General features: G+C 68.6%; 48 protein-coding genes and 3 tRNA genes (1 of these 51 running past the window's edge). 25 read left to right on the forward strand and 26 right to left on the reverse strand.

From position 1 onward, the window contains the following. The first annotated feature begins 160 nt into the window (after window positions 1-160). Window positions 161-1414 (forward strand): beta-ketoacyl-[acyl-carrier-protein] synthase family protein, encoded by a 1254-nt coding sequence (locus tag ACQCX5_RS02960; protein WP_434540488.1) that lies wholly within the window; start codon window positions 161-163, stop codon window positions 1412-1414. Window positions 1415-1506: 92 nt separating this feature from the next. Here the strand turns inward: ACQCX5_RS02960 and ACQCX5_RS02965 are convergent, their stop codons facing one another. Further along, a complete protein-coding gene (locus ACQCX5_RS02965) occupies window positions 1507-1989 on the reverse strand; it encodes a DUF3145 domain-containing protein (protein ID WP_434540489.1) in 483 nt (160 codons plus the stop codon). 173 nt (window positions 1990-2162) lie between these two features. On the opposite strand from ACQCX5_RS02965, the gene folP reads away from it, so the two are divergent. Next, complete coding sequence (folP, locus tag ACQCX5_RS02970) at window positions 2163-3068, forward strand: dihydropteroate synthase (protein ID WP_434540490.1); 906 nt, start codon at window positions 2163-2165, stop codon at window positions 3066-3068. 47 nt (window positions 3069-3115) lie between these two features. Further along, window positions 3116-5092, forward strand: coding sequence for an alpha/beta hydrolase family protein (locus ACQCX5_RS02975; protein ID WP_434540491.1), 1977 nt, complete (start codon window positions 3116-3118; stop codon window positions 5090-5092). Here the strand turns inward: ACQCX5_RS02975 and ACQCX5_RS02980 are convergent. From ACQCX5_RS02980 to ACQCX5_RS02995, 4 genes are all read right to left on the reverse strand, one after another. Then, entirely contained in the window at window positions 5089-6048 is a 960-nt protein-coding gene (locus tag ACQCX5_RS02980) for a VWA domain-containing protein (protein ID WP_434540492.1), read from the reverse strand. The two genes, ACQCX5_RS02975 and ACQCX5_RS02980, sit on opposite strands and share 4 nt — an antisense overlap. Then, a complete protein-coding gene (locus tag ACQCX5_RS02985) occupies window positions 6036-7013 on the reverse strand; it encodes a VWA domain-containing protein (RefSeq protein WP_434540493.1) in 978 nt (325 codons plus the stop codon). The genes ACQCX5_RS02980 and ACQCX5_RS02985 overlap by 13 nt, the downstream gene beginning before the upstream one ends. Beyond that, window positions 7010-8008: a DUF58 domain-containing protein gene (locus tag ACQCX5_RS02990; RefSeq protein WP_434540716.1), complete on the reverse strand. Its 999-nt coding sequence runs from the start codon at window positions 8006-8008 to the stop codon at window positions 7010-7012. Before ACQCX5_RS02990 ends, ACQCX5_RS02985 begins: the two co-directional genes overlap by 4 nt. Before the next feature lie 152 nt (window positions 8009-8160). Beyond that, window positions 8161-9192 (reverse strand): AAA family ATPase, encoded by a 1032-nt coding sequence (locus tag ACQCX5_RS02995; protein WP_434540717.1) that lies wholly within the window; start codon window positions 9190-9192, stop codon window positions 8161-8163. Window positions 9193-9315: 123 nt separating this feature from the next. Here ACQCX5_RS02995 and ACQCX5_RS03000 point away from each other — a divergent pair, with 123 nt between their 5' ends. The 5 genes from ACQCX5_RS03000 to ACQCX5_RS03020 are packed head-to-tail and all read left to right on the forward strand — an operon-like array spanning window position 9316 to window position 17520. Continuing rightward, entirely contained in the window at window positions 9316-10341 is a 1026-nt protein-coding gene (locus ACQCX5_RS03000; RefSeq protein ID WP_434540494.1) for a hypothetical protein, read from the forward strand. Window position 10342: 1 nt separating this feature from the next. Then, a complete protein-coding gene (locus tag ACQCX5_RS03005; protein ID WP_434540495.1) occupies window positions 10343-11158 on the forward strand; it encodes an HAD-IIB family hydrolase in 816 nt (271 codons plus the stop codon). A 49-nt stretch (window positions 11159-11207) separates the two neighbouring features. Next, entirely contained in the window at window positions 11208-12905 is a 1698-nt protein-coding gene (locus ACQCX5_RS03010) for an NAD(P)-binding protein (RefSeq protein WP_434540496.1), read from the forward strand. A 2-nt stretch (window positions 12906-12907) separates the two neighbouring features. Beyond that, a complete protein-coding gene (gene nifJ, locus ACQCX5_RS03015) occupies window positions 12908-16501 on the forward strand; it encodes a pyruvate:ferredoxin (flavodoxin) oxidoreductase (RefSeq protein WP_434540718.1) in 3594 nt (1197 codons plus the stop codon). After that, window positions 16498-17520: a dihydroorotate dehydrogenase-like protein gene (locus ACQCX5_RS03020; protein WP_434540719.1), complete on the forward strand. Its 1023-nt coding sequence runs from the start codon at window positions 16498-16500 to the stop codon at window positions 17518-17520. The genes nifJ and ACQCX5_RS03020 overlap by 4 nt, the downstream gene beginning before the upstream one ends. A 141-nt stretch (window positions 17521-17661) precedes the next feature. Here ACQCX5_RS03020 and ACQCX5_RS03025 read toward each other — a convergent pair whose 3' ends face one another. Beyond that, window positions 17662-17985 carry a sulfurtransferase TusA family protein gene (locus tag ACQCX5_RS03025; RefSeq protein ID WP_434540497.1) on the reverse strand — a complete coding sequence of 108 codons (324 nt, stop codon included), beginning with the start codon at window positions 17983-17985 and terminating at the stop codon, window positions 17662-17664. A 33-nt stretch (window positions 17986-18018) separates the two neighbouring features. After that, window positions 18019-19119, reverse strand: coding sequence for a YeeE/YedE family protein (locus ACQCX5_RS03030; RefSeq protein ID WP_434540498.1), 1101 nt, complete (start codon window positions 19117-19119; stop codon window positions 18019-18021). A 425-nt stretch (window positions 19120-19544) separates the two neighbouring features. Here ACQCX5_RS03030 and ACQCX5_RS03035 point away from each other — a divergent pair, with 425 nt between their 5' ends. After that, complete coding sequence (locus ACQCX5_RS03035; protein WP_434540499.1) at window positions 19545-20249, forward strand: hypothetical protein; 705 nt, start codon at window positions 19545-19547, stop codon at window positions 20247-20249. Between the two features lie 316 nt (window positions 20250-20565). Here the strand turns inward: ACQCX5_RS03035 and ACQCX5_RS03040 are convergent. Next, window positions 20566-20639 (reverse strand) — tRNA-Ile (locus ACQCX5_RS03040). A gap of 132 nt (window positions 20640-20771) precedes the next feature. On the opposite strand from ACQCX5_RS03040, the gene ACQCX5_RS03045 reads away from it, so the two are divergent. The 7 genes from ACQCX5_RS03045 to ACQCX5_RS03075 are packed head-to-tail and all read left to right on the forward strand — an operon-like array spanning window position 20772 to window position 27900. After that, window positions 20772-22037, forward strand: a complete 1266-nt coding sequence (locus ACQCX5_RS03045; RefSeq protein WP_434540500.1) for an ABC transporter substrate-binding protein — start codon at window positions 20772-20774, stop codon at window positions 22035-22037. Further along, window positions 22034-22957, forward strand: a complete 924-nt coding sequence (locus ACQCX5_RS03050; RefSeq protein ID WP_434540501.1) for a carbohydrate ABC transporter permease — start codon at window positions 22034-22036, stop codon at window positions 22955-22957. Before ACQCX5_RS03045 ends, ACQCX5_RS03050 begins: the two co-directional genes overlap by 4 nt. Further along, window positions 22944-23795, forward strand: coding sequence for a carbohydrate ABC transporter permease (locus tag ACQCX5_RS03055; RefSeq protein ID WP_434540502.1), 852 nt, complete (start codon window positions 22944-22946; stop codon window positions 23793-23795). The genes ACQCX5_RS03050 and ACQCX5_RS03055 overlap by 14 nt, the downstream gene beginning before the upstream one ends. A gap of 10 nt (window positions 23796-23805) precedes the next feature. Further along, window positions 23806-25116, forward strand: coding sequence for a Gfo/Idh/MocA family protein (locus ACQCX5_RS03060; protein WP_434540503.1), 1311 nt, complete (start codon window positions 23806-23808; stop codon window positions 25114-25116). Then, the gene (locus ACQCX5_RS03065; RefSeq protein ID WP_434540504.1) at window positions 25113-26144 is read left to right on the forward strand and encodes a LacI family DNA-binding transcriptional regulator; all 1032 of its coding nucleotides are present in this window, start codon (window positions 25113-25115) and stop codon (window positions 26142-26144) included. Before ACQCX5_RS03060 ends, ACQCX5_RS03065 begins: the two co-directional genes overlap by 4 nt. Further along, window positions 26141-26887 carry a 6-phosphogluconolactonase gene (locus tag ACQCX5_RS03070; protein ID WP_434540505.1) on the forward strand — a complete coding sequence of 249 codons (747 nt, stop codon included), beginning with the start codon at window positions 26141-26143 and terminating at the stop codon, window positions 26885-26887. The genes ACQCX5_RS03065 and ACQCX5_RS03070 overlap by 4 nt, the downstream gene beginning before the upstream one ends. Then, window positions 26884-27900, forward strand: coding sequence for an N-acetylglucosamine-6-phosphate deacetylase (locus ACQCX5_RS03075; protein ID WP_434540506.1), 1017 nt, complete (start codon window positions 26884-26886; stop codon window positions 27898-27900). Before ACQCX5_RS03070 ends, ACQCX5_RS03075 begins: the two co-directional genes overlap by 4 nt. A gap of 7 nt (window positions 27901-27907) precedes the next feature. Here the strand turns inward: ACQCX5_RS03075 and ACQCX5_RS03080 are convergent, their stop codons facing one another. The 3 genes from ACQCX5_RS03080 to ACQCX5_RS03090 are packed head-to-tail and all read right to left on the reverse strand — an operon-like array spanning window position 27908 to window position 32705. Then, window positions 27908-29845, reverse strand: coding sequence for a hypothetical protein (locus tag ACQCX5_RS03080; protein WP_434540507.1), 1938 nt, complete (start codon window positions 29843-29845; stop codon window positions 27908-27910). Between the two features lie 12 nt (window positions 29846-29857). Then, window positions 29858-30727, reverse strand: coding sequence for a hypothetical protein (locus ACQCX5_RS03085; protein WP_434540508.1), 870 nt, complete (start codon window positions 30725-30727; stop codon window positions 29858-29860). A 1-nt stretch (window position 30728) separates the two neighbouring features. Continuing rightward, window positions 30729-32705: an AAA family ATPase gene (locus tag ACQCX5_RS03090; protein ID WP_434540509.1), complete on the reverse strand. Its 1977-nt coding sequence runs from the start codon at window positions 32703-32705 to the stop codon at window positions 30729-30731. Between the two features lie 190 nt (window positions 32706-32895). Between ACQCX5_RS03090 and ACQCX5_RS03095 the strand changes: the two genes are divergently transcribed. Next, a complete protein-coding gene (locus ACQCX5_RS03095) occupies window positions 32896-34386 on the forward strand; it encodes an FG-GAP-like repeat-containing protein (RefSeq protein WP_434540510.1) in 1491 nt (496 codons plus the stop codon). Between the two features lie 6 nt (window positions 34387-34392). On the opposite strand, the gene otsB is transcribed toward ACQCX5_RS03095, so the two are convergent. Further along, window positions 34393-35259, reverse strand: a complete 867-nt coding sequence (gene otsB, locus ACQCX5_RS03100) for a trehalose-phosphatase (protein ID WP_434540511.1) — start codon at window positions 35257-35259, stop codon at window positions 34393-34395. A 74-nt stretch (window positions 35260-35333) separates the two neighbouring features. Between otsB and ACQCX5_RS03105 the strand changes: the two genes are divergently transcribed. After that, complete coding sequence (locus ACQCX5_RS03105) at window positions 35334-36758, forward strand: alpha,alpha-trehalose-phosphate synthase (UDP-forming) (protein WP_434540512.1); 1425 nt, start codon at window positions 35334-35336, stop codon at window positions 36756-36758. A gap of 79 nt (window positions 36759-36837) precedes the next feature. Here ACQCX5_RS03105 and ACQCX5_RS03110 read toward each other — a convergent pair. The 5 genes from ACQCX5_RS03110 to dnaG all read right to left on the reverse strand — a co-directional run bounded on the left by ACQCX5_RS03110 (window position 36838) and on the right by dnaG (window position 41820). Beyond that, window positions 36838-36910, reverse strand: a tRNA-Asn gene (locus ACQCX5_RS03110). Between the two features lie 114 nt (window positions 36911-37024). Continuing rightward, entirely contained in the window at window positions 37025-38584 is a 1560-nt protein-coding gene (locus ACQCX5_RS03115; protein WP_434540513.1) for an FG-GAP repeat domain-containing protein, read from the reverse strand. Window positions 38585-38620: 36 nt separating this feature from the next. Then, window positions 38621-39160, reverse strand: a complete 540-nt coding sequence (locus ACQCX5_RS03120) for a hypothetical protein (protein ID WP_434540514.1) — start codon at window positions 39158-39160, stop codon at window positions 38621-38623. A 17-nt stretch (window positions 39161-39177) separates the two neighbouring features. Beyond that, window positions 39178-39837 (reverse strand): sigma-70 family RNA polymerase sigma factor, encoded by a 660-nt coding sequence (locus tag ACQCX5_RS03125; RefSeq protein WP_434540515.1) that lies wholly within the window; start codon window positions 39835-39837, stop codon window positions 39178-39180. A 111-nt stretch (window positions 39838-39948) separates the two neighbouring features. Beyond that, window positions 39949-41820, reverse strand: a complete 1872-nt coding sequence (gene dnaG / locus ACQCX5_RS03130; protein WP_434540516.1) for a DNA primase — start codon at window positions 41818-41820, stop codon at window positions 39949-39951. A gap of 19 nt (window positions 41821-41839) precedes the next feature. On the opposite strand from dnaG, the gene ACQCX5_RS03135 reads away from it, so the two are divergent. Continuing rightward, window positions 41840-42616, forward strand: a complete 777-nt coding sequence (locus tag ACQCX5_RS03135) for an ABC transporter permease (protein WP_434540517.1) — start codon at window positions 41840-41842, stop codon at window positions 42614-42616. A 19-nt stretch (window positions 42617-42635) separates the two neighbouring features. Here the strand turns inward: ACQCX5_RS03135 and ACQCX5_RS03140 are convergent, their stop codons facing one another. Then, complete coding sequence (locus ACQCX5_RS03140; protein ID WP_434540720.1) at window positions 42636-43676, reverse strand: HD domain-containing protein; 1041 nt, start codon at window positions 43674-43676, stop codon at window positions 42636-42638. Window positions 43677-43880: 204 nt separating this feature from the next. On the opposite strand from ACQCX5_RS03140, the gene ACQCX5_RS03145 reads away from it, so the two are divergent. After that, entirely contained in the window at window positions 43881-44588 is a 708-nt protein-coding gene (locus ACQCX5_RS03145; protein ID WP_434540518.1) for a hypothetical protein, read from the forward strand. Window positions 44589-44926: 338 nt separating this feature from the next. Here the strand turns inward: ACQCX5_RS03145 and polA are convergent, their stop codons facing one another. Further along, window positions 44927-47638, reverse strand: a complete 2712-nt coding sequence (gene polA / locus ACQCX5_RS03150) for a DNA polymerase I (RefSeq protein ID WP_434540519.1) — start codon at window positions 47636-47638, stop codon at window positions 44927-44929. Between the two features lie 38 nt (window positions 47639-47676). Between polA and ACQCX5_RS03155 the strand changes: the two genes are divergently transcribed. Beyond that, complete coding sequence (locus ACQCX5_RS03155; protein WP_434540520.1) at window positions 47677-48138, forward strand: hotdog fold thioesterase; 462 nt, start codon at window positions 47677-47679, stop codon at window positions 48136-48138. Between the two features lie 19 nt (window positions 48139-48157). Here ACQCX5_RS03155 and ACQCX5_RS03160 read toward each other — a convergent pair whose 3' ends face one another. Then, window positions 48158-48805, reverse strand: coding sequence for an ANTAR domain-containing response regulator (locus tag ACQCX5_RS03160; RefSeq protein WP_434540521.1), 648 nt, complete (start codon window positions 48803-48805; stop codon window positions 48158-48160). A gap of 189 nt (window positions 48806-48994) precedes the next feature. Here ACQCX5_RS03160 and ACQCX5_RS03165 point away from each other — a divergent pair. Further along, a tRNA-Leu gene (locus ACQCX5_RS03165) sits at window positions 48995-49080 on the forward strand. A 64-nt stretch (window positions 49081-49144) separates the two neighbouring features. On the opposite strand, the gene pyk is transcribed toward ACQCX5_RS03165, so the two are convergent. The 5 genes from pyk to ACQCX5_RS03190 all read right to left on the reverse strand — a co-directional run bounded on the left by pyk (window position 49145) and on the right by ACQCX5_RS03190 (window position 53666). Then, complete coding sequence (gene pyk / locus ACQCX5_RS03170) at window positions 49145-50566, reverse strand: pyruvate kinase (RefSeq protein WP_434540522.1); 1422 nt, start codon at window positions 50564-50566, stop codon at window positions 49145-49147. Window positions 50567-50616: 50 nt separating this feature from the next. Beyond that, the gene (locus tag ACQCX5_RS03175; RefSeq protein ID WP_434540523.1) at window positions 50617-51537 is read right to left on the reverse strand and encodes an RluA family pseudouridine synthase; all 921 of its coding nucleotides are present in this window, start codon (window positions 51535-51537) and stop codon (window positions 50617-50619) included. Between the two features lie 3 nt (window positions 51538-51540). After that, window positions 51541-52029, reverse strand: a complete 489-nt coding sequence (locus ACQCX5_RS03180; protein ID WP_434540721.1) for a signal peptidase II — start codon at window positions 52027-52029, stop codon at window positions 51541-51543. A gap of 130 nt (window positions 52030-52159) precedes the next feature. Next, the gene (locus ACQCX5_RS03185; protein WP_434540524.1) at window positions 52160-52588 is read right to left on the reverse strand and encodes a TraR/DksA family transcriptional regulator; all 429 of its coding nucleotides are present in this window, start codon (window positions 52586-52588) and stop codon (window positions 52160-52162) included. Window positions 52589-52694: 106 nt separating this feature from the next. Next, complete coding sequence (locus tag ACQCX5_RS03190; protein ID WP_434540525.1) at window positions 52695-53666, reverse strand: sugar-binding transcriptional regulator; 972 nt, start codon at window positions 53664-53666, stop codon at window positions 52695-52697. 70 nt (window positions 53667-53736) lie between these two features. On the opposite strand from ACQCX5_RS03190, the gene ACQCX5_RS03195 reads away from it, so the two are divergent. Genes ACQCX5_RS03195 through ACQCX5_RS03205 form a run of 3 tightly spaced genes read left to right on the forward strand, consistent with a single transcriptional unit; the run spans window position 53737 to window position 56966 of the window. After that, window positions 53737-55254: an FGGY family carbohydrate kinase gene (locus ACQCX5_RS03195; RefSeq protein ID WP_434540526.1), complete on the forward strand. Its 1518-nt coding sequence runs from the start codon at window positions 53737-53739 to the stop codon at window positions 55252-55254. Next, complete coding sequence (locus tag ACQCX5_RS03200; protein ID WP_434540527.1) at window positions 55251-55892, forward strand: class II aldolase/adducin family protein; 642 nt, start codon at window positions 55251-55253, stop codon at window positions 55890-55892. The genes ACQCX5_RS03195 and ACQCX5_RS03200 overlap by 4 nt, the downstream gene beginning before the upstream one ends. Before the next feature lie 45 nt (window positions 55893-55937). Further along, entirely contained in the window at window positions 55938-56966 is a 1029-nt protein-coding gene (locus ACQCX5_RS03205; RefSeq protein WP_434540528.1) for a 2-hydroxyacid dehydrogenase, read from the forward strand. A 76-nt stretch (window positions 56967-57042) separates the two neighbouring features. Here the strand turns inward: ACQCX5_RS03205 and ACQCX5_RS03210 are convergent, their stop codons facing one another. After that, window positions 57043-57671 carry the 3' portion of a DivIVA domain-containing protein gene (locus tag ACQCX5_RS03210; RefSeq protein WP_434540529.1) on the reverse strand. The gene runs 304 nt beyond the window's last position, so the window shows 629 of its 933 coding nt (coding positions 305-933); the start codon falls outside the window, past its right edge; it ends in the stop codon at window positions 57043-57045.

The following is a 57671-nucleotide window of genomic DNA, read 5'->3' on the forward strand; positions in this document are numbered from 1 at the left end:
GGGAGTGCCTGCATGGCGGTGGAGGGGGGGGGGGGGGAAAAGAAAACCCACCCCCCCCCCCCCCCCCCCGCGACGCTTCACACCACACGCCCCCACACCACACGCCCCCACGTCACACCCCCAGCACCACGATTTTCATTCTTTCCCAGCGGAGGACACCATGACCGAAGTCGTCATCACCGGTGTCGGCGCGATCACCCCGATCGGCGACGATGCCCGCAGCACCTGGCAGGCGCTGCTCGAGGGACGCAGCGGTGTCCACACGCTGCCCTATGACTGGGCCCAGGAGCTGCCCACGAAGTTCGCGGCCGAGGTCAAGCTCGACCCCTTCGAAAAGCTCGAACGCGTGCAGGCCCGCCGCTGGGACCGGTCGACCCAGTTGGCCGTCATCGCCGCCATGGAAGCCTGGGCCGATGCCGGCTTCACCCTCGACCACGACCTCGACAAGGACCGGCTGGCCGTCGCCGCCGGCTCGGGCATCGGTGGGCTGCACACGCTGCTCGGCCAGTGGGACATCCAGAAAGAGAAGGGCCACCGCCGCGTGAGCCCGTTCACCATCCCGATGCTCATGGCCAATGCGCCCGCCGCCGAGATCGGCCTGAAGCTGGGGGCGCGCGCCTGGGTGCACACCCCTGTCTCGGCCTGCGCCTCGTCCAATGAGGCGATCGCCCAAGGCGTCGACATGCTGCGTCTGGGCCGCGCCGACGTGGCCGTCGTCGGTGGCACCGAGGCTGTGATCCACCCGCTGCCGCTCGCCGCATTCGGCCAGATGCAGGCGCTGTCGCGCCGCAACGACGACCCCGAGACCGCCTCGCGCCCCTGGGACACCGGGCGCGACGGCTTCGTGCTCGGTGAGGGCGCCTGCCTGCTGGTCATCGAGACCCTGGAGCATGCCCAGGCCCGCGGCGCGAAGATCTATGGCACCCTCGCCGGTGCCGGCATCACCGCCGACAGCCACGACATCGTGCAGCCCGACCCGTCGGGTACCGGCCAGGCCAAGGCGATGCTCTCTGCGCTGCGCGACGCCAAGCTCGAGGCCAGCGACATCGCCCACGTCAACGCCCACGCCACCTCGACCCCGCAGGGCGACACCGCCGAGGCCGGCTCGATCCGTGCGGCGCTGGGTGCAGCTGCCGACGATGTCTGGGTGAGCGGCACCAAGTCGATGACCGGGCACCTGCTGGGTGGCGCCGGTGCCGTCGAGACGTTCGCCACGCTGATGGCGCTGAACCAGCGCACGGCCCCGGGCACGATCAACATCGAGAACCTCGAGCCTGACCTGCCCATCAAGGTCGCCACCCAGGTGACCGAGCTGCCCGAGGGCGACCTGGCCGGCCTGAACAACAGCTTCGGCTTCGGCGGGCACAACGTCTGCATCGCGGTGACCAACCAGCACCAGAACCGCAGCCTCTGAGTTCGCTGCTGACGCGACACACCACGCACCCCGACAGCACAAGGGACCGGCCATCCGCCGGTCCCTTGTCTGTTGCCGGGTTGAGGGGTGACTCAGCCCACGTGGTGCAGCCAGCGCACGGATGCGTCGTCGCCGGCATGGCGGAATGCTTCGAGTTCGTCGTCCCATGCCCCACCCAGCAGCGCCTGCACGCGCCGCTCGAGACCGGGTTCGGACGACTGCAGCGCGGCCCGCAGCAGGTCTTCGCCGATGAGCAGGTCACCGTGCACGCCGATGCCCGCGCGGAAGACGCCGAGTGTCGGCGTGTAGCTGTAGCGCTGGCCGTCGTGCCCCGCGCTGGGCTCTTCGGTGACCTCAAACCTCATGCGACCCCACTTCTTGAACGCCGAGGCGATGGCCGCCGCAGTGCCCGGGTGGTGTTGGTAGCTCAACTCGGTGCGATAGCTGCCGCGTTCCAGCGGCTGGGGCGTCCACGACAGGTTCTGGGGTACGCCAAGGACGCCCCCGAGTGCCCATTCGATGTGCGGGCACAGTGCCGAAGGCGCTGAGTGGATCCAGACGATGCCACGGGTCATACCCAACACAGTTCCTCCTCGTGAACCTGATGTGCCTTCCCCAGCAGTCGGGTTCGTGGAGCAAGAACGTGGGCAGGTGGCCTGCGCGTTGTCTGGCCCCAGTATGTCCCGGAACGGGGCGGACGGCAATTGGTTGGGCCACACCAGATTGGCCGAGCCCCTAGGATGCAGGCGTGACGTCTGCCCCCCTGCCCCTCGTGATGCCAGTGATTGACGTGCCAGTGCGGCGCATCGGGGCGCGCACGTTTGACTTCAGCCGTCAGGCCGCCGTGATGGCGGTGGTCAACCGGACGCCGGACAGCTTTCACGACCGCGGCGCCACGTTCGCGCTCGACAAGGCTGTGGACGCCTGCCTGGCCGCGGCAGACCTGGGCGCCGACTGGGTCGACATCGGCGGGGTGCCGTTCTCACCGCTGACACCGGACATCTCGGCAGACGAAGAGGCCGAACGGGTGCTGCCGGTGGTCGAGGCGATCACGAGCCGCAGCGACGTGGTGGTCTCGGTCGACACCACGCGCGCCAGTGTGGCTGCTGCTGCGGTCGCCGCGGGGGCCGGCGTGATCAACGACACCTCATGCCTGAGTGACCCGGGCATGGCCGGGGTCATCGCCCGGTCGGGGGCGAGCGTGGTGATCACCCATTCACTGGCGGCACCGCACCAGTGGCTCGACCACCCGCACTACGACGACGTCACCGGCCAGGTGCGCGACACCTTGGCGTCCCGGGTGGCCGACGCGCTGGCAGCGGGGGTGCGTGCCGACCAGGTGCTGGTCGACCCGGGCCACGACCTCAACAAGAACACCCACGACACGCTGCAGGTCACCCGCGAGCTGGGGACACTGGCCATGCTCGGCCACCCTGTGCTGGCCGCGGTGTCGAACAAGGACTTCATCGGCGAGACCCTCGACCGTCCTCGGGGCGAACGGGTGCCGGGTTCACTGGCCGCAGCGATGTGGTGCCTGATGGCAGGCGCCCGGGTGCTGCGCATGCACGACGTCGCCGCCTCGGTCGACGTGGTGCGCATGTTCGAGGCGATCATGGGCTGGCGCGAACCGGTGCGCATGCTGCACAACGTCTGAGGCGCGCGCGACCGGTCCGCACTGCCCCACGCTCTAGGGTGGGGTCCATGACGTCTGCCCCCGGCTCCCCCGCCCTGCCCGCCACGGCCCCCATCAGCGTCGACCAGGTGCTTGCCGCCGGTCTCGGGCTGTCAGAGGTGCGCACCGACGGCACCGATGTGCTGTGGCTCGAGAACCGGCCCACCGACAACGGGCGCGGCACGATCATGCGGCTGACCACGGGCACGGCGCCGGCAGTGGGCGAGCAGCCGGCCGTCGAGCTCTCACCGCAGCTCGACGTGCGAAGCCGGGTCATGGAATACGGCGGCGGCGCCTGGTCAGCCGACGGGGGCGCGGTGGCTGCCTGCGACGACCGCACGCGGCAGCTGTGGCTGCTGCGCGACGGCGTGTGGGCCCCTCTCACAGAGCCAAACCCCGACGTGCGCTACGGCGACCTGCGGTTGCACCTGGGCCGCAACCTGCTGCTGGCCATCGCCGAGGACCACACCGGCGTCGGCACCGACGCCGGGCCCACCGAACCTGTGACGCGCATCGTCGCCGTCGACCTGCCCACGGCCGATGACCCTGCCCCGCGCACGCCGTGGACGCTCGTGGAGGGGGCCGATTTCTACTCCGACCCCGAACTCTCGGACGACGACGTGCTGGCCTGGTGCCAGTGGGACCACCCGAACATGCCATGGGACCAGACCGAACTGCACACCGCCCTGCTGGGCACCCGCGGTCGAAACCTCGGCGGCGAGCAGGTGGTCAGCGAGGGCACCTCGGCATTGCACCCGCGCTGGACCCCCGCCGGCCTGATGTACGTCAGCGACCGGTCCGGGTTCTGGAACTGGCGCCTGCACATCAACGGCCACGACGGCACCACGCCGACCACCAGGGCGATCAGCAAGACGCTGTACGACCACGAAGACCCGATGTGGACCCTTGGCAACAACACCTGGGCCGCCTGGCCGCCCGCCGACCCCCGTGTCGTGGTCGGGCTGCGCTACCGCGAGGGCCAGGCCCAGATTGTCACGGCCGCCCTCGACGATGCCGCTGAGCACGTCGTGCCGGTGCCCCACCTGGCCGGGGTGTCGTCGCTCGCCGCCAGCGACGATGCGGTGTGGGCCGTGCTGGGCTTCACGAATCGACCGGCTGAGGTCGTCCGGCTCGACCCGGGATCGGGCGCGATGACCACGCTTGCCACCGCCGGACCCACGCCCGACCAGGCAGGCGTGCGGGCACCCGAGGCAATCTGGGCCGACAGCCCCCACGGCGGGGTGCAAGGCTGGTTGCATGCACCGACCGCGGCCCTCGACGACGCGCTGCCGCCGCTGATCGTGATGAGCCACGGCGGCCCCACGGCCATGGCCCTGCCGGACTGGTCGGCCAAGGTGCAGTACTGGACCGGCCGCGGCTTCGCCGTGCTCGACGTCAATTACGGCGGTTCGACCGGGTTCGGTCGCGATTACCGCAACCGGCTGCGCGGCGCCTGGGGCATCGTCGACGTGGACGACTGCCGCGCCCTCGTCGAGGACCTGATCGACAAGGGCCGCATTGACGCAGCACGGGTCGCGATCACCGGCGGAAGCGCGGGCGGGTACACGACGCTGCAATCACTCGTGACGACCAGCACCTATACCGCGGGTGTGAGCCGTTACGGCATCGGCGACCTGGGGATGCTCGCCACCGACACGCACAAGTTTGAGTCGCGCTACCTCGACGGGCTCGTGGGCCCCTGGCCCGGGGCGAAGCAGGTCTATGCCGACCGGTCGCCCATCCTGCATGTCGACAAGCTGGCGACACCGATGTTGATCCTGCAGGGCACTGATGACCTGGTCGTGCCCCCGGGGCAGGCACGCTCGATGGCCGATGCGGTGAAGGCAGCCGGACAGCCCGTGGCCCTGGTGATGTTCGAGGGCGAGGGCCACGGCTTCCGCTCAATGGACGCCCGCCGTCGGGCACTGCTGGCCGAACACGCGTTCTACGTGCAACTGTGGGGGCTCGAGACGGCCGATGATCTGCCGCCGCTCAGCTGGCTCTAGGGCCAGCGCGCCGCGAGCGACATCGTCGCCAGCGCCGCCAGGATGCCGAACAACAGCGCCCACCCGGCATAGCGCTCGGTCACCTCGACGTAGACCTTCTCATAACCGATCGAGCGTGCGATCTCCTGGTAGGCCTGAGCGAGTTCGCGGTCGCTGGCAGCCGACAGCTTCTTGCCGCCTGAGGCATCAGCCACGTCCGCGAGCTCGCGGTGGTTCACCGGCACCGGCTGGCGCACGCCCCGCTCCTCGACGTAACCCGTCGCGGTGCCGTAGGCGATGGTATAGATCGGTACGCCCTGCTTCTTCGAGTCCCGTGCGGCCTGCAGCGACGAGCGCCCTGTATTGGTGGCGCCGTCCGAGAGCAGTACGATCGCGGCCGGCGCGGTGCTGTTGGGGTCGTTCGGGTCGGGTGGCACGAGCTTGAGCGCATCGAGGCTCTCGTAGATGCCGTCGCCGATCGCCGTCGAGGGCGCCAGTTCGAGCCCGTCGATCGCCCGTGAGACCACGCCGCGGTCGGTGGTCGGTGGCACCACGAGCGACGCCGTGCCCGAGAATGCCACCAGCGACACGTTGAAGCCCTTGGGCAGCAGGCCCAGGAAGTCCTTGGCCGCCACTTGCGCGGCCTCGAGTCGGTTGGGTTCGACGTCCTCGGCCATCATCGAACGCGACACGTCGATGGCCAGTACCACCGTGGCCCGCTCACGCGGCACCTCGGTGAAGTCCTTCGGCTTGGCGTAGGCGACCACGAGTGAGGCGATCGCCAACAGGGCGGTCAGCACCGCGACGTGGCGCTTCCACGCCTTGTCGCGCGGCAGCACCAGGTCAAGCTTGGACGCGCGCTTGCGCGAGCGCGGCCGCAGTGAATTGAGGTAGAGGTACAACAGACCGATCGCGGGCACGACCAGCAGCCACCACAACCGCTGCGGCAGCATGAATTCGAGACTCATGAGGGCCACCTCGCAGCCATCGAGACGGCCCCGAGTGCCGCCACCACCGCGAAGGCCAGCGCATAGAAGGCCCACTGGGCCGTGATCTCGACCTTCACCTCTTCATAGCCGACCTCGCTGCGCACGTCCTTGTAGACCGAGCTGAGTTCGTTCGCCGAGTCGGCCGTCCACGACTTGCCGCCCGTGTGGGACGAGATGTCCTTGAGCAGCTGCACGTCGGGCGCGACGCGTTCACGCTTGCCGTCGATGTCGACATAGCCCGTCTGGGTGCCGTAGGCAATCGTGTAGATCTTGACGTTGCGCTGCTTGGCCTGCTCGGCCGCCTGACCCGGTGACTGGCCGACGGTGTTCTGGCCGTCGGTCAGCAGCACGATTGCGCCCGGCGCCGGCTTGCCGTCGTCACTGGGCGGGGCCATGTTCAGCGCATTGAGCGCCGTCTGGATGCTGTTGCCGATCGCCGTCGACTCCTCGTACTCGAGGGCCTGGATCGCACGGTTGATGGTGCCGCGGTCAGTGCTCGGCGGCATCTTGATCGCCGGCGACCCGGACAGCGCGACGATGGACACGTTGTAGCTGGCCGGCAGCGAGGCCACGAACTCGGTGGCCGCCTGCTTGGCGGCGTCCAACCGGTTGGGTTTGACGTCGGTGGCCTGCATCGAGAACGACACGTCGATGACCACCACGATGGTCGCGCGTTCGCGCGGCACCTTCTCGACGCCCTGGGGACGCGCCCACGCGAACGACAGTGCCACCAGCGAGCACAGCACCATGGCGACGGCGACGTGGCGGCGCCACGAGCTCTGCTTCGGCAGGATCTTGCCGAGGATGCCGGTGTTCGTGTAGCGCATGCCGGTGTTCTTGCGCAGCCGCAACGCGACCAGGTAGCCGATCACCAGCAGCGGGATCACCAGCAGCACCCACAGGCGGTCGGGCGCGGCGAAGTCGGGCCAGGTGATCTGGGGGATCATGCTCATCGGGCGACTCCCTGCGGTGGCGTGTGCAGCATGCCGGCGGTGCGGCGGTAGGACAGCACGAAGCGTGCAATGTCCTGCACCCAGTCTCTGTCGGTACGCAACTGGATGTGCCCCACACCGGCGCGGCGCAGGGCCACCCGCACGCGTTCGCGCTGTGCCTTGCTCGCGGCGTTCATGCGGCGACGGGCGGCCTCGTCCGAGGTGTTGACATACCGGGCAAAGTTCGATTCGGGGTCTTTGATCAACATCTCACCGACATCGGGGAAATCCAGCTCGCGGGCGTCGACCACCTCGATGGCCAGCACCTGGTTCTTGACCGACAGGCGCCGCAGCGAACGTTCCCATTCGGGTTCGACGTTGGGGTCGAGCTCCGAGTCGCCCGGGGTGAGGAAGTCGGAAACCACCACCCGCATGCCACGGCGGCGCTGGGTGCGCACCAACTGCTCGATGCCCGCCTCGAGCGTCATGTCACCCTCTGCGTGGTCGGGGACGATGGGCTCGTCGAGCATGCGGCGCAGCAACCCGTACAGCGCGGTACGACCCGAGCGGGCCGGGATGCGCCTGATCGAGTCCTGGCGCATGATCATGCCGCCGAACCGGTCGCCCATCTTCTGGCTCAGGAACCCGATGGTGGCGATGGCGGCGATGCCCAGGTCGCGCTTGGTGATGCCCTCGGTGCCCCAGTTCATCGACGGGGTCACATCGAGCAGCGCCCACACCTCGAGCTCACGGTCGGCGATGGTGTCGCGCACGTGCGGTTCGGTGGTGCGGGCGGTGACGGCCCAGTCCATCTTGCGCACGTCGTCCTGGCCCGGCTGGTACAGCCGGGCGTCATTGGGGTCGGTGCCGGGCCCGGGCAGCAGGCCACGGTGGTCGCCCTGCAGAAAGCCCTCGAGTCGGCGCACGACGGTGAGCTCGAGGCGGCGCAGCGCCGCCTCGGGGGCCAGCTTCGACAGCGGCACCGACGGCCCGGTGGGCTCTTTGAGGACGGTCATGGCGACGCCCAGGTCGGGGCGCGGGCCGAACAGTCCGCCGCTGGTCGGCGGCGCGAAGTCAGGCTGCTGGCGCGGAGGGCCGGCCGGTCCACCGCCAGGTGGCGGGCCGGCGATGGGGCGCCCCTGCGGCGGTGGAAAGTTCGTCATCCAGCTCAGTTCCGGAACTCGGGGGCGTGGCGCTGCTGGCCATGGCTGGCCTGGCGCTGCTGCTGGTTCCACACCGGGGTGGGCGGCGGCACCATGGCAAGGATGCGCTCGACCACCTGGGCGGGCTCGATGTTGTCGGCCACCGCATCGAAGCCCAACACCAGGCGGTGGGCCATGACGTCCTTGGCCACGGCCTGCACGTCGGTGGGCAGCACGTAGTCGCGCCCGTGGATCAGCGCGAGCGCACGCGCAGCAGCGGTCAGGCCCAGCGTCGCACGCGGCGAGTTGCCGATCTGGATGACATTGGTCAGGTCGGGCATGCCGAACTCGGCCGGGGTGCGGGTCGCCAGCACCAGTCGCACGATGTACTCGGCGACCAGGTTGTGCACGAACACATTCGAGGCCAGGTCCTGCAACTGCAGCACCAGGTCGGGGTTCAGCACCGGGTTGGCCGTCGGCGGCTTCACGCTCATGCGGCGCAGGATCTCGAACTCCTCGTTGCCGCGGGGGTAGGGGACGTCGACCTTGAGCAGGAAGCGGTCACGCTGGGCCTCGGGCAGCGGGTAGACACCCTCGGACTCGACCGGGTTCTGCGTCGCGATCACGATGAACGGCGACGGCGCCGGGTAGGTCTTGCCGGCGATCGACACCTGCTTCTCGGCCATGATCTCGAGCATCGCCGACTGCACCTTGGCGGGTGCGCGGTTGATCTCGTCCGCCAGCACGAAGTTCACGAAGACGGGCCCGAGTTCGATGTCAAATGTTTCTTTGGACGCCGAGTAGATGCGGGTGCCCACGATGTCTGACGGCACCAGGTCGGGGGTGAACTGCACGCGCGCGAACGAGCCGCCGACGACGGTGGCGAAACTGCGCACGGCAAGGGTCTTGGCGACACCCGGCACACCCTCGAGCAGGATGTGGCCCTTGGCCAGCAGGCCGACCATCAGCTGCTCGACCATGTGTTCCTGACCCACGATCACCCGCTGCACCTGGCCGATGGCCTCACCGACGAGCTTCGCTGCCTGCTGGGTGGTCATCGAACCCGACGACGGAACGGACGTGCTCAAGAGAACTCCTGTGGGTTGGTGTCGTGTGCCACGATAGCGCGCCCGTGGTCACGCACACTTGAGCTGCGCTGGCGATGTGGTGAACTAGGGGGGATGTCTGACCAGCACATGCCGCCCGTACCAGCACCGGGCCAGCCGCCGATGGGCCCCCCGCAGCCGCCGACCGGCCCCGTCGTGCTCGCGACGCCCCTGGTCAGCGCCGACCCGCCGAAGATCGCCGACTACTGGCTCGATGCCCGGCTGGCGGCGACCCCGTCCGGGGTGGCCTATGCAGCCCATGACGACGACGGCACCAGCGTGATGCTGGTGGTGCTCGCGGCTGGCGCCGCGGGCGATTCGGCCGCCCGCGACCGGTTCGCCGGCGAGGTCAACATGATGCACCTCGACACCGTCGTGGCCCGTGGCGGTGAAGGCCAGGACTTCGGCCGGCTCGCCGAGAAGTACGTGCCGGACACCTCGCCCGATGCCGCCACCCGGCCGCAGGCCCCCTGGGTGGCGCTGGCCTATGACGGCTCACCGAACGCCGTGGCCGAGGCCAACCGGCTGCTCAGCCAGGTCGACCTGTCCCGCACGCGGCTGCTGGGTGCCCCCAGCGGCCCCGGTTACCAATTGCACTGGCTGCACAACACCACCCCGGGCACGAGCCGACTGTGGCCGCTGCCGTGGCCGGGGCGCCTCGACCGTGCGGGCTGGGTCTCGACGCTGGTGGCCTGGCTGCTGGCGATCCTGCTGGCGGCGATGGCGCTGCTGATCTCGGTGCTGGCGTTCCAGAACACCCCACCCCAGCCACCCACACCGCCCATCTCGACTCCCCCGCCGCCGAGTGATTCGCAGTCACCGCCGCCGAGCGATTCGCAGTCGCAGTCACCGCCGCCATCCGATTCGCAGTCACCGTCGGATTCCCAGTCGCCGTCAGATTCACAGTCACCGTCGGATTCACAGTCACCGTCCCAGTCGGGTTCACAGACGCCGTCGGAATCGTCCGGTTCGGGTTCCCCCAGCCAGAGCAGCAGCGGCGGGCAGACGACCGGGTCCAGCAGTCCGTCGATGTCTGCCTCTCCCGATGCCTCGGGCTCGCAGTCGGGCGGCGGCTCACCGACCCCGAACCGGAAGCTCTGACATGGTGCAGACACCGGTGCGCGCCGTCGCCACTGACCTCGACGGCACCTTCCTGGGTGCCGACGGGGTGGCCTCGCAGCGCAACATCGACGCCGTGCTGCGGGCGGCCGCGCAGGGTGTCCAGGTGATCTTCGCGACCGGTCGTCCCTGGCGGTGGCTCGACGTGCTCACCCCGCTGCTCGACGCCGACCCCCTCGTGCTGGCCAGCAATGGGGCCGTGCGCTACGACCTGCACCATGCCCGGGTGCTGTCCGCCGACCTGCTGGACGTCGCCAGCACCCTCGAGGTCGTCGCCGATGTGCGGGCCGCCGACCACCGGTTCTCGGTCGGCGTCGAACTGCTCGAGGGGTATGCCGTGGATGCCGCCTTCGACGTGCGCGGCGACCGTCGCCACCTGGTGGTCGAGGACTCGGTCGAACAGGCCATCGAGCGACACTCCCCCGTGAAGCTGTTGGTGCGCGGCGAGGGCATCAACACCGAGTTGTTGGCGGCCGAGGTCACGCCACTCGTCGGTGACCGGATGACCACGACGTGGTCGTATGCCGCCGACCACGGGCTGCTCGAGATCAGCCGCACCGGGGTCTCGAAGGGCACCGGGCTGCTGACGTTGCTGCACGAGATCGACATCGACCCCGCCGATGTGGCGGCGTTCGGCGACATGCCGAACGACTTGTCAATGCTCACTGCGGTCGGTCGTCCGTTCCGCATGCTGCAGGCCCACCCGCTGCTGCACGACTTCCCGGTGGCGGGCGACCACGATGATTCCGGCGTCGGGCGCCAGATCGAACTGTTGCTGGCCGAGGACGTCCGCGCCTGACCCCACCCCCACCCGCAGGCACTACGACAGCCGGTAGTACGGTGGCGCCATGCAGAGTCGCAATGACGTGACCAAACTGCCCGATCTGGGCAGCACCCGGGGGCGTGTCAGCCCCCAACGCACCCGCCGCCCGCTCTACGTCGACATGCTGCCGCCCTGCAATGCGGGGTGCCCTGCCGGTGAGAACATCCAGCGCTGGCTGTACCTCATCAAACTCGGCCGCACCGAGGATGCGTGGCGCCAGCTGACCGCTGACAACCCGTTCCCGGCCGTGCACGGACGCGTCTGTTACCACCCGTGCGAGACCGTGTGCAACCGCGCCGACCTCGATGAGTCCGTCTCGATCCACGGCGTCGAGCGCTACCTGGGCGACCTGGCCATCGAGAACGGTTGGACGTTCGAGAAGCCCGAACGCAGTAGCGGCAAGAAGGTGCTGGTCATCGGCGCCGGTCCGTCCGGGCTGTCGGCAGCCTGCCACCTGGCCCGGCTGGGCCACCACGTCGAGATCCGCGACGCCTCTGAGGCACCGGGGGGCATGATGCGCTGGGGCATCCCCGAATACCGCTTGCCCCGCGATGTGCTCGATGCCGAGATCGCCCGGCTCACCCGCGACCTCGGGGTCGTCATCACCTGCAACCACCCGGTGCACGACCTCGCCGCCGAGATCCGCGAGGGTGGCTTCGATGCCTGCTTCATCGCCATCGGCGCGCACCTGTCCAAGAAGGTCGACATCCCGGCCCAGGATGCGTCCAAGATGGTCGATGCCGTCGACTTCCTGCGCACCGTCGCCGGTGGGGCGCGTCCCACGATCGGGCGCAAGGTCGCCATCTACGGCGGTGGCAACACGGCCATGGACGCAGCCCGCACCGCGCGTCGCCTCGGCGCCGACGAGGCCACCATCATCTACCGGCGCACCCGCGGCCAGATGCCGGCCCACGAGGACGAGGCCGTGGCCGCGGAAGCCGAGGGTGTGCACATCAACTGGTTGCAGACGATCACCGATGTCGGCGACGACATCACCGTCGAGATCATGGAACTGGACGAGTCCGGGCGCCCGCGTGGGACCGGCCGGTTCGAGAAGCTGGACGCCGACACCGTGATCATGGCCGTCGGCCAGAAGCCCGACACCGGATTCCTGCACAACATCCCGGGCCTGCGCTTCGAGGACGACACCCTGCAGGTCGACCCCGACACGCTGATGTCGGACGCCCCCGGCATTTTCGCGGGCGGCGATGCCGTGCCATCCGAGCGCACGGTCACCGTCGGCACCGGCCACGGCAAGCGAGCGGCCCGCAACATCGACCTGTACCTGACCTCGGGCCACCTGGCCCCCACGGCCAAGCACCCCGTGGTCGAGTTCGGCCAGATGAACCTGTGGTATTTCCGCGACAGCGATTCGCGCCGCGGCCAGGTCGAGGCCGATGTTGACGAGCGGGTGGCCCACTTTGGCGAGATCGTCGCGGGACTGACCCCTGACGAGGCGCTGTTCGAGGCCCAGCGCTGCCTGTCGTGCGGCAACTGTTTCGAATGCGACGGCTGCCTGGGGGCGTGCCCCGAGGACGCAGTCATCAAGCTCGGCACCGACCACCGCTACCGCTTCGACTACGACAAGTGCACCGGTTGTGCCACGTGCGCCGACCAGTGCCCCGTGCAGGCCATCGTCATGGTGCCCGAGGGCGTGGAGCTGCCCGCAGAACTTGCCGAGGCCGCCAGCGCCCACGAGGAAATCACCAGGAAGGGGCTGTGACCATGCGCGCCATCATCGACGGCAACGAGGCGGCCGCATCTGTCGCCTACCGCCTCAACGAACTCTGTTCGATCTACCCGATCACCCCCAGCTCGACCATGGCCGAGCTGTGCGACGAGTGGTCGGCCCACGGCAGGCGCAATGTCTGGGACACCGTGCCGACCGTGGTCGAGATGCAGTCCGAGGCCGGAGCGGCCGGCGCCATGCACGGTGCGCTGCAGGGTGGTGCCATGAGCACCACGTTCACCGCTTCGCAGGGCCTGCTGCTGATGATCCCGAACATGTACAAGATCGCGGGTGAGCTCACCTCGACCGTCTTCCATGTCGCGGCCCGCGCCCTGGCCACCCAGGGCCTGTCGATCTTCGGCGACCACCAGGACGTGATGGCGGTGCGTCAGACGGGTTTCGCGCTGTTGTCGTCCGACTCACCGCAAGAGGCACACGACATGGCCGCGATCGCCGAAATGGCGACGCTGCGCTCGCGGGTACCCTTCCTGCACTTCTTCGACGGGTTCCGCACCTCACATGAGCTGAACACCGTCGAGATGCTCAGCGACGACGACCTGCGTGCGCTGGTGCCGAAAGAACTGGTGCGCGAGCACCGCCGCCGGGCGCTCGACCCCGAGCACCCGTTCATCCGGGGCACGGCACAGAACCCCGACGTGTACTTCCAGGGGCGCGAGACCGCGAACCCCTGGTACCTGAAGGTGCCGGGCATCGTCCGCGAGGCCATGGACCGGTTCGCTGAACGCACCGGCCGCCGGTACGACCTTGTCGAGTACCACGGCGACCCCCGGGCCGAGACGGTGCTGGTGCTCATGGGCTCGGCGGTGCAGACGGCCCGGGCCACCGTCGAACACCTCGCTGCGCAGGGGCGCCGGGTGGGCATTGTCAATGTGCGCCTGTACCGGCCCTTCCCCACCGCGCAGTTGCTCGCCGCGCTGCCCAGCTCGGTGCAACGCATCGGCGTGCTTGACCGCACCAAGGAGCCGGGCTCGGGTGGCGAACCGCTGTTCCTCGACGTCGTCAGCGCCCTCGGCGAGGCCTTCGCAGCCGGGCACCGCGCCACCATGCCCAAGGTCTTCGGTGGCCGCTACGGGCTGGGCTCGAAGGACCTGACGCCCGCGATGGTCGTCGGCGTCTTCGACGAACTCGCGAAGGACTCCCCCCGCCCCCGGTTCACCGTGGGCATCCGTGATGATGTGACCCACCTGTCGATCGACTACGCACCGCGCCTCGAGATTGACGACGGCCGCACCAGCCGGGCCGTGTTCTACGGCATCGGCTCCGACGGCACGGTCGGTGCGAACAAGAACACCATCAAGATCCTGGGCATGGACCCCGACCGGTATGCGCAGGGCTATTTCGTCTACGACTCCAAGAAGTCGGGTTCGCGGACGACCTCGCACCTGCGGTTCGGACCCTCACCGATCACGGCGCCCTACCTGGTCGACCGGGCCGACTTCATCGGCGTGCACCACTGGTCAATCCTCGAGAACATCGATGTGCTCGACTGCGCCGGGCCCGGCACCGTGCTGCTGCTGAACAGCCCCTATGGGCCCGACGAGGTCTGGGACCGGCTGCCGCGCCCCATGCAACAGACGATCCTGGCCCACGACATCGAGGTGCACGTCATCGATGCCACCCGGGTGGCCCGCGATGCCGGCATGGGCAGCCGCACCAACACCGTGTTGCAGGCCTGCTATTTCGCGATCTCGCGGGTGCTGCCCCGCGACGAGGCGTTGAGCCGCATCAAGGCCTCGATCACCAAGTCCTATTCACGCAAGGGCGAGGACGTGGTGCGCAAGAACCACGCCGCGGTCGACGCCGCCGTCGAGCACCTGCACCGCGTCGAAGTGCCGGGCCAGGTCACCGCTGACCATGGCCTGCGCAACCCGGTACCGGCCGACGCGCCTGACTTCGTCCGCAACGTCACCGCCGTGATGATGGCCGACCGGGGCGACACGCTGCCGGTGAGCGCGCTGCCGGTCGACGGCACCTACCCGTCGGCGACCACCAAGTACGAGAAGCGCAACATCTCAGAGATCGTGGCCGAATGGGACCCCGAGGCCTGCATCCAGTGCGGCAACTGCTCGTTCGTCTGCCCGCATTCGGTGATCCGGTCGAAGTTCTTCGCCCCCGAAGAGCTGGTCGGGGCACCGGAAGGGTTCCCATCTGCAGAGCTCAAAGCGGCCGGCCTGCCCAACACCCGCTACACGCTGCAGGTCTATGCCGAGGACTGCACCGGCTGTGGGCTGTGCACCGAGGCCTGCCCGGTCTCGCCGTTGGGCCTGCCGCACCAGAAAGCGATCAACCTCACCCCGGTCGCGCCACGGCTCGAGGCCGAGAAGCGCAACATCGAGTTCTTCGAGACGCTGCCGATGAACAACCGCACCCGCGTCGACTTCGGCACGGTGCGCGGCACCCAGTTCCTCGAACCGCTGTTCGAGTTCTCGGGGGCCTGTTCGGGCTGTGGCGAGACGCCCTACCTGAAGCTGTTGACCCAGTTGTTCGGCGACCGGGCCACCGTCGCGAATGCGACGGGCTGTTCGTCGATCTATGGCGGCAACCTGCCCACCACCCCGTGGGCCAGGAACGCCGAGGGCCGTGGACCGGCCTGGGCCAACAGCCTGTTCGAGGACAACGCGGAGTTCGGGCTCGGCCTGAGGCTGGCTGCGGACGTCCACACGACACAGGCACGCAAGATGACCGGCGAACTACGGGGACTGGTCGACGACGAACTGCTCGACGCACTGCTCGGTGCACCCCAGTTCACCGAGTCGGACTTCGCCTACCAGCGGGCGCGGGTCGACCGGTTGAAGGTCGAACTGGCGCGCCTGGGCCAGACCGCCACCGACCCGGTGCTGGTCGAACGGCTCAACAACCTGCATTCGGTGGTCGACCACCTGATCCGCCGCTCGGTGTGGATCGTCGGTGGCGACGGCTGGGCCTATGACATCGGCTCCGGCGGCCTCGACCACGTGCTGGCCTCCGGCCGCGACGTGAACGTGCTCGTGCTCGACACCGAGGTCTATTCCAACACCGGCGGACAGGCGTCCAAGGCGTCGCCGCTGGGTGCCGTGGCCAAGTTCGCGACGGCCGGCAAGACGACCCAGGACAAGGACCTGGCCATGCAGGCGATCGCCTACGGCAACGTCTACGTCGCCCGCATCGCCATGGGTGCGGACCCGCAGCAGACCCTGAAGGCCTTCCGTGAGGCCGAGGCCTATGACGGGCCGTCGCTGATCCTGGCCTACAGCCACTGCATCGCCCATGGCATCGACATGCGCAAGGGGCTGGACCAGCAGTACCTGGCCGTGAACTCCGGCCACTGGCCGCTGATGCGTTACAACCCGGTGATCCGTGACGAGGGCGGCAACCCGTTCCTGCTCGACTCCCCCCGCCCACGGTTCCCGCTGAAGGACTACCGCAGCAAGGAACTTCGCTTCCGGATGCTGGCGAAGTCCGACCCGGCCGAGGCCGACCGGTTGCTCGGGTTGGGCCAGGAGGCAGTCGATCGCCGGTGGCGTGCCTATGAAGAGATGGCGGTGCGCGGCGCGGACGCCTTCGCCGCCGATGCGAGGAGGGATTCCTGATGGACCTGTCGACCACTTATCTGGGGCTGCAGCTGCGCAACCCGCTGGTGGCCTCGGCGGGGCCGCTGCAGCAGGGTGTGGACGGCATCAAGGCGCTCGTCGATGGAGGCGTGTCGGCCGTCGTGCTGCATTCGGTGTTCGAGGAGCAGATCCGCCGGCAAGCCGAAGCCGATGAGCTGCTCGAGGGGTTGCATGCTGACGCATTCGGTGAGGCGCTGTCGTACTTTCCGAACCTGCCCGACGGTGGTGCCGACGGCGACGTGCCGAATGCCTACCTGCACCTGCTCGAGGCCGGCGCCAAGGTCTCGGGGGTGCCGGTGATCGGCTCGATCAACGGCTCGACGCGGGGCGGCTGGACCCAGTACGCGCGCCAGCTGCAGGACGCCGGTGCTGCCGCCATTGAGTTGAACATCTATTTCGTGGTCGGCGACACGACAGTGCCTGGCCATGAGGTCGAGCAGCGCCATGTCGACATCCTCGAGTCGGTGAAGCAGTCCGTGCAGGTGCCGGTGGCGGTGAAGTTGTCGCCGTACTTCAGTTCGGTCGGGCACATGTGTCGACGGCTCGATGCGGCCGGGGCCGACGGACTGGTGCTGTTCAACCGGTTCCTGCAGCCCGAGATCGACATCCACAGCCTGAGCCTGGAACCCGGGGTGGTGCTGTCGTCCCAGCCCGAAGGCCGGCTGCCCCGCACCTGGATCGCCGCGCTGCGTGGCCGGGTCAAGGCATCGTTGGCGGCGTCGTCCGGGGTGGCGACCTGGCACGACGTCGTGCGCGGGCTGCTCGCCGGTGCGGACGTGGTGATGACCACCTCGGCGCTCGTCAGGCATGGCCCCGACCATGGGCTCAGGTTGCTCGAGGGGCTCGAGCGCTGGCTGGCCGAACGCGGCCACGCCTCGGTCGACGAGGTGCGCGGCCTGCTGGCGGTGCGCCACGACGACGAGGATGCCTACCAGCGGGCCGGCTATGTCGCAGCGCTGGAGCAGGCGAAGCGGACGTACGGTTCGCTGGGACGCTGAGGGGCGGGCGCTGCAAAAGCACCGGCGGCCAGTGCCTCGTCCAACGACCTGCCACGCGTTGCCCTACAACGCAACAGTTGCCCTGGTGTCGGCACCAGGGCAACTGTTGCGTTCAGGGGCAATTCGAGCGGGTGCAGGCGGTCAGTGGCCCTTCTTCACCGTGATCGTCCAGCTGGCGTCACCGACCTGCTCAAAATGGGTCACGGGGTGCCCGGCAGCGGCGGCCCAGTTCGGGATCGAGTCCGTTGCCTGGGTGCAGTCGAAATCGATCACCAGCTCATCACCCGGGTTGAGCCCTGCGATGGCCTGCTTCGCCTCGACCAGCGGGAACGGGCAGACCTGCCCGAGTGTGTCGAGCCGGTAGCGGGCCGGGGCGTCGTCCCGGCCGTCGGCCGCGACGTCGATGGGGCTGACCGCACTCGCGGGCTCGGTCTTCTTCTTGAACAGTCCGTCGAGGATTGCCATGGGAATCTCCTGTCAGTTCAGTGGGGATGGTGGTCAGATGCGGGTGAGCGTCGCCTGGGGCGTGGCGGTGTCCTGCCCTGCGGGCGCGTTGGCAGGCAGCAGCGTGGGGACGGCGCCAGCACGGCGATGTGTTCTGATGAACAGGCGTGCGGCGACACCCACACCCAGGAACGTGAACAGGAAGGCCACCCAGCCCTGCCAGCCGAACAGGGCGGTCTGCACCAGCGAGTTGCCGATCGTGCAACCGCCGGCGATCGAGGCACCGACGCCCATCAGCACGCCGCCACCGATGGCGCGGATCGCCGTGCGGGCATCGGGTGCCCGCAGCCGGAACTCCCCCGACAGCTTCGCCGCGATGTATGAGCCCGGGATGAGGCCGAGCACGAAAAGCACGCCCCAGTCGATGTACTTCGGGTCGCCCGTCGCCAGGAACTGCACGATGTTGGCCGAGGGGGTCGTGATGCCGAGCCCTGCATTTCGTCCGGTCGCATTCGAGAGCGGGTAGGCGACGGCGGCCAGGACGCCGACGGCGATCGCGCCGGCCCATGGCGTCCATGGACGATCAAGCAGCAGGCCTGCGAGCCCCCGGCGGCGCGGCTTCAGGGTGGCCACCGCCGTCTTGCGGGCCGTCTGGCGGTAGATCGCCCAGCCGGTGACCACGGCGAGGATGCCGACGAGCAGCCACGGGCTGATGCCGAGGCTGCCGTGGATGGTGGTGGCCTCGGAGGCGTTCGACCGGGCCCAGTCGTTGAGGGGCTTCAGCGCGCCGTACTTCATGAAGGCCGCGGTGGCGGCATAGAACAGCAGGGCGATCCAGGAGCCGATCAGGCCCTCGCCCGAGCGGTAGTACGTACCGGTGGCGCAACCGCCGGCCAGCACGATGCCGATGCCGAACAGGAACGAACCGCCCATGACGCCCAGCCAGGCGATCTTCGGCACGCCTGCGGTGATCAGGTCGAGGCCGAGCAGCCCTTGCACAAGCACGGCCTGCACGAGGATGGCCAGCAGGAAGGCGGTGAGCCAGCGGAAGGAACGGCTGAGCCACACGTCACGGAAGGCTCCGGTGACGCAGAAGCGGCTGCGTTGGAAGACGAAGCCCAGCACGACGCCGAGCGCGAGTCCAGAAATGATCATGATGAGTCTCCACGAAGAGTGAGGAACGAGGGTTTGAGGGAACAGGTCGCCCCATGGGCAGGGTGATCCCCAGGACGCGAGGTGCCCACGAGGGGCGGGGTGGGACGGCGCCAACTGCGCAGGTCCCGGCGGGCCAGGTAGCCGGCCTCAGCGCATGTGGCACCGACACTGCGCGGTCCCGACGCGGCCGAAGTCCACGTGGGGGCGGGTGACGGCGATGAACATGGCTGCGACGCTAACTCGGCCGGGGCACTGAACAGAAATGCATGTCTCACAGGTCGGAATGGTCGTTGCGGTTTCAACTTGTCTGGCCGGGGCCCGTCTGGCCACCACCCCGCACCCCTACCAGCCCGGCTGCACGTATCACCCCGCGCCTGTGATGCTCGTCATACATGAGACCCGGCGACCGCAGGAAGGACCCCCAGATGCCCGTCACCATCACCTACCCCGGCGGCTCATTCACCGGCTGTTCCTGCCTGCAGGAATGGTGGCCGCTGGTCAACGCCATGGCCCTCAAGCGGCGCTTGATCAATGAGACGCTCGACGTTTCCCAGGGCAGCTTTTCGGGGGGCGCAGTCACTGCTTCCGCAGGCACCCATGACGGCGGTGGCGTACTCGACCTGCGACAATTCTCTGACAAGGTCATCACTTTGTTGCGCGAGGCCGGTTCTGCGGCCTGGCACCGCACCCCCGCGCAGAGTGCCGCCTTCCCCCACCACACCCACCTCGTACTGGTGGGCTGTCCGCACCTCGCGTCGGGCGCCGCAGACCAGGTGGACTCCTACAAGCGCGGACGCAACGGGCTGGCCAGCGATGGCCCCGACGACGGCCCGCGCGTGAACCCGCTGCGCAGCTGGTCCGAGGGTGCCGACTGGTGCCACGAGCAACTCGGCGGCATCACACCCACAAACATATCGCCCCAGGAGCCTGACATGAACCAGGAAACCTTTGACCTGCTGATGCTCAATGCACTCAAGAACCCTGCTATCAAGGACGCCCTGGCCGTGGCAGCCAATGGCGCCACCTATGGCCGCGACCTCGACCAGGACGGAAAGACCGACACTCTCGGTCAAATGGTCGCACACATGTCGGACGACCTCGCAAAGCTCGCCAGGAAGCTGGGCCTCTGAACAGGACACCGACCCCCGCACGGCTCACCTGACACCGCCACGGGCGTCCTCGAATTGAGCGCCCCACCCCTCTTGTGAAGAACACAGGCGTAGCGTCGAACCATCAGCAAGGCGTCAGCGCCCCGCCACCTGATCGGTGATGCGCGGCAGACGTCCAACATCATGTACGCCATCTGGGACGCGTACGAGGTGGCCTCGAAGCTCTGAGGCTCGAGTCGGCACAGCAGCGTGCATCGACCGCGCCGGAATCGCCCGAAACGGGTGGTTCTGGCGCGGTCGATGCACACCGCTGGGCCGGCTGGGCTGGCGCGACATGTGGGGCGTGCGGGGCTCGAACCCGCGACCCAGGGGTTATGAGCCCCCTGCTCTGACCGGCTGAGCTAACGCCCCTCGCGACGGCTGGCAGCCTAGCGGACTCACCCACCAGCACAGGTTCCGACCAACCCCTTGACGTGATGCATTCGGTTGCTGTTTGCTTCTCTGCAATGGATTGCATCCATCAACAAGGAGGTTGGGATCAACATGACCACACGCAGGACGTTCCTCATGACCGCCGGGGCCCTGGCCACCGCTGCGGTCGTCGCCGGCTGCTCACAGACCGCTTCGTCGGGCAACACGCTGCGCTTCACCTGGTGGGGCAACGCCGGCCGCGCCGAGCGCACCGAGAAGGCTTTGGCCGAGTTCAAGAAGGCGAACTCCGGCCTCGACATCCAGACCGAGTTCATGGACTGGACCCAGTACTGGGACAAGCTGAGCACCCAGGTCGCCGGGGGCAACCCGCCCGACCTGCTGCAGATGTCCGAGGCCTACCAGGGCCAGTACGTCAAGAGCTCGTCACTGCACGATCTGCGCGCCCTCATCGATGAGAAGTCCATCGACCTGACGTCGATGGCCAAGGGCAGCCTGCCCGACAGCGGCCCCGTCACCGCCGTGCCGTGGACGGTGAACATGCGCAGCGTCCTGGCCTCGAAGGCCGGCCTCGAGAAGGCTGGCGTTGACCCCGCGATCGACCTGACCGGCATGTCGTGGCAGACCTATGGCGACTTCCTGTCCGACGTCACCGACAAGGCAGGCATCCCCGCCTCGGTCGACCCCGGCATGTCCATCGAGAACTTCGAGACCTGGCTGCACCAGCAGGGCAAGTCGCTGTACGGCGAGAAGGCTGCCGGGTTCAGCGCGGACGACCTCATCGCGTTCTGGGACCTGACCCTGGCCTGGTCGAACGCGAAAATTGTCACCGACCCGTCCACCACTTCGAAGATGGCCAATGGCGGCACCGAGCTGGCCGCGCTGGTGACCAAGGCCGCGGTGCTCGACTACCGCTGGTCGTCCGAGGCCGTGATCTTCGCAGGTCTCGGTGTCGATGACATCACCCTGCTCGCCCCACCCAACGAGAAGGGCCACCCCGGGCGCTTCCAGCACGCCGCGATGCTGCTCAGCGTGAGCGCCAAGGCGAAGGACCCGAAGAAGGCTGCTGAGCTGCTGGCCTTCCTGATCACCGCGCCCGAGTCCGCCGCGCAGATCGGCATGGAACGCGGCGCACCCGCCAGCACCACTGCCGCCGCAGCCATCAACTCGTCCCTCAAGCCGGTCGAGCAGGCCGTGCTCGCCTACCACAAGGCCGCCGAGGGCGCCCTGCACCCGGTGCCACGCATCGTGCCGCCGGGTGGCGGCGAAATGCTGACCACGTTCACGCGCCTCTACGAATCGGTCGTCTTCAAGCGCGCCGACAAGGCGGCCGCTGCCGACGAGTTCACCACCAAGGTGAGCGCCCTGGCCGGCGCATGACGACAACCGTGACCCGCCCCGGGCCCCGCCACGGCGGCATGGCCCAGCAGCAGCGCCGCGCTGCGCTGCTGCTGTTGTCACCGTGGCTGCTGGGGGTGGTCGGCATCACCCTGCTGCCCATCCTGGCTTCGCTCGCGCTGTCCTTCACCGACTACCCACTGCTGTCGAGCCCCACCTTCGTGGGCCTGGACAACTTCAGCACCCTGCTCTTTGAGGACGAACGCTTTCGCCAGTCGCTGGTGGTCACCGGCATCTACACCTTCGTGTCAGTGCCGCTGCAGTTGCTCTTCGCGCTGGTGCTGGCGGTCTTCCTCAACCGCGGCATCCGGGGGCTGTCGGTCTATCGTGCCCTGTTCTACCTGCCGTCACTGCTGGGCGGTTCGGTCGCCATTGCCATCCTGTGGCGGCAGGTGTTCGGGCTCGATGGCATGGTCAACAAGGTGCTCGCCCAGGTGGGCGTGGCCGGCCCCGACTGGCTGGCCGACCCCCGCTATTCACTGTGGACGCTCATCGCCCTGAACGTGTGGATGTTCGGCTCACCGATGGTGATCTTCCTGGCTGCGCTGCGCCAGATCCCGGCCGAGCTGTACGAGGCCGCCGAGGTCGACGGTGCCTCGAAGGCGCGGCGGTTCTTCACCATCACGCTGCCGCTGCTGACCCCGATCGTGTTCTTCAACATGGTGCTGCAGTTCATCCACGCCTTCCAGGCCTTCACCCCCGCGTTCATCGTCAGCAGCGGCAAGGGTGGCCCCGCCGATTCCACGCTGCTCTATTCGCTCTACCTCTACCAGGAAGGCTTCGGCAACCTGCGGATGGGTTATGCCTCGGCCATGGCCTGGATCCTGCTGCTCATCACCGCCCTGTTCACCGCAGTGAACTTCGGCCTGGCCCGATTGTGGGTGTTCAATGCCGACGACTAGGCACTTCGCCCTGCGCACCGTCGAGGTGCTCTTCAAGCATTCCTTGCTGATTGCCGCCCTGGTCATCATGCTCTACCCGTTGGGTTGGCTGTTCACCAGTTCACTGCTGCCCACCGACAAGATCTTCGGTGGGGGGCCGCTCGCCTGGTCCGACCTGTCCCTGGACAACTACCTCAACGGCTGGAACCAACTGACCTACCCGTTCGGTCGCTACCTGCTGAACTCGGTGCTGCTGGCCACCCTTGCCATCATCGGCAATGTGCTGGCCTGTTCAGCGGCTGCCTACTGCTTCGCCCGGCTCGAGTTCCCGTTCAGGCGGGTGCTGTTCGCGCTGATGCTCGGCATGCTGATGGTGCCGATCCACGTGACCCTGGTGCCGCAGTACGTGTTGTTCTCGAAGCTCGGCTGGGTCGACACCTACCTGCCACTCATCATCCCGAAGTTCCTGGCAGTCGACTCGTTCTTCGTGTTCCTGATGTACCAGTTCATCCGCGGGCTGCCGCGTGAACTCGACCAGGCCGCCTATGTCGACGGGGCTGGGCCGGTGCGCACGTTCGTCCACCTGGTGGTGCCGCTGCTCAAGCCGGCGATCGCCACGACCGCCACGTTCACGTTCATCTGGACCTGGAATGACTTCCTTGCCCAGCTGATCTACATCTCCAGCCCCGACCTGACCACCGTGCCGCTGGCCCTGCGCCAGTTCATGGATTCGACGGGCGGCTCATCCTGGGGCGAACTGCTCGCCATGTCGGGCCTGTCGCTGGTGCCACTGCTCGTCTTCTTCATCTTCATGCAGCGATACCTGGTCGAAGGCATCGCCACTTCCGGTCTGAAATAAGGAAATGCCCATGACCTCGCACGACCCCCGCCCCACCCTCGTCATCCTCGGCTGCGGCAACCGGGGCGGCAATGCCTATGCCCGCTGGTGCGCCGACCATCCCGAACGGGTGCGTGTGACCGCCATTGCCGAGCACGACCCGCGCTACCGCGACCAGGTGCGCGACCTGCTGGGTCTGGACGAGAGCCAGTGCTACACCTCGGCCGAGGACCTGCTGGCCCAGCCGCGGCTGGCTGATGGCCTGGTGCTCTCGCTCACCGAAAACATGCGGCTCGAGCCGATGCGCGCGGCGCTGGAACGTGGTTACGCCGTGCTGTGCGAGAAGCCGCTGGCACGCAGCCGCGACGAACTCGCCGAGATCGATGCCCTGGTGCGCGCCCAGGATCGCCCGGTGCTGACCTGCCATGTGCTGCGCCACCAGCCGTTCTTCCGCGAAGTGCAGCGCATTGTTGCCAGCCGCGCGCTCGGCCGCGTGGTGCACATCCAGCACAACGAGAACATGGGCTACTGGCACTTCACCCATTCCTATGTGCGTGGGGTGTTCCGCAATTCCGCCAAGGCGGGCCCCATCATCCTGGCCAAGACCTCGCATGACCTCGACATCCTGTCGTGGTTGGCCGACTCCCCCGCCGAGCGGGTGAGTTCGCAGGGCGAGCTCACCCATTTCCGACCGGAACGAGCACCTGTGGGTGCGGCGCTGCGCTGCATGGACGGCTGTGCACTTTTCAATTCCTGCCCCCACAACGCCGTGCAGCTCTACGTCGAAGAACTCGGCGAGGCAAGCGGGTGGCCCGTGTCGATGGTCGAACCCCGCCAGGATCGCGAGGCCAGGCGCCGCGCCATCGCCGAGGGCCCCTACGGCCGCTGCGTCTACCACTGCGACAACACCCAGCCCGACCACCAGACCACGTCAGTGCGTTTCGAGAACGGCATCACGGCCGTGCTCACCGCCAGCGCCTTCACGGGCGAGGACACCCGCACCGTCCGCATCTTCGGCACCGACGCAGAACTGCTCGGCCACATGGAATCGGGCCGCATCGAGGTGCGCCGGTTCGCCGGCGCCGATGGTGATGGGGTGCGCCCCTTCGGCCTCGGCGCCAGTGAGGTGATCCACGTCGACACCGGGGACGGCCATGAAATGGGAGACACCGGCCTGGTCGACTCGTTCGTGCGGGTGCTGGCCGGCGAAGAGGACGACCCCGTCACCGCGTGGTCGCGTTCCACTGACAGTCACTGGATGGCCTTCGCTGCCGAGGAATCACGGGCACACTCATCTGCATGGGTCAATGTCGACCATGTGCGTGGCAGGAGGCACGAATGACCAGCAAACCGACCATCTATTCACTCGCCGAGGAATTGGGGGTGCACCCGGCTACCGTCTCGCGTGCGTTCAGCCGCCCCGAACTGGTCAGCGCCGAGCTGCGCACCAAGGTGCTCGCGCTCGCCGAGCAGCGCGGGTTCCGGGTCAATGTGGCCGCACGCCAGTTGGTGACCGGGCGCAGCGGGCTGCTCGGGCTGCTGGTGCCCGACATCGAGAACATGTACTTCACCACGCTGTTCCATTCGATGTCGCGGCTGGGTGCCGCCATGGGGTTGTCGGTGGTGGTCACCGACTGGCGCTTCATGGAGACCCAGCAGGCCGAGATCTTCGACCGTGTGCTCGGCGTCGTCGACGCCCTCGTCGTCGCCGCCCCCCGCGATGACGTGATGACCTACATGGCGCGTCGCCGCAAAGAGGTGCCACTGGTCTTCATCAACCGGCTGATCCCGGGCGCCTCGTGCGTCGTCGTCGACAACCGGGAGGCGCTGTGGCAACTCGGCGACGAGATGCTCGCGCAGGGCCATCACGCCATCGCGGCTGTCGCCGGCCCCACCGACTCGTGGGCCGCCGCCCAGCGCATCAACGACGTCGAGTCGTGGGCGCGCGCCCGCAATGTCGAATTGACAGTACTCGGTCACTGTGAGCCGTCCATCCACGGCGGCATCGCCATGGCCGGGGCCGTCGAACAGTCGGGGGCGACCGCCGTCTTCTGCTTCGACGACCTGATGGCGTCGGGGCTGATCAAGGGCCTGCAGACCCGTGGCATCCGCACGCCCGAGGACATCAGTGTGGTCGGCTGCGACGACGCGTCGGTGGCGCTGGTGACCTCGCCCAGCCTGACCACGGTGCGCGCCCCCTATGACGAGCTCGCCGAGCAGGTGATGGGCGCGGTGACCGGCCTGCTCAAGTCACCCGAGGCCACCCGGCAGGTCTCGATCGACGGGGTGCCGATCCTGCGGGAATCGCTCGGCCCCGCACCGCATGCCGGGCCCAGGACATCCACGAAGAAAGCGGGGACCACCCGATGAAGACCCAGATCGCACCCGACGCCGGCGCCGCTGGTGCGGCCGCGGGCCGAGCCGCCGTTGAGGTGCTGCGGCGAGTGATCGGCGAGCGTGGCCATGCCCGCGTCATCTTCGCCTCGGCGCCGTCCCAAGAGGGGATGTTGGCGACGCTGCGGGCGTCCGACCTGGATTTCTCGGCCATCACAGCGCTGCACATGGACGAATATCTCGGCATCAGCCCCGACCATCCGGCCGGGTTCGGTCGCTGGCTCGCCGACCGCCTCGACCCTGCAGTCGCCCTGCACCGGCTCGATTCGTTGGCCGAGCCCGACGCAGAGGTCGCCCGCTACACCGGCCTGATCGCCGACGGCCCCGTCGACCTGGCCCTGGTCGGCATCGGGGTCAACGGCCATATCGCCTTCAATGAACCCCATGACCCCGCCAGGCCCGACGAGCTGGTGCGTGAGGTCGACCTGACCCTGGCGTCTCGCGAACAACAGGTGGACGACGGCTGCTTCGCGACCCTGGCCGAGGTTCCGCGCAGCGCGCTGTCGTTGACGCCCGCAGCCCTGATGGCGGCCCACCAGGTGATCTGCACAGTGTTGGGACGACGCAAGGCCGCGGCCGTGAAGGACGCCCTGACGGGTCCCGTGGGGCCGGCCTGCCCGGCATCAATCCTGCAGACACATGACAACGTGCTGACGGTGCTGGACACCGAAGCCGCGGCACAGCTCGGGATGACACAGCTCGAGGGGTCCCGGCGGTGAACACCCTGCCCCGTCACCTGCCCGGTCTGGTCGACCTGCAGGTGAACGGCTACCGCGGCCTCGACGTCAACGACCCCGATGTCACCCCCGCCACAATCACCGCCCTGGCACACGAACTCTGGCAGGTCGGCACCACCCGTTGGTTGCCAACGATCGTGACGGCCGGCATGGCCCAGATTGAGCGCACCCTGGCGGCCGTGCACGCGGCAAGGGAAGCGGATGCGCTCGTACGCGACAGCATCATCGGGGTGCACCTCGAGGGGCCGTGGATCTCGCCGCGGCCCGAACCCCGCGGCGCCCACGACCCGCGCTGGATCCGTCCGCCGGACCCGGCCGAGGTGGGTGCGGTGCTCGAGGCGGGCCGCGGCCTCATCAGGATCGTCACGCTTGCCCCCGAGGTGCCCGGCGCCGACGAGGCGATCGCAGCGCTGGTCGACCGTGGCGTTCTGGTCTCGCTGGGCCACAGCGACGGCGCACCCGACGACTTCGCCCGTGCACAACGGCTCGGCGCGACGCTCTCGACCCACTTGGGCAACGGCTGCGCAGCCATGCTGCCGCGGCAACCCAACCTGCTGTGGACCCAGCTGGACCTGCCGCTGACCCCGGGTCTCATCACCGACGGACACCACTGCAGCCCCGACTTCGTGCGGGTGGCGTTCGCCGCCAAGGGGCCGCGGGCATTCATCGTGAGCGATGCGGCAGCCCTGGCCGGCAGCCCGCCCGGGGTGTACGACACCCCGGTGGGTGGCCAGGTCGAGGTGACCCCGGACGGCGCGCTGCGGCTGCCGGGCACCACCCGGCTCGCGGGGTCGGGCAGTTGCCTGCTCGACTGCGTCCGGACGGCCGTCGGCTGGGGCCTGCCCGTCGACCAGGTCATCGAGCGGGCCTCGCGCACCCCGCTCACGCTCGTTGCCGAGCCGGGCACCATCGAGTCCTGGGGCGGCGACAGTGTCGAACTGGACGAGCATGGCACCGTGACGGGGACGGTGATTGCCGGCACGCGGGTCTTCTGAGCGCCGCTCAGGGCCGCCGCTGCATCGCCGCCCGCCCCGCCGCGGTCCCATCCCCCGGCACCAGCCGCAACTGTGGCCGCGGCGTCGGGGCCCCGGCCCCCATGGCATCGTCGCCGGCCCAGTCCTGCGCGAGCCCGACCAGTGCACCCGTCCGCTCGTTGACCACCGCGCGCGCTGCCCCGGACGGCGGCGCATAACTCGGCAGCGGCCCCGAGGCGCCCGGCCCCGCCAGCTGGGCATAGGGCACACCACCGGACGTGTCGTCCGCATAACCGGAACGGAATTTCTCGAGCCACACCCCCAGCCCTGCGGTCGAGGTGCGGAAGCGAATCCAGCGATGGTTGGTCCAGCCCTCACCGGTGAACGTGTCGACCAGTTTCTGCGCCCCGTACTTGCCACGCAGGGACAGCGCCTGCACCACCTCTGCTGGCATGTTGAGGTTCATGCCGCCCTCGGTCGCGTCGTTGAACACCGTGACGATGCGGTCGCGGTAGCCGGGCATGACCAGTTGCTCACCATCAACCCAGTCGCGCGCCGTGTGGAACATCAACAGGAAGAACCCGACCCATGCGGCCGGGCCCTTCGCCTCGAGCGGGAACCATGGCCGCAGCGCGCCACCCTGGTTCGACGTGGGCAGGTGACTGTTCTGCCGCTGGTCATCACTCTTGGCCATGCCGGGCGGGAAACCACCCAGGTTGAACGCGAACGTCGGCCGTTTCGGCAGTGGGGTATCGAAGAAGTGCACGGGCAGGTTCGCGCACAGCCCACCGTCGGTGAACCACACCGGGTCGAAGCGCGGTGCGGGCAACTGGGACGCCGCCTGCGCGGTACTGCCCATCGGGTTGTCGCGGCGCCAGTCGGGCAGCAGGTCACGCGCCTCGCGGTTGTCCGGCTGATTGTAGTCGACCGCCATCAGCCGCACGGGCTGGATCAGCACCGGGAAGCTCAGCGACATCCGCGTCGCCACCACCACCGGCAGGTCGGCTGCCGCTGGCCACGGCACCAGCGGCGCTGCCTGGTCGCGCAGCACCTGGGCGTCAAAGGCCGCCGCCTTGCCACTGGGCAGGGGCGCCGGGTGCGACACCATCCAGTCCACGACATCCGCGGGGAACAGCCGCCGGAAGTACCGCGGGTCGAAGAAGAATTCCCGCGACGCCCACGGCATTGTCATCGGCTGGTGGCGCATCAGGTTGGTGGTCATCATCTGCAGGGTGATGCCCGCCGCATCCAGGTCGCCGAACGTCAACGGGTCGGCACCCGGGCCGCGACCGGCCAACGAAGCGATCTTGGCGTGCAACCACGGCGTCAACGCGGGTGCATTGCCCGAGTCGACCCCCGGCATGCCCGTGCACATGCCCAGGTCGTCGGTGGCGATCGCGCCGAACCGCTGGACGACGGCGTAGGCCAGGCCAGCCACCAGCCCGATCAGCGCCAGCAGCAGGCCCGCGATGATGCCGGCCAGGAGTGCAGGACCACTGCCCAGCGCGCTGACGACGATGATCACCAGTCCGGGCAGGGCCCCGAGCAGCACCGGCACCCAGAACGCCGCCAGCAGGTGCACCAGCACCGCCCGCACCAGCCCGCCACCCGTGCGCCCGTCGATGGCACCCAACAGCCCGAACAGCGGTGCGGCGGTCTTCGTGGGCTGGAAGAACGTGGCGAGGGTGGAACGGCCGTCGGGCCCCTGGCGGGTCAGGTCGGCGGGCATGCGGTCGAGTTCTTCGAAGCCGCCACCCAGGTGTCGTCCGAGTTCGGCGGCGGCTGCCGCAGCGGCCGCGATGGCCCCGGCTGACGCGCCGCCCACCTGGCGCAAGCGGTAGGTGCGGGCCAGCTCGGCGACCGCCTGGGGGTAGACCACACCACTGGTGATGCCACCCTTCATGACGATGTCGCATTCAAGCCGGGGCGACGTGTAGGCCGATGGGTTGCTCGTGGCATTGCTCATGGCATTGTTCCTTCATCGAGGTGTTGCGGTGAACAATCGACGCTGGTAGGCAGCGACCACCTGACGGCACATGACGGAATATGGCGCGAAATCGGCGACGAACGGCTGTACATCGCGCAGTCTGCGTTCGAACTGGGCCACGAACCGCTCGTCATCGGGGTGGCGTGTCACATTCTCGAATGCCTCGACGACCGATTCGAGGTGGGCAAGCAGTTCGACCAGCCGCTCGCGACGGTTGGCCACCAACCGGGAGCGCCGCAGCGCGCACACCTCGATGGTGGCTGTCCCCATCGGGCTGGGCTCGTCGTCGATGATGGCCGGCTCGACCCAGCCGTCGCCGAAGTCGCCCTTGTCCCACCGGAAGACCAGGTGCTTCTCGGGTTCGTCGAAGTACGGGTGCAGCAGCAGCCGGGCCTCGTGCACCTCGTCGCCCTCGACCTTCGCCCGGGTCGACTCGTCGGCGAGCGGGAAGGCGTTGGCCTTGCCGACCACCCGCGGGTCCTTCTCGCCGGGGATCTTCTGGCCGCGGGCGCTGTTGCAGTCGGTGCATGAGGGCAACAGGTTCGTCCACTGACTGGCGAGCCAGTGGTAACCGGGTGGGGTGCGCACCTTGTTGATGGTCACCTCACCCTTGGGACGAAAATGCTCAATGGCCACCGGCTGTGTGGCGGCATAGACGCTTTCGCAATAGGCGCACTTGCCGCCAAAAACGGCCTCGAGCCTGTCGCGGACGTCCTCGTTCTTGTACGCCTGGAACTTCTTGCCATCAAACTTCGCCCGGCCGTCCCAGTGCGCATAGAAGTCGCTGACGAGCCGGCGTTCGCGCTGCGTCCTGTCATCGCTGAGGCTGGGTGGTTCCGGCGGGATCGCCACATGACGCATGTCACACCTCGCCCGGCAGGTGCTTGGCCCACAGCTTCGCCAGCTTGTCGGTGACGTCGGAGGGGGGCGCGGCCACCGTGTCGCCGGTTTCACGGCGCTGGGCGATGTACTGGCTCGCCGCAGTGAGCACGAGCCGTTCCCGCTCGGTGGCACCCAGTTGCTGCAGTTCACCGAGTCTCTGCTCTGCGCGGGCCAGCTCGGCGCGGTCCGCAGCGGTGCGCTGCTTGCGTGCCTGCAGCCGGTAGTAGGCCTCCCACAGCTCGTCGACCTCGGGATCGTCGGTAGCTCCCAGACCGAAGTGTTCCGAGGTGAGCAACTGGTCGATGCGCATGCCGCTCACGGGCGGCAGGTCGGTGATGGTGATGACGTCGCCGTCGGTGTTGCGGCGCACCACCACCACTTCGCCGTCCCGCACGCCGCGCAGGCACAACGGTTCGTGGGTGGTGACGATGAACTGCACCCGGGGCATCAGCCTGCGCAACGCGCCCACGACGCGCAGGCGCCAGCGTGGGTGCAGGTGGGCGCCCACCTCGTCGATGAGCACGATGCCCTCGGCGAGCGCCGGCGCAGTCCAGCTCAGCAGCACGCTGCGCAGGATGTCGCAGGACATCACCACCATCGACTGGTAGCCGTCGCTCAGCGTGGTCAGGTCGGCATCATCCTTGCCGGCGCGCAGCACGACCTTGCCGCGGCGGCGCACCAGCCGGGAATCCCGGTCGAGCGCCAGCAGGTCGTGGATGCCGGCGGCGACGTCGCCGAAGGTGTCGTCATCGAGCGAGAGCAGCCACGACGTCGGGTCGGTGAGCGGGCGCAGCGGGTCGAAGAGCGAGTCGACCCGCACCCTGCGGGTGTCGGTGGCGGGGCTGGCGCCCAGGCGCGGCAGCAGCCGGGTGGCGCCGTAGCCGAGCAGCAGGGCCGGTACCTGCTGCGGGCCCCTGAACATGTCATCGCCCGAACCCCAGACCAGCTCGAGGGGGTCGCTACGCCCCTGCAGCCAGACCTGCACCAGCCCTTTGCGGGCGCGGTGGCGCAGGTACTTGCGCGCGTCGATGCCCAGTTCGCGGCGGGCCTCGCCACCCATCATGGTGAGTGCGATGGCGTGCAGGATGGAGCTCTTGCCCGACCCGTTCTCACCGAGCAGCACCGTCCATGGCCCCTCGTCGCTGGTCGAGCGCGACAGGTCGAGTGCGATGTCGCGGATGGGGCGGAAGTTCTTGATGACGATGCGCTCGATCCAGGCGGTGGTCGCGTAGTAGCCCTGTTCGCCGGGCTCGGCACCCGCGGTGGGTGGCATGGACGGGCCGACCATCTGGAGCAGCTGCGGCACGAGGCCCGACGGCTGCGCATACTGGCGGCGCAGCGTGCGGAAGTCTGCGCCCGGGGCGGACTTGCTGCTGCGGATGCCCTCGATGACGCCACGCCGTGCCCTGACCAGCGCGTCGCGGTTGAGCGCGAACTGGTCAATTGTCAGTGTGCCGCGGGATGCCAGCGCGGTCACGGTGCCGTCGACCTCGAAGCGCAGGAATGTCGCCGGGTCGTCCGTGAGGGGGTCGACCAGCAGCGCTTCCTCGTCGTCGACCGGCTGCCCCTGTGGTGCACGCGCGCCGTCCACCGGGAACCTGCTGCCCCGCGAACGCACGCAGTCAGCGCAGGCCGGGTACAGGTTCGTCCATTCGTAACTGAGCCAGTGGTAGGCGTCGAGGTCGACGCTGCCGTCGAGTCCCACCGCACCCCAGGCCGGACGGTGGTGGGCGACGACCAGCGAGTCCGGGCCCGACTCGGGGAGCGCCCGCTCGCAGTAGGCGCAGCAACCATCGGTCATCCGGGCCAGCGCGCGGACGACATCGGGGTGGCCCAGCACGGGGTCGAGCGCCGGGGCGCGGGTACGAGATGCCCTGGCCCAGGCCTGGTTGAGGGCGGTCTGGAGCTCATCGGCGACCGCGGCCAGCACGGTCGGTGGATCAGGTCGGCGCCACATGGTCATCACCCTTGTCGGCACGGCTGTTGGGCACCAGTCTCGCGGTGCTGCTGTCGCAAGGGAAGAGAATCACAACAATGTTGTGATACAGCCGTCCAGCCCCTGCCATCGACCCCATAACACTCTTACCATTCGAGTAGAGATCCCCTCCGGCACACCGCCGGCGGCGCTACTCGACATGGAGGTCGAGATGTCCGGCATCACCAGGCGCCTGCTCAGCGCCCTCACCGCACTGGCTGTGGCGACGGGGCTCGGTGTCGTCACCGCATTGTCGTCACCCACGCTGGCCCAGGGCGCCTATGACATGCGCCGTGGCCCCAACAACACCAGCCGCGTCACCCTCACGTTCGACGACTGCCCCACCTCGCTCAGCGCCTTCCGCAACACGGTGCTGGCGGCCGAGTCGCTGGACATCGGGCTGGCCCTGTTCCCGACCGGTGACTGCATCTCGGCCGGGCGATTCGACGCCGCCTACGCCCGGGCCCACGGCCACTACGTGTTCAACCACTCCATCAGCCACCCCAACCTCACCACGCTGTCCTATGCGGGCGTGGTGCGCGAACTCGGGGCCCCCGGTGTGGTCACGAGCTACGGTCGTCCGCCCTACGGGGCCTACAACTCGACGGTGCTCAACGCCTATGCCGCGGTCGGCATGCAGCCGTGGCTGTGGAACATCGATACCAACGACTGGCAGGGCAAGTCGCAGTCAAGCGTGGTCAGCTATGTCATCAACAACGCCTATGCCGGCTCGTCGGTGTTGATGCACATGCAGTGGAACGCCTTCAACTCCTCGGCGCTCAGCCAGATGAAGTCGGGGCTGGCCGCCCGTGGCCTCGGCGTCTGCCGCAACTACCCGGGGACGACGCCGGTGCGTCCTTCGACGATGGACTGCAACGCCGCCGGCGCCACCCCGCCACCGCCGCCAGCCAGGGTCTTCGGTGACGAAAACGGCGACGGGCGAGCCGATGTGCTCGCCGTGGGCCCGGCCAGTTGGCTGCTGCTCTACAACACCACGAGCACCCTGAAGCTGGGCAGTGCCCAGGTGGTCGGCCAGGGCTGGGGTTCGATGGACTGGATGTCGCGCACCCCCGACCTCAACAAGGATGGCCGCCACGACCTCGTCGCCCGGCGCACCGACGGCGCGCTGTTCTACTACCCGGGTCGCGGTGGCGGCCACTGGGGAACCGCGGTGCAGATCGGGTCGTCCTGGCAGGCGGACTCGTTGTTGACGGTGCTGCCCGATGTCACCGGTGACGGATTCCCCGAGCTGGTGGCCGTCGATGCGGCGGGCCGGCTGCAGTCGTACAGGTTGACGGCGACCGGCATGGCCCACCAGGCGACACTCGGCACCGGTTGGGGCGGCATCCGCATCCTGACCACTGTCGGCAACTCGTCGGGCGGCAGCAATGCCGACCTGTTGGCCGTCGCCCAGGATGGACGCCTGATCAGCTACACCCTGGGCACCGGCGGGGCCATCACGGGCTCGTTCCAGGTGGGTCGGGGGTGGACGACGTTCACCGCCGCGTTCTCACCGGGCGACCTCAACGGTGACGGACGGCGTGACCTGGTCGGACGACGGGGCGACGGCAACCTGTACGCCTACCGGCACCTCGGCGGCGGGCAGTTCAGCTCGGCGACGCTGATCGGCACCGGCTGGGCCGGCATCCGCATGTTCGGCTGAACCTGCTCAGCGCCCGCGACGGGCCTCGATGGCGTCGGCGACCGCGTTCAACCACTCGGCCACGCCCCCGGGGCCCGCGCACACCACATCGGCGTGCTGCTCGACGACGGGCTGTTCGCCGGCGGACGACGAGGCCACCGCCGCCACCTGCAGGCCGTCAGCCGCGGCCAGCTCGTGCAGACGGTCGAAGGCGGTGATGTCGGCCAGGTCGTCGCCGATCATGATGGCGACCCGGCTGTTGTGCGCGGTCAGCAGCGCGTCGAGCGCCTGCGCCTTGGTGCCGGGGGTGGCGCGCAGTTCCCAGACCATCCGGCCGGGCTCGACGTGCAGGCCCAGGTCGTCGGCGATGGCCGCGACGGGTTCCCGCAGCCGGGCCAGCAGGCCGTCCGGGTCGTGGGTCTGGCGGGTGTGCACGCCAAGGGCGCGACCTTTGTCCTCAAGGCCTACACCGGTGACGTCGATGCCTTCGGCGCCAAGTTGCTCGAGCAGGTCGGCGACACGCTGTTCGGCCTGCCCGATCTGTGGTGGCAGCGGCGGCCGGGTGACCTCACCCGTGGCAGCGTCCCACGTCTCGACGCCGTACTGGGCCTTCACGACCAGCCGCTCGAGGCCCGGGGTGTCGTCGAGGCGGCCCAATTCGCGCACCGAGTCCAGTCCCCGGCCGGTCACCAGCGCCGCCTGCCCGACAAGACCGGCCACCCGGGCGAACGCCGCCAGCGCCGCCGGGTCGATGTGGGCGGCACCCGGATCGTCCACGATCGGGGCGAGCGTGCCGTCAAAGTCGCTGGCAACCAGGGTGCCGTCGGGGTCGTTCGCGATGGACTCGATGATGTCTCCGCCACGCGCTGAGGTGGCCTGCCACGATGCGCTCATGCACCCCACCCTAGACACCCTCCAGCCCCGGGAAACCGATTGTCGATAGGGTGGCGGTGTCGAAAGGAGCACCGATGCCCGCCGAGACCTCCCCCGATACCCGCGCCACGTTCGTGGTGGTGGCCAACCGACTGCCCGTGGACCGGGCCGTCGATGACGATGGCAACACCACCTGGCGCACCTCGCCCGGTGGCCTGGTGACCGCGCTGGAACCGGTGATGCGCAAGCACGGCGGCGCCTGGGTGGGGTGGCATGGCGCCCCCGACGAGGTCGTCGAGGAGTTCGACCACGACGGCTACCACATCGTGCCGGTACCGCTGTCGAAGGCCGAGGTCGAGGAGTACTACGAGGGGTTCTCGAATGCCACGCTGTGGCCGCTCTACCATGACTCGGTGGCCTTCCCCGAGTTCCACCGCGAGTGGTGGGACGCCTACCAGCAGGTCAACCGCCGCTTCGCGCAGCTGGCCGCCGATGTCGCCGCCGAGGGCGCGACGGTGTGGGTGCAGGACTACCAACTGCAGCTGGTGCCCGAGATGCTGCGCGACCTGCGGCCGGACCTGAAAATTGGGTTCTTCCTGCACATCCCGTTCCCGCCCGTCGAACTGTTCCTGCAACTGCCGTGGCGTCGTCAGATCCTCGAAGGGTTGCTGGGTGCAGACCTCGTCGGCTTCCAGACCGTCGGCGGGGCCCGCAACTTCTTGCAGCTGGTCAAGACCCACACCCCGCTGCCGGTCACCAAGGATTCCGTGGAGATGCCGGACGGGCGCCATTCGATCGCCCGGGCGTTCCCCATTTCGATCGACACCCAGGGCTACCGGGACCTCGCCAACACCCCCGAGGTGATTGCGCATGCCGAGCAGTTGCTGGACGACCTGGGGCACCCGGAAGTGATCTACCTGGGTGTGGACCGGCTCGACTACACCAAGGGGCTGCGCCAGAAGTTCCGGGCATTCGGTGAACTGTTCGAGTCAGGTGAGCTCGACCCGACGAAGGTCGCGTTCATCCAGGTGGCGACGCCGTCACGCGAACGGGTGGACGAATACCGCAAGCTGCGTGACGACATCGACCTGCTGGTGGGGCGCATCAATTCCCACACTGCCGACCTGGTGCGCGCACCGATCGTCTATCGCCACGCGAGCTATTCGCGGGCGACACTGGCGGCGATGTACCGCATCGCCGACGTGATGGTGGTCACCCCGCTGCGCGACGGCATGAACCTGGTGGCCAAGGAATACATCGCCTGCCATGCCGACGACGACGGGGCGCTGGTGCTGAGCGAGTTCGCCGGTGCGGCGCGCGAGCTGAAGCAGGCCTACATGGTCAACCCCTATGACCTGAACGGGCTGAAGCAGACGCTGGTCAAGGCAGGCTTTGACTCACCGGCCGAGAAGCGCCGGCGCATGAAGGCGCTGCGCCGCCAGGTCGGCACCCACACCATCGACCGCTGGGCCGACTCGTTCCTGACGACGCTGGCACAGGTGCCCGGGCCGGTGCACTGAGATCAGCCTCGGCAACACCCCTGACAACGACAAACGCCCCTTCCGGAGGATTCCCGGAAGGGGCGCTTGGTCTGCTCTGCTCCCCCGGCTGGACTCGAACCAGCAACCGTTCGATTAACAGTCGAATGCTCTGCCAATTGAGCTACAGGGGATCGCACCGTGGTGCTTGGCTGCTCCCGGCACCGCCGGGCGCGAGACCATACGTTAGCAGAGGTCGCGCCCGGGGTGCCAATCGAGCCGTCGGTGGCCGGTTCAGTGGCCGGGGATCAGGTGAACAGGCGAACGCCGTTCCAGCCCGAGCCGATCTGCTTGGCCGCGCCGAAGCTGCCGTTGCCCTGGTTCTTGTAGAAGAACAGCAGGCCGTCCGAGCGGCGCCCGACGAGGTCGCGGGTGCCGTCGCCGTCCATGTCGCCGGGTGAGAAAGCAGCGGTCATGCCGGTCCAGCCACGGCCGACCTGGGCCGACGAGAACACCTGGCCGTTGCGGTTCAGTGCGTAGCGGTACAGGTTGCCGTTGGTGCCGATGGCCGTGATGTCGGCGATGCCGTCGCGGGTCAGGTCGCCCAGTGAAATCACGCGGCTGATGCCGTCCCAGCCGGTGCCCACCTGGTTGACGTAGGCGGCGCCCGACAAGGTCACGCGGTAGCGCAGCAGGCGGCCGTCCTTCGTGCGGGCCAGCATCTCGGGCGCCTTGTCGCCGTTGATGTCGGGCAGGATCGTCAGCTGGTCAAGGCCCGTCCAGCCCGACCCGACCTTGATGGCGCTGCCGTAGGCACCGAAGTCGGTGCCCTTGTACAGCCACAGCGTGCCGTCGTTGCGGCGGGCGAGCATCTCTGAACGGCCGTTGCCGTCCATGTCGGGCAGCGTCGAGACCCAGGTCATCGAGCCCCAGCCGGAGCCGATGTTGAACCCCTCGGACAGGGTGGGACCGCTGCGGGTGATGTAGGTGCGCATCACCCCGTAGGAATCGACGGCGAGGATGTCGGCCTTGCGGTCACCGTCCTGGTCGCCCCAGACACCCGATGGCGGCAGGTAGACGGCGAGCCTCGACGTCGAGACCGCGATGCCCTTGGTCAGGTTGAACAGGCGCAGCTGGTAGACACCGGTGCCGACACTGGAGGGCTTGGCCCAGCGCAGCGTGGCGAGGCCGGACGTGTCGACGACACCATTGGTGGTGCTGCCGCCCGAACGGGCATCGACCCACCGGCCACCGGCATAGATCTGCATGGTGAACTGGTGGCCGGTAATGCCGGCGCGCAGGTTCGTCAGGTAGTACCGGGAATCACCCGTGCCGTAGCCATTGCTGGCGTAGACCTGTGCACGGGCCGAGCGCAGTTCGAAGGAGGGCGCGATCGAGCCCGAGCCGAGGATGCCGGTGCCGCTGCGCCACTGGGTCGCCGTGAAGTCCGAGGCCTGCACCAGGAACTTGTTGCTGCCACCGGTGCTCGGTGCGGTCAGCGCCTGGGTCGGCGCATCGAAGTTGGCACGGCCAGTGGCGTCGGTGGTCACGCTGAACGCGGGGCCGATGGCCTTGACACCGCTGGGCTTGCCGGCCGGGTCCCATTGCACCTCAAAGGCGCGCAGCGAGACGACGATGTTCGGACGCATGCGGACCACACCGGCGATGGTCTGGCCCTCGTTGCGCCCCGTGGACTGGGTGATGGTGATGGTGCAGGCAGTGTTCAGCTGCAGCCCGCTGCAGTACGAAGCCGTCTTGGGCGAGACTGCGGCCTGGGCGTTGGTGGCACCCAGCATGAGCGAGCCGGCAGCGACGGCGCCGGCGACCGCCAGCAGACCGACCCGGCGCAGGGTTTGATTGATCTTCACGGGCGTGACTCTAGGGACCGAGGGGGTCGCCGGGACTCACTGTTCGTAATCGGATTTCAGTTGGGCAGTCTTGAGCGTCACGTATTCCGCGACATCGGGGTTGCTCAGCCGTGCCGCGCCCATCGTGGTCACCTGCCAGACAAGACCGGAGGTCTGGTTGGCGAGCTGGCGTCGTCCGGCGATGACCACATGCCCACCGCCGGGGGCCGGGAAGACCTGCTCGACCACGATCGATGCCTGCACCCGGTCGCGAAACACCGGAGGTACCGAACCCGCCTGGGTCAGCACGACCGAACCGGAGCTCTGGTCGACGAACGTCCAGCGCAGGCGCCCCGTCTCACGGTCCCAGCCGCCGCGCGAGATCAGGTGCCAGCCGATGAACTCCCAGCGCTGCTGGTCGGCCGTGGGGTGCGGACGATGAATGGCCAGGCACTCCTGGGTCGCGACCACCACCACCCCATCCGTGCCGGCACCGACAGCCAGCACCCGTCCGGCTTCGGGGCGTCCGCGGCGCAGCTCTGCCGCCAACTGCTCGTCAAGGGGGACACGGGATGAGAAGGGGTTGGACCATCGCATGCCCCTATTCTCGCCCCTCAGGCTGCCGGCGGGTGACGCAGGTAGGCCTCGCGGGCCCTTGCGCTGGCCCGGGCGCTCACCCGGCGGATGCTGGACACTGTCAGGCCGAGCTCGGCACCGATCGCCGCCAGGGTGCGACCCTGCGCCCGCGCCAGCAGCACCCGGCGCTCGAGGGTGGTCAGCCCTGCCAGCACGCCGTGCAGGTCGCCCCCGTCGGCGTTGTGGGCAAGCTGCTGCTGCCCGGATTCATCGATGGGGTCGACCGGGCCCCGGGTGCGCTTCTCCCAGCCGGTCTGCTGGCGCATCCTCGCCGCCATGCCGTGCCGCAGCCAGTGCCAGGCATGCGTCGAGAGCCGAAGACCCCGGGTGTAGTCGTAGCGCATCAGGGCCTCGGCCAGCGCCACCCAGCCCTCCTGCACCAGGTCATCCATCAGCGCTGGGTCACCTCGGGAATAGCGACGGGCCACCATCTTGACCATGCCGGCGTTGGCGAGCCACAACCGCTGCCAGGCCTCGCGGCCCTCGTCGACCACGGCTTGCAGGTCGGCTTCGTGGTACCGCACTCCCCCGGACGACGCACCGGTGTGCAGCAGGTGCTGGGCGAACAGGCCCACCTCGACCGTGCGTGCCAGCCGCCATTCCGTGTGCGCATCGAGCGGCGCTTCAGTGATCTGCATGGGGCCAGCTTCACCGCCAGCGAGGTCGTCCCGGACGGCCCTGTGGACGACACACCGCGGAAGCGACGGACAACACCAACTTGTCCACAGGCTGCTGTCCGGCCCGGCAGGTCAGGCCAGCGCCTGCAGGTGCTTGCGCCGGGATTCGAGGCTGAGCAGTTCGGCGAACATTCGCCGGTGTTCGGTGCCCTGTTCGATGGGGTTGGTGCGCTGCAGCCGCGACTTCAGGTCGTTGATCTGGCGGGTGATCGCCAGCAGCACCAGGCGCGCCGAGTAGCTCATCGCGTACTCCTCATCCGGGGGCACGGGCAACGGCTCGACCAGCAGTTCGACCACCAGCGCCGAGACCTGGTCGTCGTCGATGCGGTCCAGCAGTTCGTCGGTCCAGCGTTCCCCCGAGTACGGCGCCCGGGTGACGGCCTCGGCGATCATGCGGTAGGCCGGCTGGGTGAAATGGTCGGCGACCACCCCGTTCCATGCGTCGTCGAACAGCAGCGGATGCGCCAGCATGAGCTTCAGCGTGCCCCGCTCGACCTCGAGCGCGCGGTCGTCGGCGCGAGGCATCGGCACGGCGCTCACCAGTGCTGGCGTGCCCGGGTCGTCCGTCGGCGGTTCGGCGTCGTGCCGCGGGTGCGTGGGCTGCGGCGTCGTCCCCTGCCGGCGGGCGGCACGGGCCAGTTCGCGGCGCACCTCGTCGAGGTCGATGCCGATCATGGTCGACAGCTCGCGGGCATAGCCGTTGACCAGCGACGCGTCACGGATGCTGCTGACCAGCGGTGCCGCCGCCCGCAGCGCAGCGAGGCGACCGTCGGCCCGGTCGAGGTCGAACCCGCTGATCGTGTTGGACATGACGAACCGGTACAGCGGCACGCGCCGAGCGACCAGTTCACGCACGGCCGCATCGCCGTGCTCGATGCGCAGGTCGCACGGGTCGAGGCCATGGGGTTCGACGGCCACATAGGTCTGGGCAATGAAGTTGCGGTCGCCGTTGAACACCTTGAGCGCGGCCTTCTGCCCGGCGGCGTCGCCGTCGAAGGTGAAGACCACCTCGCCGTTGAAGGCGTCGTTGTTGCCCATCAGCCGCTGCAGCAGCCGCCCGTGGTCATCACCGAAGGCCGTGCCACAGGACGCCACCGCCGTGTCGACGCCGGCCAGGTGGGCGGCCATCACGTCGGTGTAGCCCTCGACGACCACGGCCTGGTGCTTCTTGCCGATGTTCTGCCGGGCCAGGTCGAGGCCGTACAGCACATGCGACTTCTTGTAGACGGGGGTCTCGGGGGTGTTGATGTACTTGGCCGGGATCCGGTCGTCCTCGAACAACCGCCTGCCGCCGAACCCGAGTGTGGACGAGCCGGAGTCGCGGATCGGCCACAGCAACCGGCCGCGGAAGAAGTCCCAGCCGCCCTCACGCACCAGCCCGGCGGCGATGAGCACCTGGTCACTGAAGCCCAACCCGTTGAGGTGGTGGCGCAGGTCGCGGCCCCCGCGGGGGGCGTAGCCGACGCCGAAGTGCGCGGCCGCGTCGCGGTCGAACCCGCGGCCGTCGAGGAACTGCCGCGCCGTGAGCGCGTCCGGGCTGGTCAACTGTGCCGCGAAGAACTCGGACGCCGCCGCGTTGGCCTCGAGGATGCGCACGCGCTGCCCCGGCGGCAGCCCCGGTCGGCCCACGCCGCCGTCCTCGACGATGCGCAATTGCACGCCTGTCCTGTCGGCCAGGAACTGGACGGCCTCGGTGAAGGTGAGGTTGTTGATCTTCTGCACGAAGGTGATGGCGTCGCCGCCCTCGCCACAGCCGAAGCAGTGGTAGAAGCCGCGTGACGGGGTGACGTGGAAGCTCGGGGTCTTCTCGTCATGGAAGGGGCACAACCCCTTCAGTGAGCCGCCGCCCGCGTTGCGCAGCGCGACATGATCAGAGATGACCTCGTCGATGCGCACCCGTTCGCGGACCAGTGCGATGTCCTCGTCGTTGATGCGCCCAGCCATGGGATGAATGGTAGCCGCCATGCGACATGATGACCCTGTGAGTGTTGACCCGAGCTGGCAGTTGGCCGCAGCCCTGGTGGCCCTGGTTGCCCTGGCGGTGCTCGTGTCGTGGCGGGCCGGGTTCGGGCAGCAGCGCGGCATCATCGTCGCGGCGGTGCGGGCGGCCCTGCAACTGGCGCTCGTCTCGGGCATCATTGTCGCGGCCATCGCCCAGGTGTGGTCGTCGCTGCTGTTCGTGGCGCTGATGTTCACGATCGGCGTCTACACGACGTGCAAGCGCACCGACGTGCGCGGCTCGTGGCCCTGGGCGGCGCTGGCGATGGCGGCGGGCATCGTGCCGGTGCTGGCCATCATCTTCGGACTACGGGTGGCACCGTTCGAGGGGGTCTCGATCATCCCGATCGCGGGCATCATCACCGGCAACATGATGAGCGCGCACACGCTGACCGGACGACGGCTGTTCCCGGCGCTGCGCGACAACATCGGCACCTATGAGGCCGGGCTCTCGATCGGGCTCATGCGGCGCGACGCGATCAGCCTGGTCACCTCGCGGCAGGTGGCCGAGGCGCTGGTGCCCACCATCGACAACACCCGGACGGTCGGGCTGGTGACACTGCCCGGCGCGTTCATCGGCGTGCTGTTGGGCGGCGGGTCACCGCTGCAGGCCGGCGCGGCGCAGTTGTTGGTGCTGGTCGGGATCATGACCGGTCAGGTGCTCACGGTGGCGACGGCACACGAGTTGATCCTGCGCGCGAAGTTGTTGCCGGCGGACCTGAAGCAACGGCTGCGGCCCTGAGCCAGCCGCCGCGTCGCGGTCAGCGTCCGATGCCGCGCGGCAGTCGGGCCGTGTCCCAACCCATCAGGTCGGTCGCCTGGTCGAAGGCGTAGCGGTCGGTCATGCCGCCGACATACGTGACGGCCAGTCGCACCGGTTCGTCGCCCTCCCGGTAGTCGGCGGGCATGTCGTCAGGGTGCTCGGCATAGTGCTCGACCAGGGCGCGCAGCACCTCGACCACCGCCTTCGACTGGGCCAACGACTCAGGACGGGTGTAGATGCGCTCGTAGTTGAACGCCCGCAGCGCGGCCAGGGCACCGGCGGTGTCGGGGTCCATGCCGACCTGCCCCGTCTCGCACGTCGTGTGCACCACGGCCCGGATGAACGCCGACAACTGGCTGCGCCGTGTCGTGCCCACCACCTCGGCGATCCCGCGCGGCACATCCTGCTCGCGGACGATCCCCGCGTGGATCGCGTCTTCGAGGTCATGGGCGCAGTAGGCGATCCGGTCAGACCACGAGCAGATCTCGCCCTCGATGGTGCCCGGCGCCGGACGGGACCACGAGTGGTTGCGGATGCCGTCCAGGGTCTCGGCGCACAGGTTCAGCCCACGCAGCACCACATCGGCCCCCCACGGGCCGTGGTCATACCCCTCGGGCAGGTACAGGTCGAAGGCGTCCTCCGAGGCATGTCCCCCGGGCCCGTGGCCACAGTCGTGACCCAGCGCCATGGCATCGGCGAGCACATCGTTCGCGCCGATGCCGCGGGCGATCGAGGTGGCCACCTGCGCCACCTCGAGCGCATGCGTCAACCGGGTGCGCTGGTGGTCGCTGGGGAACACCACGACCTGGGTCTTGCCGGCCAGTCGGCGGAAAGCAGTCGAATGGACGATGCGGTCGTGGTCACGCTCGAAGCAGGTCCGCAGGGGGTCCGGGGCCTCTTCGACGGCCCTGTTGCCGGCGCCCCGCGACAGCGTGGCCCCCGGGCGCAGCAGCGCAGCCTCAGCCTCTTCGCGGCGTTCGCGCGTCCACGGTTGGTGGGTCTCGGCGAAGCGGGCATGGGTATCGGCGTGGGCCAGCACCTGCCGCTCGTCACCGTGGCCGTGGTGCGTGCGTGCCCACGCCTGTGCCCGCGGCAGCACGTCTGGCTGCTGGTCAGGTGCGACCGACACCGGTTACCTCCCGTGGCTGTGTGCGTTGGACGCCGACCACGCTAGCGCAGTGGCCTCGACGAATCAGGCGCCACCAGCGCCCCGTAGACTGGCAGCAACAATGAGAGGGACGCGATGAGCAACCAGGACAACCCGTGGGGCCGCAACAACAATTCATCCTGGGACGCAGGTGAGAACTCCAGCCCGTGGGAAGCCAACAACAACCCTGGCAACGCCGGCCAGGGCAATGTCGGCCAGGGCAATGGCAACTCATCGTGGGGCCAGCCCGCCCAGTCGTGGGAGCAGCCCGCCCAGTCATGGGAGCAGCCCGCCCAGTCATGGGACCAGCCCGCCCAGTCATGGGACCAGCAGTACCCGGGCCAGCCCCAGCAGCCCCAGGCCATGCAGTCCTACCCTGCCCATGGCGGCTACCAGCCCGCTGCGGGCGGGTACTACGCGATGGCCCCCGAGCAGCCGAGCACGCTGGGACGCACCGCGTTCATCCTGACCCTGCTGGCCCTGGTCATCTCGATGGTCATCAGCTACTTCTGCGGCCAGGCCTACGGCACCCTGTTCGAGGGCCTGGGCACCACCGACTTCGACCCGAACACGGTGCCGCCCGGCCTTGAGGACGAGGTCACCAGGGCCGGCCTGTTGGTGATGGCCCAGGGCCTGCCCACGATCCTGGGCATCACCGGGTTGATCATGGGCTTCGTCGCGCTGGGCAAGGCCACCGCCAGCAAGGCATTCGCCGGCTGGGCCATTGCCATCGGCTTCGCGGCACCGGTGATCAGCTTCATCTTCTGGATCGCGGTACTGATGCCCTACATCCCCATGCAGTGACGGCCTGCCGGGGCCTTCCCGGCCTCGGACGAGGCTGGGCGCGGGCAGTTCACCAGCAGGTGCTCGTCCACGAACCTGCACAAATGGCACCCGCGCCACGTCCGCCACCGGAACCGGCCGAACCGGCTGCACAAGTGACGCCCGTGCCACGTCCGCAGGATCCGGCCAGGTCACCCCAGCGCCCAGACCGGGCCAGATAAACCCACCCGCTGACGACTTTCTCGGGCACACCCCACCCGAACCCGGCGAAAAACTCGCACCAGCACGAGTTCTTCTGGTTCCCAGCCCCGGACGAAGCAGCAGCGCGGCGCGTTACCAGCAGTCGCCCGTCCAGAACCTCAGTGGGCCGCTTCGTGCCAGCTGTGCCCGACACCCGTCGAGACATCCAGCGGCACCTTCAGCTCGACCGCCGAGCCCATGGCCTCGCGCACCAGCGCCTCGACCTGCTGGGCCTCTCCCCGGGCCACCTCGAGCACCAGTTCGTCATGCACCTGCAGCAGCATCCGGCTGGCGAACCCGCCGGCACGCAGCCCGGCATCCAATTTGATCATCGCCATCTTGATGATGTCGGCGGCCGAACCCTGGATGGGCGCATTCAGCGCCATCCGCTCGGCCATCTCGCGGCGCTGGCGGTTCGATGAACCGAGGTCGGGCAGGTAGCGCCGCCGGCCCAGGATCGTCGCGGTGTAGCCCGACTTGCGGGCAGCACCGACCACGTTCTGCAGGTAGTCGCGCACCTCGCCGAACCGCTCGAAATAGCCTTCCATCAGCTCTTTGGCCTCGGCCACCGAGATGCCGAGCTGGTTCGACAGCCCGAACGCCGACAGGCCATAGGCCAGCCCGTAGTTCATCGCCTTGATCTTCGCCCGCTGCTCACCCGTCACCGCGCCGGGTTCGACGTGGAAGACCGTCGCCGCCATCTGCGTGTGGAAGTCGACCCCACTGCGGAATGCCTCGATCAACAGGTCGTCGTCCGACGCGTGCGCCATGATGCGCATCTCGATCTGGGAATAGTCGGCCGTCAGCAGCGACTCATGGCCGGGCCCCACGATGAACCCCTCACGAATACGACGTCCAGACTCGGTACGGATCGGGATGTTCTGCAGGTTCGGGTCGGTCGACGAGAGCCGTCCGGTGGCCGCGGTCACCTGCGAATACGTCGTGTGGATGCGACCGTCGTCCCCCACCGTCTTCAGCAGCCCGTCGACGGTCTGGCGCAGCCGGATCCAGTCACGGTGCGCCAGCAGGTGCGCCAGGAAGGGGTGCTCGGTCTTCGCGTACAGCCCCTCGAGCGCATCCGCGTCGGTCGTGTACCCCGACTTCGTCTTGCGGGTCTTCGGCATGTCGAGCTCGTCGAACAGCACCGTCTGCAGCTGCTTCGGCGAACCCAGGTTGATCTCGTGCCCGATGACCGCCCAGGCGTCGCCCTGGGCCGTCTCGACCTGGGCATCGAACTCCGCGCGCAACCCTTCGAACAGGCCGACGTCGACGGCGATGCCCTGCTGTTCCATCCGCGCCAGGATGCGCTGCAGGGGCAGTTCGACGTCGGTCATCAGCCGCGTCTGCTCAGTAGCGTCCAGCTCGGCCACCAGCGCCTGCGCCAGGTCGATCACGGCCCGCGCGCGCAGCATCGACGCCTCGGCCAGGGCCTCGTTGCTGCCCGGTTCGTCGAACAACGCTTCCTGGGGCTCGCCACCATCCTCGGACGAGTCCGCGCGCAGTTCACGCTTGAGGTGACGCAGCGCCAGGTCGCCAAGGTCATAGGTGCGCTGGTCAGGGCGGTACAGGTAGGCCGCCAGCAGCGTGTCGCACGTGACCCCGCGCAGGTCCCAGCCGCGGGCCCACACCGCCAGCAGCGGCCCCTTGGCGTCGTGCAGTGTCTTGGCCGCGGCCTCGTCCGCCAACCACCCGGCCAGGGCGCGGTCGTCCTCAGGGGTCAGCTCGGCGGTCGCGAACCACACCGCGGCACCATCGCTGGCGGCCAGCGCGATCGCCTCGATGTCACCCGTGCCGCCGCCCCACTGCCCGGTGACGTCGACACCGGTCAGCTCGCCGTGCCCGTGGGCGTCGAGCCAGGCCCCCAGCTCGCCGGGGCCGAGCAGCTCACCGGCCACGGCGAAGCCACCCTCGGCCTCAATCGGCGCGTTCGGCAACTGTTCGATCAAGCGGTCGCGCAGCACCCGGAACTCCAGCCCGTCGAACAGCGTGTGCACGGCCTCGCGGTCCCAGTCCTGCTTGGCGAGGTCGTCCAGTCCCACGTTCAGGTCGAGGTCGCGCACCAGTGCATTGAGCCTGCGGTTGCGCACGACATCGTCCAGGTGGGCGCGCAGGCTCTCACCGGCCTTGCCCTTGACCTGGTCGGCCCTGGCGATCAGGTTGTCGAGGCCGTCGAACTGGTCGAGCCACTTGGCGGCCGTCTTCGGTCCCACGCCGGGCACACCGGGCAGGTTGTCGCTGGTCTCACCGACCAGTGCGGCCAGTTCCGGGTAGCGCTGGGGAGCGACCAGATAGCGTTCCTCGACCTTCTCGGGCGTGAGCCGCGCCAGGTCCGAGACCCCCTTCAGCGGGTACAGCACCGTGACGTGGTCGTTCACCAATTGCATCGAATCGCGGTCGCCGGTGCAGATGAGCACGTCAACGTCGTCGCCCATACCGGTCGCCAGCGTGGCGATGACGTCGTCCGCCTCGAACCCGTCGACCTCGAGGTGGGTGATGTTCAGTGCATCAAGCACCTCTTTGATCAGCTGCACCTGGCCCTTGAACTCGTCCGGGCTCTTGGAGCGGTTGGCCTTGTACTCGGTGTACTCGGCCGTGCGGAACGTCTGGCGCGACACGTCGAATGCCACCGCCACGTGGGTCGGGGCCTCGTCGCGCAGCACGTTGATGAGCATCGAGGTGAAGCCGTAGACGGCGTTGGTGTGCTGCCCCGTGCTCGTCGAGAAGTTCTCGACGGGCAGGGCGAAGAATGCGCGGTAGGCCACCGAGTGACCGTCCACCAACAGCAGTCGGGGTCGTGCGGGGGCGTCGGTGGCAGCAGTCGTCGAAGTCACCCCACGAACCTTAGTCGAGCGTCGATAGAGTGGCCGCCATGCTCGCACCAGACCAGCCAGTCGACCCGTCCGTCTTCGACCTGCCGCACGAGCAGCGCATGCCCGAATGGGCGTGGGCGATGTCGTCGGCACTGGACGACCGCATGGGCCTGCAGATTGCCGAGCTGACGGCGCAACGATGCGTCGGCCGCTACCCCGTCGAGGGCAACACCCAGCCGTTCGGGCTGTGGCACGGCGGCGCTTCCGGGGTCGTCATCGAGACCTTGGCCTCATTCGCCGCGAACGCCTATGGCCGCGAGTTCGGCAAGGGCGCGGTCGGCGTCGACCTGACCGCCACCCACCACCGGTCGGTGCGGCACGGCCACGTCACCGGTTATGCCACGCCGCTGCACCTGGGCCGGTCGCTGGTGACCTACCAGGTGCACCTGTACGACGACCGGCGACGGCTGATCGGCAGCGGGCGGCTCACCTGCCACCTGATCAACATCACAGAGGACTGAGGCCCTGGGACAGGCTGGCTCAGCCGAGCTTCTTGCCCTGACGTGCGTGCTCGATGACGCCGTCGGCCACCTCACGCATCGACTTGCGCAGGTCCATGGCAGTCTTCTGGATCCATCGGAAGGCCTCCTGCTCGGTCAGCCCCAGGCCCTGCTGCAGCAGTCCCTTGGCCTGGTCGACGGCCTTGCGTGAGCTCAGCCGGTCCTCCAGGTCGCCAACCTCGTCCTCGAGGGCCCGGATCTCCTGGAAACGACCGATCGCGATCTCGATGGCGGGCACGACGTCAGAGGCGTCGAAGGGTTTGACGACGTAGGCCATGGCGCCGGCCTCGCGCGCACGCTCGACCAGGTCGCGCTGGCTGAACGCGGTCAGCATGACGACGGGGCAGATGCGCTCCTCGGCGATGTGCTCGGCGGCGGTAATGCCGTCCATCTTGGGCATCTTCACGTCCATGACGACCAGGTCGGGTTCGAGTTCGCGCGCCATGGCGAGCGCCTGCTCGCCGTCACCGGCCTGGCCGATCACCTCGTAGCCCTCTTCTTCGAGCAGCTCGACCAGGTCCATGCGGATCAGTGCCTCGTCCTCGGCCACCAGCACACGGGGCCGTCCGCCGCGAGCCTCTTGTGGCTGCGCAGGCTGGGACTGATCTGAGGGGGAGGAAGCGGACACGGTGACTCCTACGAAGTGATGGGCCCAACAAGGGCACCCGACAGTGTGCCAGAAGCAGGCGGCCCCGGTCAGCCCGGGTGGCTCGATACTAGCGCTGCGCGGGCGGGCATGTGGTGGCCAACGGCGGCGAGGACGAAGGCAATGCGGTTCTGTGGCAGAATGACTACGCCTTGAACGGCCAAGCCCCCTGCCCGGGTGGCGGAATGGTATACGCGGACGGCTCAAACCCGTCTGGCTGAAAGGCCTTAGGGGTTCGACTCCCCTCCCGGGCACCACACACGAAGGCCGGACCCCCACGCGGGGGCCCGGCCTTCGACCGTGTGGCGACGCTGCGCTGGGTCAGCTGAGCGCGTCACCGATCTTGTGCACGCGGATCGCGTTCGTGCGGCCGGCGCTGCCCATCGGCGAGCCGTAGACGACGACGATCTTGTCGCCGGTCTGCACGAGGCCCTCGTCCAACATGATCTGCTGGACCGCGGCGAGCATCTCGTTGAAGACCGTGTACTCGTCGGTCACGTACGACTGGAAGCCCCACGACAGCGACAGCTGCTGGGCGGTCGACTCACGCGGGGTGAAGGCCAGCATCGGCGTGGTCGGGCGCAGGCGCGACAGCCGACGGGCAGTGTCGCCCGAGTGGGTGAACGCGACCAGGTACTTGGCCTCGAGTCGCGCAGCAGCCTCGGCGGCCGACTTCGCCATGATGCCGCTGGTGGTGTGCGGCTGCCAGTCGATGCGCTGGATGCGGTCGATGCCGTGTTCCTCGACATTGGTGACGATCTGCGCCATGGTGGTGACGGTTTCGACCGGGTAGTCGCCCACCGAGGTCTCGCCCGACAGCATGACCGCGTCGGTGCCGTCGATGACGGCGTTGGCGACGTCCGAGGCCTCTGCACGGGTCGGGCGCGGGTTGCTGGCCATCGACTCGAGCATCTGGGTGGCCACGATGACGGGCTTGGCCCAGATGCGGGCTGCCTCGACGATGCGCTTCTGCGCAATCGGCACCGATTCGAGCGGCAGTTCGACACCCAGGTCGCCACGGGCCACCATCACGGCGTCGAACTTGTCGATGATGTCCTGCATGTTCTCGATCGCCTGGGGCTTCTCGAGCTTCGCGATGACGGGAAGGCGCACGCCCTCTTCGTCCATGATCTCGTGGGCGCGGTCGATGTCCGAGCCGTTGCGGACGAACGACAGCGCGATCATGTCGACGCCCTGCTTCAGCGCCCACCGCAGGTCGGCTTCGTCCTTCTCGCTCATGGCGGGCACGTTCACGGCCACGCCGGGCAGGTTGATGCCCTTGTTGTTGCTCACATAGCCGGGGACGACGGTCTTGGTCCTGACGTCGGTCGCGGTGACCTCGATGGCCTCGAGCATGACCTTGCCATCATCGATCAGCAGCTTGTCGCCGATCGCGACATCGGCCGGCAGGCCCTTGAAGGTGGTCGAGCAGCGCTCGGCCGTGCCCTCGATGTCGTCGATGGTGATGGTGAACTCCTGGCCCACCTCGAGGAAGTGCTTCTCACCGCCGGCAAACTTGCCCAGGCGAATCTTGGGGCCCTGCAGGTCGGCGAGGATCGCCACCCGCTTGCCGAGCTTCTTGGCGGTGTCACGCACGAGCTGGTAGCGGTTGGCATGCTCGCTGTAGTCGCCATGGCTCATGTTCAGGCGGGCAACGTTCATGCCCGCGTTGATGATTCCTTCCATACGCTCAGGGCTCTCAACCGCAGGCCCCAGCGTGCACACAATCTTTGCTCTACGCACGTGGCAAACCCTAGTCGATCACCCGGGCTGATGACGCCGCGGGGCACACATCACCATGCGCGCACGATGTCCAGTGCACGTTGTAGGTCGTCCGGATACGGCGAGGTGAAGGTGACATACTCCCCCGTGGCCGGGTGCACGAAGCCGAGTTCGGTGGCGTGCAGCCACTGGCGTGCCAGGCCCAGTTTCGCCGCCAGCACCGGGTCGCTGCCGTACAGCGGGTCGCCCACGCACGGGTGCTTGATCGCCGCCATGTGCACCCGGATCTGGTGCGTGCGACCGGTTTCGAGGTGGATGCGCAGCAGCGTGGCCGCCACGAACGCCTCGATGGTCTCGTAGTGGGTCACGGAGTGGCGCCCACCGGCGACGATCGCCATCTTCCAGTCCGAGCCGGGGTGGCGGGCGATGGGTGCGTCAATCGTGCCGTCGAACGGGTCGGGATGCCCCTGGACGAGGGCGTGGTAGGTCTTGTCGACCGTCCGGTCGCGGAACGCCTGCTTCAGCACGGTGTAGGCGTGTTCCGACTTGGCCACGACCATCAGCCCCGACGTGCCGACGTCGAGCCGCTGCACGATGCCCTGCCGTTCGGGCACCCCCGAGGTGGTGATGCGGAATCCTGCCCCGGCAAGGTGTTCAACCACGCTGGGCCCGTCCCAGCCCACCGAGGGGTGCGCTGCCACCCCCACCGGCTTGTCGACCACCACGATGTCGGGGTCGTCATGGACGATGCGCACGCCCTCGACGACCTGCGGCACGACCTGCGCCGTGCGTGCGGGCTGGTCGAGGTCGACCTCGAGCATGGCACCGGCCTCGACGCGGGTCGACGTCTTGTCGACGGTGACCCCGCCCAACGCCACCCCGCCCGCCTCGATCAGCTCGGCGATGCGGCTGCGGGACAGTCCCGTGATGCGGGCGGCTGCGGCGTCCACACGGTCACCGGCCAGCTCGTCGGGCACCAGGAAGACAGCCACCCGTCAGGCCCCCGGGGTCCGGGCGGCCTTTTCACGGCGCCCCTCGAGCAGTGACCAGATGATGACGATGCCCGCTGCCGTCGTCAGGCAGATGTCGGCCACGTTGAAGATGGCGAAGTTGGGTACCGAGAAGAAATCGATGACGTGGCCGCGCAGCGGCCCGGGGGCACGCAGCAGCCGGTCGGTCAGGTTGCCCGCGATGCCTGCCATGGCCAGGCCCAGCACGGCCCCCTGGGCAACGGTCCTGACCCGGGGGGCCAGCCAGACAGCGCAGAACACGAGCGCGGCGATCGCGAGCACCGAGAGCACCTCGGTGAACGCCGCGCCCATCGAGAACGCCGCCCCGGGGTTGCGGATCAGCCGCAGGGTGAGCAGCCCACCCAAGTAGCTGGGCGGGTCGGCGGGGTCGAGATGGCGCACGGCCAGCGCCTTGGTGACCTGGTCGATGGCATAGCCCACGACGAAGACGGCCACCAGGGCACCCCAGACCACGGCCCGGCGCTGTGCGCGGGGACGTGCCGCTTCGTCGGGGCTGTCTGGGGCTTCGGGGGTCTCGGGCTTCTCGGGGTCCACAGGCCCCGAGGCTACCTGTTCTGCGGCAAGGCGTTCGTCGGTCACCGGTTCAGCGACGCTCAGAGCGCTGCTTGCACTGCACGCACATGGTGGCGCGCGGGAAGGCCTGCAGCCGCGCCTTGCCGATCGGCCTGCCACAGCTCTCGCAGAGGCCGTACTTGCCCGCATCCAGCATCTTCAGCGCATGGATGTTCTGGTCGAGCATTTCGCGGGTGTTCGAGGCCAGCGACATCTCCTGGTCGCGTTCGAAGTTGGACGAACCGACGTCAGCCGGGTCGCGCCCGGCGCCATCGGACCCGTCGGCCAGCAGCTCGGCGAGCTCGGCCTCGACCACGGCGATGGCGTTGGTCATGCGTTCGACTTCGCTGACGAGTTCGGCGCGCAGCTCGGCGACCTCCTCAGCCGTCCACGGGTCTTCGCCTTCGCGCACGGGCAGCAGCGCGCCGTCGGGTCCCTGGGCGGACTTGGTGGCGGTCATTGAATGGTCTCCTCGGATGGTGGACTGGCGAAGCCACCCACCGGGGGTGACTTGGATGCAAGATACACCACGTGTCAAGTGCCCGGATCAGAATTTCGCCGCAGGCTCAGCGCAACAGCGCCCTCGCCGTCGCGGAATCCGTGACCAGACCGGTCGCCATGCCCGCAGACAACGCGGTGTACAGCGCTTCGACCTTGCCCTGGCCGTGGGCGAGCAGCAGCCGCTGGGGAACCTGCCGCATGCCGGCCAGGCTGAGCCCGATGACCCGGCGGTCGACATCGCTGTCGACAGGTTGGCCATCGGCGTCGAAGAACCTCGCCGCGATGTCGCCGACGGCGCCGCGCTCGAGCAACTGCGCGCGTTCGTCCTCGCTCACCGAATCGCGCAGCTGACTGGTGGACCAATCGAGCCCACCGACACCGAAGAGCAGCGCGTCGGCGCGCGAGGCCATGTCGAGCGCATCGATCACTTCGGGCAGCGACGACAGCACCCGGGCGAACTCGGCGGACGGCGCGAGCAGGGGTGCTGGGAAGCCGAAGCTGCGCCCATTGAGCCGACGGGCCAGCCGCTGCGCCAGCTCGCCGGGGTTGATGCCCTTCTGCCAACCGCCCCACCCACCCGACATGGGCAGGCAGCTCACCGCCACCTCGGGGGCCTGGTCGCGCTGCGCCACGAGTTGGATGGCCCGCCCGAGTGTTGACGAGAGCCCGATGCCGACCAGCTCGCGGTGCTCCACCACCGCCTCGATGGCCGCGGCGCCGCCGCGGTCGATGGCGAGCTGGGCCTGGTCCTGGTCGGGCAGCGACGGGGCCACCCACACCCGGTCAAGGCCGAAGCGTTGCTGCAGGCGGGCGATCAGGTCTGCGAAGGGTTCGTCCGGGCCATTGATCGAGATCTCGACCACACCCGTCGCCCTGGCCTGGGCGAGCAGCCGCGTGACCTTGACCCGCGACAACCCGAGCTCGGCGGCGATCTGCTGGTGGGTCAGGCCGTGCTCGTAATAGAGCCGGGCGACGTCGACCAGGGTGCGGTCGGCCGGTGCGGTCGTCGTCCCAGCAGGTGGTTCATTGTTGAACATGTGTACATGTTAACCGAACCGATGTACAGTTGCTGGCATCACGTCCCAGAACACAGACAAGGAAGTCGTCATGGACAAGGTTGTTGTCGGCGTCGACGCAGGCACCACGGCAGTAAAGGCCGTCGTCTTCTCGACCAAGGGTGAGATCCTGCTCACCGCCCACCGCGGTGTGCCAGTCGAGTACGGCAAGAAGGGTGAGGCCGAACAGGACCTCAACGCCATCTGGCAGGCCGTGCGCGAATGCCTCACCGAGGTGACCGGCCAGCTCGCCGACGAGCAGGTCATCGGCGTCGGGCTGACTGGCCAGGGCGACGGCGCCTGGCTGCTCGACAAGCAGCAGCAGCCGCTGCAGAAGGCCGCGATCTGGATGGACGGCCGCGCCGGCAGGCGCGTGCAGGAATGGCAGGATGGCGGCCAGGGCCGGCGGGTGCTCGATGTCACCGGCACGACCATCTTCCCCGCACTGGCACCGGTGCTTCTCTCTGAGTTCGCCGACCAGGACCCGGGCTTCCTCGACTCGATCGGCACCACGTTCCACTGCAAGGACTGGATCCGCTACCAGCTCACCGGCGAACTCGCCACCGACTACACCGAGGCGTCGCGGCTGTTCTTCGACGTGCACAGCGGCGAGGGCCACAACGCCCAGCTGGCCGCCGACCTTGGGCTCGAGAAGGTGCTCGGCACCCTGCCCACGGTGCTGCCCGCCGAGGCGTCGGGGGGCACCGTGTCCGAGGCGGCCGCGGCCGCCACAGGTCTGCCCGCCGGCATCCCCGTGGCCGTCGGCATGATCGACGTCGCCGTCACGGGCCCGGGGCTGGGCGCCATCGACGATGGCGACGCCTGGCTGATCCTGGGCACCACCGGCTTCATCGGCACCCTGCTGGGTTCGGTCGACGAGCGCCGCTCGGAGCTGTCGATGGTGCTGGCCACCGGCCGCGACAAGCAGGTGCTCGAGTTCCTGGCCCCGATGACCGGCACCCCCAACCTCGACTGGATCCGCAACACCCTCGGCTTCGAGGACTGGTCGGTGGCCGAGACCGAGGCCCGCTCGGTGCGCCCCGGCAGCGGCGGCGTCGTCTACCTGCCCTACGCCTCCCCCGACGGCGAGCGTGCCCCCTTCCTCGACCCCAGTGCATCGGCCTCGTGGCTCGGCATGAGCATCAGCACCAAGCCTGCGCAGATCCTGCGCAGCGTCTACGAAGGCGTCTCGTTCTCGCTCGTGGAGTGCGCTGAGGTGCTGAAGATCGACGGTGACCTCGTCGTCTCGGGCGGCGGGTTCCGCTCTGACCTGATCTGCGAGATGCTCGCCGACACCACCGGCCAGCGCGTGATCCGCCAGGACGCCCCGGAGGCCGGCGCCCGCGGTGCCGCCACGCTCGCCCTGGTCGCCAGTGGCGCCGCGTCCGATGTCAAGGACGCCGCTTCGATGATGGTCACCTCGACCTCGTCATTCGAGCCGAACCCCGCCAATCACGACGTCTACCGCAAGGCCTACGACGTCTACCGCACCAGCCGCGACGCGCTGCGCCCGGCCTGGCCGGCGATGCGTGACCTGCGGGCCGCCTCGGACGAGCAGGACCAGGCATGAGCACCGACCAGCAGACCAGTAACCAGCAGCGCATCGCCTCGCTGGTCCATGTCGCCGGTGATGCCGTCCGGCAGGGGCTGGTGCTGGCCTCGGGCGGCAACCTGTCGCACCGCCTCGAGGACGGCACCGTGGCAGTCAGCGGCAAGGGCACGTGGCTCGACCGGCTCGACGTCGACCAGTTCGCGATCCTGTCGCCGGACGGCACCCCCGTTTCGGGGCCCACGCCGTCCAGTGAATGGAAGCTGCACACCTCGATCTATGAGGCCCGGCCCGATGCGCAGGCGATCATCCACATCCACCCGCAGTTCACGCTGCTGCTGACCGCACTCGGCCACAAGGTGCGCTTCATCACCCAGGACCACGCGTTCTACGTCGGCAGCTACGGGTACACGAAGTACTACACCAACGGGTCGGACGAGCTCGCCGAGACCGCCGCCGACCAACTGCGCGACGGCACCCATGACGTCGTCGTGCTGGGCAACCACGGTATCGCCGCGCTGGGTGACAGCATCGAGTCCGCATACCGCAAGGCGCTGAACATGGAAGAGGCGGCGAAGCTCACCTACCACGCCCTGCTGCTGGGCGACCAGGACACGGTCTTCCCACCCGAAGAGCTCGCGAAGCTGCACCACCACTGAACCTTGAGACCTGAGAGAACTTGACACCTGTGAGAAGGAGACACCATGAAGATCCTGTTGCAAGGTGACGGCTTCGTCCTGCCCGAGATCCTGCAGACGGCCATCGACGAGCAGCACATTGACGCCGAGACCATCCAGACCGCGAACTCCTGGCCGGTGACACCGATGCAGGACATCGGCGGTGTGCGCGAGGCCAATGGCGACGAGGACGAGCTGATCGCAGCACTGCAGGGCGCCGACGTGCTGTTCACGCACTCGGCGCCGGTCACCCGCAAGGTGTTGGACGCCTGCCCGGACCTGAAGCTGGTGGTGATCTGCCGCGGTGGGCCGGTGAATGCCGACGTCGCCGCCGCCACCGAACGGGGCGTGCTCGTCTGCAACACCCCGGGGCGCAATGCCAATGCCACCACCGAGCACTCGCTGGCCATGATCCTGGCCGCAGCTCGCCAGCTGGCACAGCGTGACGCCGAGCTGAAGGCCGGCCAGTGGCGCGGCGACTACTACCGCTACGACGTCGTCAGCCCCGAGCTGTTCGGCTCGACCGTGGGGCTGGTCGGGTATGGCGCCATCGGTCGGCGCGTGGCGAAGGTGCTGGTGGCCATCGGCGCCCAGGTGCTGGTCTATGACCCGTACCTGTCCGAGCAACTGCCCGAGGGCATCACCCAGGTCGACGAGCTGGACGACCTGCTGCGCCAGAGCACCGTCGTGAGCATCCATGCCCGGGCCACCAACGAGAACGTGGGCCTGATCGGCGCCCGCGAGATCGCGCTGATGCCCCGGGGTTCAGTGTTGGTCAACTGTGCCCGCCCATCGCTGCTCGACTATGACGCGCTGTGTGATGCGCTCGACTCGGGCCACCTGTACGCCGCCGGCTGCGATGTGCTGCCGGCCGAGCCGCTGCCGCCGGACCACCGGCTGCTGCGCACGCCGAACATCACGGTGACCCCGCACCTGGCCGGGGCCAGCAAGTCGGCGGCGTGGATCGCGGCCCGCCTGGGTGCGGCAGACATCGCGGCATGGGCGCGCGGTGGGCGGCCGCAGCACGTCGTCAATCCCGAGGTGCTGGACCGGTAACCAGCCGGGTCCACGCAACGCCCGAGGGGCGCAGGTCTTCGTCAAGACCTGCGCCCCTCGGCGTGTGGACCGTTGTTCAGTTCTTGTGCGCCAGCAGCGCGTCGAGCCGCGGGGTGGCCGACTTGCCACGCTCGTCCCCCAGCAGGTTCGGCAGGTCGCCAGGCTCGAACTGGTCGTTGTCGACGGCGTCGGCCTGGCCACGCAGGAAGCCGGTGAGCTTGGAGCGGAAGTCCTGCTCGAAGCCGCGCAGACGGTCGACCTTGCCCTGGAACTCTTCGCGCTCCTTCTCGAGGGTCGAGAACAGTTCGGAACGACGGTTGGTGGCATCGACGTCGACCTGGTCGGCCCGCTCCTTGGCCTCACGGGCCAGCTTGTCGGCATGCTCCTTGGCAGCGTTCTCGATGCGCTCGGCCTCGGCGCGGGCACTGTCGGTGGTCTCCTTGGCGACGCGCTCGGCCTCCTGGCGCTTGCGTTCGGCCTCGGCCTCGGCCTCGGTCACCACGTTCTCGGCCTGCTCGGTCGCCAACTGCACAAGTCGGATGACCACGGGGCTGGCCTGCTCAGAGGTGCTGACCTCGATGCGCTCGACATTGCCCGAGGCGACCGCTACCGGGCGGACACTGGTCTGCTGGCGGGCCTGCTCGAGCTCGCCGCCCAGCTGGCGCTCGCGCTCACGCAACCGCTCGACCTCGGCGCGCAGCTCGG

The organism is Aestuariimicrobium sp. G57, from assembly GCF_050110855.1.
Lineage (GTDB): Bacteria > Actinomycetota > Actinomycetes > Propionibacteriales > Propionibacteriaceae > Aestuariimicrobium.

What these genes read in the sequence shown, in the direction of transcription:
- ACQCX5_RS03005 (WP_434540495.1), top strand. Translation starts at nt 10,343, where the DNA reads ATGGTGCAGACACCGGTGCGCGCCGTCGCCACTGACCTCGACGGCACC.
- ACQCX5_RS03135 (WP_434540517.1), top strand. Translation starts at nt 41,840, where the DNA reads ATGCGACATGATGACCCTGTGAGTGTTGACCCGAGCTGGCAGTTGGCC.
- ACQCX5_RS03065 (WP_434540504.1), top strand. Translation starts at nt 25,113, where the DNA reads ATGACCAGCAAACCGACCATCTATTCACTCGCCGAGGAATTGGGGGTG.
- ACQCX5_RS03155 (WP_434540520.1), top strand. Translation starts at nt 47,677, where the DNA reads ATGCTCGCACCAGACCAGCCAGTCGACCCGTCCGTCTTCGACCTGCCG.
- ACQCX5_RS03010 (WP_434540496.1), top strand. Translation starts at nt 11,208, where the DNA reads ATGCAGAGTCGCAATGACGTGACCAAACTGCCCGATCTGGGCAGCACC.
- ACQCX5_RS03050 (WP_434540501.1), top strand. Translation starts at nt 22,034, where the DNA reads ATGACGACAACCGTGACCCGCCCCGGGCCCCGCCACGGCGGCATGGCC.
- ACQCX5_RS03060 (WP_434540503.1), top strand. Translation starts at nt 23,806, where the DNA reads ATGACCTCGCACGACCCCCGCCCCACCCTCGTCATCCTCGGCTGCGGC.
- ACQCX5_RS03055 (WP_434540502.1), top strand. Translation starts at nt 22,944, where the DNA reads ATGCCGACGACTAGGCACTTCGCCCTGCGCACCGTCGAGGTGCTCTTC.
- ACQCX5_RS03145 (WP_434540518.1), top strand. Translation starts at nt 43,881, where the DNA reads ATGAGCAACCAGGACAACCCGTGGGGCCGCAACAACAATTCATCCTGG.
- ACQCX5_RS03190 (WP_434540525.1), bottom strand. Translation starts at nt 53,666, where the DNA reads ATGTTCAACAATGAACCACCTGCTGGGACGACGACCGCACCGGCCGAC.
- otsB (WP_434540511.1), bottom strand. Translation starts at nt 35,259, where the DNA reads ATGAGCGCATCGTGGCAGGCCACCTCAGCGCGTGGCGGAGACATCATC.
- ACQCX5_RS03085 (WP_434540508.1), bottom strand. Translation starts at nt 30,727, where the DNA reads ATGCGTCATGTGGCGATCCCGCCGGAACCACCCAGCCTCAGCGATGAC.
- ACQCX5_RS03025 (WP_434540497.1), bottom strand. Translation starts at nt 17,985, where the DNA reads ATGGCAATCCTCGACGGACTGTTCAAGAAGAAGACCGAGCCCGCGAGT.
- ACQCX5_RS03185 (WP_434540524.1), bottom strand. Translation starts at nt 52,588, where the DNA reads ATGACCGCCACCAAGTCCGCCCAGGGACCCGACGGCGCGCTGCTGCCC.
- ACQCX5_RS03080 (WP_434540507.1), bottom strand. Translation starts at nt 29,845, where the DNA reads ATGAGCAATGCCACGAGCAACCCATCGGCCTACACGTCGCCCCGGCTT.
- nifJ (WP_434540718.1), top strand. Translation starts at nt 12,908, where the DNA reads ATGCGCGCCATCATCGACGGCAACGAGGCGGCCGCATCTGTCGCCTAC.
- ACQCX5_RS02965 (WP_434540489.1), bottom strand. Translation starts at nt 1,989, where the DNA reads ATGACCCGTGGCATCGTCTGGATCCACTCAGCGCCTTCGGCACTGTGC.
- ACQCX5_RS03070 (WP_434540505.1), top strand. Translation starts at nt 26,141, where the DNA reads ATGAAGACCCAGATCGCACCCGACGCCGGCGCCGCTGGTGCGGCCGCG.
- ACQCX5_RS03205 (WP_434540528.1), top strand. Translation starts at nt 55,938, where the DNA reads ATGAAGATCCTGTTGCAAGGTGACGGCTTCGTCCTGCCCGAGATCCTG.
- ACQCX5_RS02990 (WP_434540716.1), bottom strand. Translation starts at nt 8,008, where the DNA reads ATGACCGTCCTCAAAGAGCCCACCGGGCCGTCGGTGCCGCTGTCGAAG.
- ACQCX5_RS03095 (WP_434540510.1), top strand. Translation starts at nt 32,896, where the DNA reads ATGTCCGGCATCACCAGGCGCCTGCTCAGCGCCCTCACCGCACTGGCT.
- ACQCX5_RS02975 (WP_434540491.1), top strand. Translation starts at nt 3,116, where the DNA reads ATGACGTCTGCCCCCGGCTCCCCCGCCCTGCCCGCCACGGCCCCCATC.
- ACQCX5_RS02995 (WP_434540717.1), bottom strand. Translation starts at nt 9,192, where the DNA reads ATGACCACCCAGCAGGCAGCGAAGCTCGTCGGTGAGGCCATCGGCCAG.
- ACQCX5_RS03090 (WP_434540509.1), bottom strand. Translation starts at nt 32,705, where the DNA reads ATGTGGCGCCGACCTGATCCACCGACCGTGCTGGCCGCGGTCGCCGAT.
- ACQCX5_RS03030 (WP_434540498.1), bottom strand. Translation starts at nt 19,119, where the DNA reads ATGATCATTTCTGGACTCGCGCTCGGCGTCGTGCTGGGCTTCGTCTTC.
- ACQCX5_RS03120 (WP_434540514.1), bottom strand. Translation starts at nt 39,160, where the DNA reads ATGCGATGGTCCAACCCCTTCTCATCCCGTGTCCCCCTTGACGAGCAG.
- ACQCX5_RS03035 (WP_434540499.1), top strand. Translation starts at nt 19,545, where the DNA reads ATGCCCGTCACCATCACCTACCCCGGCGGCTCATTCACCGGCTGTTCC.
- ACQCX5_RS03105 (WP_434540512.1), top strand. Translation starts at nt 35,334, where the DNA reads ATGCCCGCCGAGACCTCCCCCGATACCCGCGCCACGTTCGTGGTGGTG.
- ACQCX5_RS03000 (WP_434540494.1), top strand. Translation starts at nt 9,316, where the DNA reads ATGTCTGACCAGCACATGCCGCCCGTACCAGCACCGGGCCAGCCGCCG.
- ACQCX5_RS03200 (WP_434540527.1), top strand. Translation starts at nt 55,251, where the DNA reads ATGAGCACCGACCAGCAGACCAGTAACCAGCAGCGCATCGCCTCGCTG.
- ACQCX5_RS03195 (WP_434540526.1), top strand. Translation starts at nt 53,737, where the DNA reads ATGGACAAGGTTGTTGTCGGCGTCGACGCAGGCACCACGGCAGTAAAG.
- ACQCX5_RS02985 (WP_434540493.1), bottom strand. Translation starts at nt 7,013, where the DNA reads ATGAGCATGATCCCCCAGATCACCTGGCCCGACTTCGCCGCGCCCGAC.
- ACQCX5_RS03045 (WP_434540500.1), top strand. Translation starts at nt 20,772, where the DNA reads ATGACCACACGCAGGACGTTCCTCATGACCGCCGGGGCCCTGGCCACC.
- dnaG (WP_434540516.1), bottom strand. Translation starts at nt 41,820, where the DNA reads ATGGCTGGGCGCATCAACGACGAGGACATCGCACTGGTCCGCGAACGG.
- ACQCX5_RS03125 (WP_434540515.1), bottom strand. Translation starts at nt 39,837, where the DNA reads ATGCAGATCACTGAAGCGCCGCTCGATGCGCACACGGAATGGCGGCTG.
- ACQCX5_RS02960 (WP_434540488.1), top strand. Translation starts at nt 161, where the DNA reads ATGACCGAAGTCGTCATCACCGGTGTCGGCGCGATCACCCCGATCGGC.